This window comes from Mycobacterium genavense ATCC 51234 (assembly GCF_000526915.1).
Taxonomy (GTDB): Bacteria; Actinomycetota; Actinomycetes; order Mycobacteriales; family Mycobacteriaceae; genus Mycobacterium; species Mycobacterium genavense.
On record NZ_JAGZ01000007.1, the window covers coordinates 1 to 57,671 of the forward strand.

At 67.0% G+C, this 57,671-nt stretch carries 45 protein-coding genes, 1 tRNA gene and 14 pseudogenes (1 of these 60 running past the window's edge); 37 read left to right on the forward strand and 23 right to left on the reverse strand.

The genetic code is table 11. From position 1 onward, the window contains the following. On the forward strand, positions 1 to 2,013 hold a 2,013-nt coding region (gene gyrB / locus T428_RS0115990; protein ID WP_025737272.1), incomplete at its 5' end, for a DNA topoisomerase (ATP-hydrolyzing) subunit B. 12 nt (positions 2,014 to 2,025) lie between these two features. Here the strand turns inward: gyrB and T428_RS0115995 are convergent. Further along, positions 2,026 to 2,397 (reverse strand): YidH family protein, encoded by a 372-nt coding sequence (locus T428_RS0115995; RefSeq protein WP_025737273.1) that lies wholly within the window; start codon positions 2,395 to 2,397, stop codon positions 2,026 to 2,028. 264 nt (positions 2,398 to 2,661) lie between these two features. On the opposite strand from T428_RS0115995, the gene T428_RS0116000 reads away from it, so the two are divergent. From T428_RS0116000 to T428_RS0116030, 7 genes and pseudogenes are all read left to right on the forward strand, one after another. Next, positions 2,662 to 4,146, forward strand: coding sequence for an ABC transporter substrate-binding protein (locus T428_RS0116000; RefSeq protein WP_036468217.1), 1,485 nt, complete (start codon positions 2,662 to 2,664; stop codon positions 4,144 to 4,146). Between the two features lie 106 nt (positions 4,147 to 4,252). Then, positions 4,253 to 5,068 carry an ABC transporter permease gene (locus T428_RS0116005; protein ID WP_084298777.1) on the forward strand — a complete coding sequence of 272 codons (816 nt, stop codon included), beginning with the start codon at positions 4,253 to 4,255 and terminating at the stop codon, positions 5,066 to 5,068. Beyond that, entirely contained in the window at positions 5,065 to 5,787 is a 723-nt protein-coding gene (locus tag T428_RS0116010) for an ABC transporter ATP-binding protein (RefSeq protein ID WP_025737276.1), read from the forward strand. The genes T428_RS0116005 and T428_RS0116010 overlap by 4 nt, the downstream gene beginning before the upstream one ends. Positions 5,788 to 5,816: 29 nt before the next feature. Then, positions 5,817 to 6,233 (forward strand): hypothetical protein, encoded by a 417-nt coding sequence (locus tag T428_RS32845; RefSeq protein WP_156942976.1) that lies wholly within the window; start codon positions 5,817 to 5,819, stop codon positions 6,231 to 6,233. Next, a pseudogene (locus T428_RS28645) lies at positions 6,230 to 7,734 on the forward strand (SulP family inorganic anion transporter). Before T428_RS32845 ends, T428_RS28645 begins: the two are co-directional and overlap by 4 nt. A gap of 188 nt (positions 7,735 to 7,922) precedes the next feature. Further along, entirely contained in the window at positions 7,923 to 8,768 is an 846-nt protein-coding gene (locus T428_RS0116025; RefSeq protein WP_025737277.1) for a transglutaminase-like domain-containing protein, read from the forward strand. 19 nt (positions 8,769 to 8,787) lie between these two features. After that, the gene (locus T428_RS0116030) at positions 8,788 to 9,114 is read left to right on the forward strand and encodes a DUF1330 domain-containing protein (protein WP_025737278.1); all 327 of its coding nucleotides are present in this window, start codon (positions 8,788 to 8,790) and stop codon (positions 9,112 to 9,114) included. On the opposite strand, the pseudogene T428_RS28650 reads toward T428_RS0116030, so the two are convergent. Beyond that, positions 9,104 to 9,930: pseudogene (locus T428_RS28650) on the reverse strand (mycofactocin-coupled SDR family oxidoreductase). The gene T428_RS0116030 and the pseudogene T428_RS28650 sit on opposite strands and share 11 nt — an antisense overlap. Next, positions 9,923 to 10,525, reverse strand: a complete 603-nt coding sequence (locus T428_RS0116040; protein ID WP_036468219.1) for a TetR/AcrR family transcriptional regulator — start codon at positions 10,523 to 10,525, stop codon at positions 9,923 to 9,925. The pseudogene T428_RS28650 and the gene T428_RS0116040 overlap by 8 nt, the downstream one beginning before the upstream one ends. 529 nt (positions 10,526 to 11,054) lie before the next feature. Here T428_RS0116040 and T428_RS0116045 point away from each other — a divergent pair. After that, complete coding sequence (locus T428_RS0116045; RefSeq protein ID WP_425412045.1) at positions 11,055 to 11,555, forward strand: hypothetical protein; 501 nt, start codon at positions 11,055 to 11,057, stop codon at positions 11,553 to 11,555. A 4-nt stretch (positions 11,556 to 11,559) separates the two neighbouring features. On the opposite strand, the gene T428_RS0116050 is transcribed toward T428_RS0116045, so the two are convergent. Continuing rightward, the gene (locus T428_RS0116050) at positions 11,560 to 12,894 is read right to left on the reverse strand and encodes a cytochrome P450 (RefSeq protein WP_025737281.1); all 1,335 of its coding nucleotides are present in this window, start codon (positions 12,892 to 12,894) and stop codon (positions 11,560 to 11,562) included. Between the two features lie 112 nt (positions 12,895 to 13,006). Beyond that, a complete protein-coding gene (locus tag T428_RS0116055; protein WP_025737282.1) occupies positions 13,007 to 13,582 on the reverse strand; it encodes a TetR/AcrR family transcriptional regulator in 576 nt (191 codons plus the stop codon). A gap of 133 nt (positions 13,583 to 13,715) precedes the next feature. Between T428_RS0116055 and T428_RS0116060 the strand changes: the two genes are divergently transcribed. Beyond that, positions 13,716 to 14,759, forward strand: coding sequence for a ketopantoate reductase family protein (locus T428_RS0116060; RefSeq protein ID WP_025737283.1), 1,044 nt, complete (start codon positions 13,716 to 13,718; stop codon positions 14,757 to 14,759). Between the two features lie 8 nt (positions 14,760 to 14,767). Here T428_RS0116060 and T428_RS0116065 read toward each other — a convergent pair. Together T428_RS0116065 and T428_RS0116070 are read right to left on the reverse strand one after the other, a co-directional pair. After that, positions 14,768 to 16,237, reverse strand: a pseudogene (locus T428_RS0116065) (FAD-dependent oxidoreductase); the annotation flags it as partial. Between the two features lies 1 nt (position 16,238). After that, entirely contained in the window at positions 16,239 to 16,646 is a 408-nt protein-coding gene (locus T428_RS0116070; RefSeq protein ID WP_025737285.1) for a hypothetical protein, read from the reverse strand. Between the two features lie 95 nt (positions 16,647 to 16,741). Here T428_RS0116070 and T428_RS0116075 point away from each other — a divergent pair, with 95 nt between their 5' ends. The 4 genes and pseudogenes from T428_RS0116075 (at position 16,742) to T428_RS32145 (ending at position 19,606) form a co-directional block, all read left to right on the forward strand. Beyond that, entirely contained in the window at positions 16,742 to 17,299 is a 558-nt protein-coding gene (locus T428_RS0116075) for a TetR/AcrR family transcriptional regulator (protein ID WP_025737286.1), read from the forward strand. 4 nt (positions 17,300 to 17,303) lie between these two features. After that, positions 17,304 to 17,726 carry a nuclear transport factor 2 family protein gene (locus T428_RS0116080; RefSeq protein WP_025737287.1) on the forward strand — a complete coding sequence of 141 codons (423 nt, stop codon included), beginning with the start codon at positions 17,304 to 17,306 and terminating at the stop codon, positions 17,724 to 17,726. Positions 17,727 to 17,982: 256 nt separating this feature from the next. Then, positions 17,983 to 18,863 (forward strand): annotated as a pseudogene (locus tag T428_RS28655) (TIGR03854 family LLM class F420-dependent oxidoreductase). 25 nt (positions 18,864 to 18,888) lie between these two features. After that, positions 18,889 to 19,606 (forward strand): annotated as a pseudogene (locus tag T428_RS32145) (NUDIX hydrolase). On the opposite strand, the pseudogene T428_RS28660 reads toward T428_RS32145, so the two are convergent. Beyond that, positions 19,607 to 20,678, reverse strand: a pseudogene (locus T428_RS28660) (LLM class flavin-dependent oxidoreductase). A 167-nt stretch (positions 20,679 to 20,845) separates the two neighbouring features. On the opposite strand from T428_RS28660, the gene T428_RS0116110 reads away from it, so the two are divergent. Then, positions 20,846 to 21,787: an alpha/beta hydrolase gene (locus tag T428_RS0116110; protein WP_025737290.1), complete on the forward strand. Its 942-nt coding sequence runs from the start codon at positions 20,846 to 20,848 to the stop codon at positions 21,785 to 21,787. Positions 21,788 to 21,797: 10 nt separating this feature from the next. Here T428_RS0116110 and T428_RS0116115 read toward each other — a convergent pair whose 3' ends face one another. Then, positions 21,798 to 23,009, reverse strand: a complete 1,212-nt coding sequence (locus T428_RS0116115; RefSeq protein ID WP_084298778.1) for an MFS transporter — start codon at positions 23,007 to 23,009, stop codon at positions 21,798 to 21,800. 308 nt (positions 23,010 to 23,317) lie between these two features. Here T428_RS0116115 and T428_RS28665 point away from each other — a divergent pair. From T428_RS28665 to T428_RS0116130, 3 genes and pseudogenes are all read left to right on the forward strand, one after another. Next, positions 23,318 to 24,102 (forward strand): annotated as a pseudogene (locus tag T428_RS28665) (ABC transporter ATP-binding protein). 26 nt (positions 24,103 to 24,128) lie between these two features. Beyond that, positions 24,129 to 25,064: pseudogene (locus T428_RS35795) on the forward strand (aliphatic sulfonate ABC transporter substrate-binding protein). Between the two features lie 71 nt (positions 25,065 to 25,135). Beyond that, complete coding sequence (locus T428_RS0116130; protein WP_025737292.1) at positions 25,136 to 25,834, forward strand: ABC transporter permease subunit; 699 nt, start codon at positions 25,136 to 25,138, stop codon at positions 25,832 to 25,834. A 4-nt stretch (positions 25,835 to 25,838) separates the two neighbouring features. On the opposite strand, the gene T428_RS0116135 is transcribed toward T428_RS0116130, so the two are convergent. After that, on the reverse strand, positions 25,839 to 26,807 hold the full coding sequence (locus tag T428_RS0116135) for a 2-hydroxyacid dehydrogenase (protein ID WP_025737293.1): 969 nt from the start codon (positions 26,805 to 26,807) through the stop codon (positions 25,839 to 25,841). Positions 26,808 to 26,926: 119 nt separating this feature from the next. On the opposite strand from T428_RS0116135, the gene T428_RS31285 reads away from it, so the two are divergent. Further along, on the forward strand, positions 26,927 to 27,865 hold the full coding sequence (locus T428_RS31285) for an alpha/beta fold hydrolase (protein WP_025737294.1): 939 nt from the start codon (positions 26,927 to 26,929) through the stop codon (positions 27,863 to 27,865). An 11-nt stretch (positions 27,866 to 27,876) separates the two neighbouring features. Here the strand turns inward: T428_RS31285 and T428_RS28680 are convergent. The 4 genes and pseudogenes from T428_RS28680 to T428_RS0116160 form a co-directional block, all read right to left on the reverse strand. Continuing rightward, positions 27,877 to 29,092, reverse strand: a pseudogene (locus tag T428_RS28680) (GNAT family N-acetyltransferase). A gap of 156 nt (positions 29,093 to 29,248) precedes the next feature. Further along, on the reverse strand, positions 29,249 to 29,665 hold the full coding sequence (locus T428_RS0116150; protein WP_025737295.1) for a hypothetical protein: 417 nt from the start codon (positions 29,663 to 29,665) through the stop codon (positions 29,249 to 29,251). Positions 29,666 to 29,675: 10 nt separating this feature from the next. After that, positions 29,676 to 30,888: pseudogene (locus T428_RS28685) on the reverse strand (acyl-CoA dehydrogenase family protein). A 23-nt stretch (positions 30,889 to 30,911) separates the two neighbouring features. Beyond that, positions 30,912 to 31,526 carry a TetR/AcrR family transcriptional regulator gene (locus tag T428_RS0116160; protein ID WP_025737296.1) on the reverse strand — a complete coding sequence of 205 codons (615 nt, stop codon included), beginning with the start codon at positions 31,524 to 31,526 and terminating at the stop codon, positions 30,912 to 30,914. A 148-nt stretch (positions 31,527 to 31,674) separates the two neighbouring features. Here T428_RS0116160 and T428_RS0116165 point away from each other — a divergent pair, with 148 nt between their 5' ends. After that, positions 31,675 to 32,562: a fructose bisphosphate aldolase gene (locus T428_RS0116165; protein ID WP_025737297.1), complete on the forward strand. Its 888-nt coding sequence runs from the start codon at positions 31,675 to 31,677 to the stop codon at positions 32,560 to 32,562. Positions 32,563 to 32,574: 12 nt separating this feature from the next. On the opposite strand, the gene T428_RS28690 is transcribed toward T428_RS0116165, so the two are convergent. Both T428_RS28690 and T428_RS32150 read right to left on the reverse strand, forming a co-directional pair. Beyond that, complete coding sequence (locus T428_RS28690; RefSeq protein WP_051465261.1) at positions 32,575 to 33,240, reverse strand: hypothetical protein; 666 nt, start codon at positions 33,238 to 33,240, stop codon at positions 32,575 to 32,577. A gap of 9 nt (positions 33,241 to 33,249) precedes the next feature. Continuing rightward, positions 33,250 to 33,414, reverse strand: coding sequence for a DUF1707 SHOCT-like domain-containing protein (locus T428_RS32150; protein WP_169733663.1), 165 nt, complete (start codon positions 33,412 to 33,414; stop codon positions 33,250 to 33,252). Positions 33,415 to 33,527: 113 nt separating this feature from the next. Here T428_RS32150 and fdh point away from each other — a divergent pair, with 113 nt between their 5' ends. The 3 genes from fdh to nrfD are packed head-to-tail and all read left to right on the forward strand — an operon-like array spanning position 33,528 to position 38,877. Continuing rightward, entirely contained in the window at positions 33,528 to 36,815 is a 3,288-nt protein-coding gene (gene fdh, locus T428_RS0116180; RefSeq protein ID WP_425412046.1) for a formate dehydrogenase, read from the forward strand. Then, complete coding sequence (locus T428_RS0116185) at positions 36,815 to 37,789, forward strand: 4Fe-4S dicluster domain-containing protein (protein WP_025737300.1); 975 nt, start codon at positions 36,815 to 36,817, stop codon at positions 37,787 to 37,789. The genes fdh and T428_RS0116185 overlap by 1 nt, the downstream gene beginning before the upstream one ends. Continuing rightward, on the forward strand, positions 37,786 to 38,877 hold the full coding sequence (gene nrfD, locus T428_RS0116190) for an NrfD/PsrC family molybdoenzyme membrane anchor subunit (RefSeq protein WP_025737301.1): 1,092 nt from the start codon (positions 37,786 to 37,788) through the stop codon (positions 38,875 to 38,877). Before T428_RS0116185 ends, nrfD begins: the two co-directional genes overlap by 4 nt. A gap of 2 nt (positions 38,878 to 38,879) precedes the next feature. Here nrfD and selD read toward each other — a convergent pair whose 3' ends face one another. Next, positions 38,880 to 39,863, reverse strand: coding sequence for a selenide, water dikinase SelD (selD, locus tag T428_RS0116195; protein WP_025737302.1), 984 nt, complete (start codon positions 39,861 to 39,863; stop codon positions 38,880 to 38,882). Between the two features lie 239 nt (positions 39,864 to 40,102). Between selD and T428_RS0116200 the strand changes: the two genes are divergently transcribed. From T428_RS0116200 to T428_RS28695, 7 genes and pseudogenes are all read left to right on the forward strand, one after another. Beyond that, positions 40,103 to 40,198: transfer RNA gene (locus tag T428_RS0116200), tRNA-Sec, on the forward strand. 30 nt (positions 40,199 to 40,228) lie between these two features. Beyond that, on the forward strand, positions 40,229 to 41,548 hold the full coding sequence (gene selA / locus T428_RS0116205; protein WP_025737303.1) for an L-seryl-tRNA(Sec) selenium transferase: 1,320 nt from the start codon (positions 40,229 to 40,231) through the stop codon (positions 41,546 to 41,548). 11 nt (positions 41,549 to 41,559) lie between these two features. Further along, positions 41,560 to 43,341 (forward strand): selenocysteine-specific translation elongation factor, encoded by a 1,782-nt coding sequence (selB, locus tag T428_RS0116210; RefSeq protein WP_245604952.1) that lies wholly within the window; start codon positions 41,560 to 41,562, stop codon positions 43,339 to 43,341. Positions 43,342 to 43,369: 28 nt separating this feature from the next. Beyond that, complete coding sequence (locus T428_RS0116215) at positions 43,370 to 44,317, forward strand: NAD(P)/FAD-dependent oxidoreductase (protein WP_025737305.1); 948 nt, start codon at positions 43,370 to 43,372, stop codon at positions 44,315 to 44,317. Between the two features lie 103 nt (positions 44,318 to 44,420). Beyond that, positions 44,421 to 44,841, forward strand: a pseudogene (locus T428_RS32155) (two-component sensor histidine kinase); the annotation flags it as partial. An 8-nt stretch (positions 44,842 to 44,849) separates the two neighbouring features. Then, positions 44,850 to 45,446: an MFS transporter gene (locus T428_RS0116230; RefSeq protein ID WP_025737307.1), complete on the forward strand. Its 597-nt coding sequence runs from the start codon at positions 44,850 to 44,852 to the stop codon at positions 45,444 to 45,446. A 47-nt stretch (positions 45,447 to 45,493) separates the two neighbouring features. Beyond that, positions 45,494 to 46,531, forward strand: a complete 1,038-nt coding sequence (locus T428_RS28695) for a zinc-binding dehydrogenase (protein ID WP_036468224.1) — start codon at positions 45,494 to 45,496, stop codon at positions 46,529 to 46,531. A gap of 340 nt (positions 46,532 to 46,871) precedes the next feature. Here T428_RS28695 and T428_RS32850 read toward each other — a convergent pair whose 3' ends face one another. Further along, a complete protein-coding gene (locus tag T428_RS32850) occupies positions 46,872 to 47,048 on the reverse strand; it encodes a hypothetical protein (RefSeq protein ID WP_156942977.1) in 177 nt (58 codons plus the stop codon). Positions 47,049 to 47,059: 11 nt separating this feature from the next. On the opposite strand from T428_RS32850, the gene T428_RS0116245 reads away from it, so the two are divergent. Beyond that, positions 47,060 to 47,674 carry an amidohydrolase family protein gene (locus tag T428_RS0116245; RefSeq protein ID WP_025737308.1) on the forward strand — a complete coding sequence of 205 codons (615 nt, stop codon included), beginning with the start codon at positions 47,060 to 47,062 and terminating at the stop codon, positions 47,672 to 47,674. 28 nt (positions 47,675 to 47,702) lie between these two features. Here the strand turns inward: T428_RS0116245 and T428_RS0116250 are convergent, their stop codons facing one another. Then, positions 47,703 to 48,077 carry a hypothetical protein gene (locus tag T428_RS0116250; protein WP_245604953.1) on the reverse strand — a complete coding sequence of 125 codons (375 nt, stop codon included), beginning with the start codon at positions 48,075 to 48,077 and terminating at the stop codon, positions 47,703 to 47,705. Between the two features lie 407 nt (positions 48,078 to 48,484). Next, complete coding sequence (locus tag T428_RS0116255; RefSeq protein ID WP_025737310.1) at positions 48,485 to 49,084, reverse strand: TetR/AcrR family transcriptional regulator; 600 nt, start codon at positions 49,082 to 49,084, stop codon at positions 48,485 to 48,487. Between the two features lie 173 nt (positions 49,085 to 49,257). Here T428_RS0116255 and T428_RS28700 point away from each other — a divergent pair. The 3 genes and pseudogenes from T428_RS28700 to T428_RS0116270 all read left to right on the forward strand — a co-directional run bounded on the left by T428_RS28700 (position 49,258) and on the right by T428_RS0116270 (position 53,125). Next, positions 49,258 to 51,481 (forward strand): annotated as a pseudogene (locus tag T428_RS28700) (acyl-CoA dehydrogenase family protein). A 22-nt stretch (positions 51,482 to 51,503) separates the two neighbouring features. Next, a pseudogene (locus T428_RS28705) lies at positions 51,504 to 52,711 on the forward strand (thiolase family protein). Then, complete coding sequence (locus tag T428_RS0116270; protein WP_025737311.1) at positions 52,712 to 53,125, forward strand: Zn-ribbon domain-containing OB-fold protein; 414 nt, start codon at positions 52,712 to 52,714, stop codon at positions 53,123 to 53,125. It abuts the pseudogene before it with no gap. A gap of 10 nt (positions 53,126 to 53,135) precedes the next feature. Here T428_RS0116270 and T428_RS0116275 read toward each other — a convergent pair whose 3' ends face one another. Continuing rightward, positions 53,136 to 54,293, reverse strand: a complete 1,158-nt coding sequence (locus T428_RS0116275; protein ID WP_036468226.1) for a sulfotransferase family protein — start codon at positions 54,291 to 54,293, stop codon at positions 53,136 to 53,138. Beyond that, a pseudogene (locus tag T428_RS28710) lies at positions 54,281 to 54,934 on the reverse strand (alpha/beta fold hydrolase); the annotation flags it as partial. The gene T428_RS0116275 and the pseudogene T428_RS28710, both read right to left, overlap by 13 nt. A 68-nt stretch (positions 54,935 to 55,002) precedes the next feature. Between T428_RS28710 and T428_RS0116285 the strand changes: the two are divergent. Beyond that, on the forward strand, positions 55,003 to 55,617 hold the full coding sequence (locus tag T428_RS0116285) for a TetR/AcrR family transcriptional regulator (RefSeq protein ID WP_025737313.1): 615 nt from the start codon (positions 55,003 to 55,005) through the stop codon (positions 55,615 to 55,617). Here T428_RS0116285 and T428_RS0116290 read toward each other — a convergent pair. After that, positions 55,614 to 56,555 carry a CE1 family esterase gene (locus T428_RS0116290; protein ID WP_025737314.1) on the reverse strand — a complete coding sequence of 314 codons (942 nt, stop codon included), beginning with the start codon at positions 56,553 to 56,555 and terminating at the stop codon, positions 55,614 to 55,616. The two genes, T428_RS0116285 and T428_RS0116290, sit on opposite strands and share 4 nt — an antisense overlap. Positions 56,556 to 56,630: 75 nt before the next feature. Between T428_RS0116290 and T428_RS0116295 the strand changes: the two genes are divergently transcribed. Then, the gene (locus T428_RS0116295; protein WP_025737316.1) at positions 56,631 to 57,074 is read left to right on the forward strand and encodes a MarR family winged helix-turn-helix transcriptional regulator; all 444 of its coding nucleotides are present in this window, start codon (positions 56,631 to 56,633) and stop codon (positions 57,072 to 57,074) included. Positions 57,075 to 57,152: 78 nt separating this feature from the next. Continuing rightward, positions 57,153 to 57,671 carry the 5' portion of a hypothetical protein gene (locus T428_RS0116300; protein ID WP_036468228.1) on the forward strand. The gene runs 66 nt beyond the window's last position, so only the first 519 of its 585 coding nucleotides appear in the window; its start codon is at positions 57,153 to 57,155; its stop codon lies beyond the right edge, outside the window.

Consider the following 57,671-nt stretch of genomic DNA (forward strand, 5'->3'; position numbering starts at 1 on the left):
GCGCAAGACGAATACGGCGCGTCAGCGATCACCGTGCTCGAAGGCCTGGAGGCCGTCCGTAAGCGACCCGGCATGTACATCGGCTCCACCGGCGAACGAGGTTTGCACCACCTGATCTGGGAGGTGGTGGACAACTCCGTCGACGAGGCGATGGCCGGCTACGCCAACCAGGTCGACGTGCGCATCCTCGACGACGGCAGCGTCGAAGTCGCCGACAACGGCCGTGGCATTCCGGTGGCCATGCACGCCACCGGCGCACCGACTGTGGACGTGGTGATGACCCAACTGCATGCCGGCGGCAAGTTCGGCGGCGAAAACAGTGGTTACAACGTCAGTGGTGGTTTGCACGGCGTCGGTGTGTCGGTGGTCAATGCGCTGTCGACGCGCCTCGAGGTGGACATCTTCCGCGACGGGCACGAGTGGTCGCAGTACTACGAGCGCGCCGTGCCCGGCACCCTCAAGCAGGGTGAGGCCACAAAGAAGACCGGAACCACGGTGCGGTTCTGGGCCGACCCCGATATCTTCGAAACCACCGACTACGACTTCGAGACGGTGGCTCGTCGACTGCAGGAAATGGCGTTCCTCAACAAGGGATTGACCATCACCCTCACCGACGAGCGAGTGTCCCGCGAAGAGGTGGTCGACGACGTCGTCAGCGACACCGCCGAAGCTCCCAAGACCGCCGAGGAAAAGGCGGCCGAATCCACCGCCCCGCACAAGGTCAAGCAGCGCACGTTTCACTATCCCGGCGGTCTGGTCGATTTCGTCAAGCACATCAACCGCACCAAGAACCCAATTCAGCAGAGCATCATCGACTTCGAAGGCAAGGGCACCGGCCACGAGGTCGAGATCGCGATGCAGTGGAACGGCGGCTACTCGGAGTCGGTGCACACCTTCGCCAACACGATCAACACCCACGAGGGCGGAACCCACGAAGAGGGTTTCCGCAGCGCGCTGACGTCGGTGGTGAACAAGTACGCCAAGGACAAGAAGCTGCTCAAGGAGAAAGACGCCAACCTCACCGGCGACGACATCCGCGAAGGCCTGGCCGCGGTGATTTCGGTCAAGGTCAGCGAACCGCAGTTCGAGGGCCAGACCAAGACCAAGCTGGGTAACACCGAAGTCAAGTCGTTCGTGCAGAAGGTCTGCAACGAGCAGCTCACCCACTGGTTCGAGGCCAACCCGTCCGAGGCGAAAACCATTGTGAACAAGGCGGTATCGTCGGCGCAGGCGCGCATCGCCGCGCGCAAGGCGCGGGAGTTGGTGCGCCGCAAGAGCGCCACCGACCTCGGCGGTCTGCCGGGCAAGCTTGCCGATTGCCGCTCCACCGACCCGCGTAAATCCGAACTGTATGTGGTGGAGGGTGATTCGGCCGGCGGCTCGGCCAAGAGCGGTCGCGACTCGATGTTCCAGGCGATCCTGCCGCTGCGCGGCAAGATCATCAACGTGGAAAAGGCGCGCATCGACCGCGTACTGAAAAACACCGAGGTCCAAGCGATCATCACTGCGCTGGGCACCGGCATCCACGACGAATTCGACATCGCCAAGCTGCGCTACCACAAGATCGTGCTGATGGCCGACGCCGACGTCGACGGCCAACACATCTCGACGCTGTTGTTGACGCTGCTGTTCCGGTTCATGCGGCCGCTGATCGAACACGGCCACGTATTCCTGGCGCAGCCGCCGCTGTACAAGCTGAAATGGCAGCGCAGCGACCCCGAATTCGCCTACTCCGACCGCGAGCGCGACGGCCTGCTCGAAGCGGGGACCAAAGCCGGCAAGAAGATCAATAAGGACGACGGCATCCAGCGCTACAAGGGTCTCGGCGAAATGGACGCCAAAGAGCTATGGGAAACCACCATGGACCCGACCGTGCGGGTGCTGCGCCAAGTCACCCTCGACGACGCCGCCGCAGCCGACGAACTGTTCTCCATCCTGATGGGCGAGGACGTCGACGCACGCCGCAGCTTCATCACCCGCAACGCCAAAGACGTTCGCTTCCTGGACATCTGAGCAGCGAGCCCGTCATCGGCTACCGATAGCCGACGCGAGCGCGACGACTACCGTCACCAGCCCGACCGATATCAGGGCCACCGCCAGATAGAGCGGCGTGGATGGCCGGGGGAGCGGTTCGTCAGCGCGAATCGCGTGATCGACTCGGGTCGAACGACGCAGGCCCGCAGCCGAGGTCAGCATCGCTACGACACCGATCGCCCCGCCCAGGAGGTGCCGCAGTCCCGGGAGGGCCGGCTTCGACAGGAATTGCGCGACCCCGACCGCGGCGGCAAGCAAGCCCAGCGCGGTGCGCTGCCATGCCAGGAACGTCCGCTCGTTCGCCAGCGTGAATCGATAATCGGGTTCGTCCAGCTTCGCTGATGCTGCGTCGGTGTCGGCCAATGCGGTTGTAGGGCTTGAAGTCTGCACCATCGTCCAATCTTTCGCTTCCCGCCGATTGGCACCAGATCTCGGTCGGTGGCGTAACTCAGTCTTCATTTGCGGGCGCATTAATTACCCGGCCGGCTACGCGTCACCGTGGCGAACTTTCGCCGGGATGTGCCACCGCGACACCGTGACCTCCGGTGCCCGCCCAGGCGAGATGGCGTAACGGTGGTGCAACCTCCGGTGACCGTGCGGTAATAGAAAACCCGGACGCTGGATTGCGTGAAGGACAAAGAGCATACCGACCGCCCCGGTCGACGCACCGGGGGCGCGCCGCGGTTATGGCGGGCCCGGGTGGTGGTCGCCATGTCCTCGGTGCTGGTGCCCGCCGTACAGGTGCTCAGCGGATGCGATCTGCTTACCGAGAGCACTGTCGTGATCAATGTCGGCTATCAGTCGAAGACCATCAACACCGTCAACGCCGGCACCTTGCTGCGTGACCGTGGCGAATTCGAAAAGGCGTTGAACCAACTCGGCAGGTCTACCGGCAAGAAGTACCGCGTTGTGTGGCAAGACTTTTCCTCGGGTGCGCCCCTGACCACGCAGATGATCGCCTCGCACGTCGACATCGGATCGATGGGTGACTACCCGCTACTCGTGAACGGATCCAAGACCAAGAAGTACAGCGATGCCGAAACCGAGCTGATTGCGATCACCGGCTACAGCCTGCGAGGCTCGATGAATCAGGTCGTGATCCCCACCGGATCGCCGGTCCGCACCCTGGCCGATTTGGCCGGCAAGCGGGTGTCGACCAGTCTCGGATCGGCTGGGGACGGCATGTTTTCGACGGCCTTGCAGCGCAACGGAATCAACCCACGCGCCGTCCACACGGTCAATCAAGATCCGTCGATCGGAGCGTCGGCCATCCAGGGCGGACAAGTCGACGCCTTAGCACAGTTCGTGCCGTGGCCGCAGCTGGTGATCTTTCGTAACCGGGGCAGGTTGCTGTATGACGGGGGGGACAACAACCTACCGACCTTCCACGGCGTCGTCGTCCGTAAGCTTTTCGCCGAGGCGAATCAAGACGTGATGGCCGCATTCATGCGGGCGATGAAGACCACCACCGACTACATCGTCGCGAACCCGCTGCCGGCCGCGCTGCGGGTGAGCCACCTGACCGGCATCGAGCCCGAAGTCGTCTATTTGTACAACGGATCCAACGGGTTGGTGTCCTTCGACATGACGCTGAAAAGCCAGTTTGTGGTGGCGGTCGAAAAGGTCAAAGACTTCCTGGTCTCCCGAGGCTCGGTGGCCAAGAGCTTCGACACCACCTCATTCGTCAATGATCGGTATCTGCAGCAACTGTTCGGCAGTGACTATCAACGCCGCCGCGCCGAGGTCAGCAACCCGATCACGCTGAGTGGCTACGACGACTTATGTGGGCTGCCCGCCGATGATCCGGCGCAGGCCTCCGAGTTGTGGGCACAGGGCAGTGACACGACCGCGGTCGCAGCTACGCCGACTTGTCTGCTGCGGCGGGTTGCCGGCACCAGCGCCGTGCGGGCCGCCTACGTCCCCGATACCGACACCAAGACCAGGCTTTTGGCGAATCATGCTGTGTGGCTGGATGACCCGAGCGCGCCGCCTACGCAGCGTTACAAGCCTTTCGCCACCGACGCCGGCGCCCAGGCCTACCGAGCTCGGCACCCGGCGGCGACGGCTCTTACCTATCCGCTCGCTGTAGCCCGGTCACACGAGTCGCAGTAACCGACGACAGACCCGTCCAGAAGGAAGGAATCCCGTGACAGTCACGCTGACCCGCGACCAAACAGTTGTCGAACCGACGGCGCCGCTGGCCTGGTCGCCGTTGCTCATGTCCCCCACGCGGATCGCCGGCCGCATCCCACTGGTCGTGCAGCGCCGCGCGGCGGCATTGGTCCTGCCACTGATCCCGATCGTCGCGTTCGTCGCGTTATGGCAGCTCCTCACCGCTCACAACGTCGTCGTGTGGCTGCGTTTCAATCGGATGCCCACCCCGATGAGCGTTGTCGACTCGCTGACGTCACGGGTCAGCTCGGGCGGCTACTACGACGATTTGCTGGCCAGCCTGCAGCGGATCCTCCTCGGGTTCGGGCTGGCCGCCGCGGTCGGCATCGCCCTGGGAATCCTGGTTGGTCGTTCGCGGACGGCAAGGATGACGTTGCGTCCCTTCATCGAAATCGTGCGGCCCATCCCCGCGATCGCGCTGGTCCCGCTGACCATCTTGCTGTTCCCCTCGAGCGAACAAGGCATCGTATTCATCACGTTCTTTGCCGCGTTCTTTCCCGTCGTGGTAAGCACCATTCACGCGATGGAGTCACTCCCGAAGGTGTGGGAGGAGGCGGCCAAAACGATGGGCGCGGGCCGACTTTCGCTGCTCTGGCATGTAGTCCTTCCGGGTGCCCTGCCCGGCATCTTCGCCGGCCTTTCGGTCGCGATGGGAGTGGCCTGGATCTGTGTGGTGCGCGCCGAGATGATCTCCGGGCAGTTCGGGATCGGCTATTACACGTGGCAGTCCTACGGACTGCTGGACTACCCCGGCGTTGTCGTCGAAATGATCTCGATCGGTGCGCTCGGTTTGATCACGGCGTGGGCGGTCGAGCGCATCGGCCGTCGGGTGAACCGCTGGTTGCCAAGGGCCAGCCAATGAGCGCCGGTGCCGTGCACCTCGACGGCCTGAAACTGGGCTTTAAGGGCGCCATCGCCGCCGACATCACCCTGGACGTCGACCCCGGTGAGGTCGTCGTTTTCCTCGGGCCGTCAGGATGCGGCAAGTCGACGATCCTGCGGGCGCTGGCCGGTCTGCTGACTCCGATGAGCGGGCACGCGACCATCGACGGCGCGCCCGTCGCAGGCAACGCCGCGCAGTGCGCCATGGTCTTTCAGGAACATGCCCTCTTCCCGTGGCGTACCGCGTTGAAGAACGTGATGTATCCGATTCGGCTGCGCGGGATCCGCGGTAGGGACCTGAAGGTTGCGGCGCAGGTCCGCCTCGAGCAGGTGGGCCTTGGAGCCTATGGAGATCATCTGCCCAGCCACCTTTCCGGCGGCATGCGCCAGCGTGTCCAACTGGCCCGTACCTTGGCGTGCGAGCCGAAGGTGATACTCATGGACGAACCATTCGGCGCGCTGGATGCCCAGACACGACTGGAAATGCAGCGACTGCTGATGACGATGTGGGAGCAGCAGAAGATGACCATTCTGTTCGTCACCCACGACGTCGACGAGGCACTAACCCTCGCCGACCGGATAGTGTTGCTGAGCCACCGGCCCGCGACCGTTGCGGATATCATTTCAATCGAAGAACCACGTTCGCCCGCAGCACAATTCACCGATGCTTATCAGCGCCGTCGCTATGACATCCTTTAATTTCTGGGGCACCAGCCGGCGGCGACAACATGACGACTGAGACCGACCTGAGGTCGCTGCGAGACCTCACCTTGAATCCGCCTCGCGGCCACTACCGCGTGCGCCACCTGTCCGTCCGTGATCAGTTGGCCAAAGTTCCCGGAGATAAGTCCGGGCAGCAGCGTTCAGCGGCCCCTGCGCACCACGCCGATGTGGTCCAGGTCGGACTGTTCGCCGACCTCCTGCGTCAAGAGCACGCCGAACTGGGTGCCGTCGCAGGAATCGAAATACGCCGGCACGGGGCCCTCAGCGCTACCGACCAGATGGTGCAATTGCAAGCACGCATGCAGGAAGTCCCTAGGCTTCTCGATGCCCTCGAAAAGCGTTTCGTGTCTTCGGGATTGCCGACGAACGGCGCCACTGCAACAGCATCCTCGAACCTTTGGGCCAAAGCCAGAACAACATGAGCCTGGTGATCCCGGGTGCTCGCACACGCGGGTGCACCCCAGACAACTCTGTCCTCAATGCACTGCGCAGCCCTGTGCGATTACGCACCGAAGTCCTCGCCGGACTTGTGGTTGCGCTCGCGTTGATCCTCGAAGCAATCGCCATTTCGGTCATTGCAGGTGTCGACCCGAGAATCGGTCTGTTCTCTTCGGCCACCATGGCGCTCACCATCGCGGTGGCGGGTGGCCGCCCAGCATTGATCTCCGCGGCGACAGCCGCGGTCGCCCTGGTCGTCGCACCGGTCGGCCGTGAACATGGGGTCAACTACTTGGTTGCGACGATCATCCTTGGCGGGGCCTTCCAAATGCTCCTCGGTTTGGCTGGCGTCGCGAAACTCATGCAATTTATCCCCCGCAGCGTCATGATCGGGTTCGTCAACGCACTCGCGATCTTGGTATTCGCTTCCCAGTTGCGCCACTTGCTAGGGGTCCCGTGGCTGGTGTATCCGCTTGCCGCAGCCGGCATCGTGATCATGGTCGTCCTGCCGAAACTCACCACCGCGGTGCCGGCGCCGTTGGTGGTGGTGCTGGTCTTGACGGCGGCGGTGGTGGCCTTCGGCTGGCGGGTTCCCGACGTGGGATCCCAAGGGGCACTGCCTCATTCGCTGCCAGTACCGTCGACGCCGCAGGTGCCGTTGACGTGAACGACGCTGCAGATCATTACCCCGTACGCGGTAGGCGTGGCATTGGTCGGCTTGCTGGAATCGTTGATGACCGCCAAACTCGTCGACGACATCACCGAAACTCCGTCGAATAAGACCCGCGAAGCTTGCGGCCAGGGCATGGCCAACATCCTCACAGGCATTTTCGGCGGCATGGGCGGCTGCGCAGTGGTCGGCCAGACCATGATGAACGTGAAGGTGGCAGGTGGCCGAACACGATTGTCGACCCTGTCCACCGGGGCATTCCTGTTGATACTGATCGTTTCTTTCGGCGAATCGGTTGGGCGGATACCCGTGGCGGCACTCGCCGCCGTCATGATCGTGGTCTCAGCCGCCACTTTTGCTGGCACAGTGTGGCGCCACGCACGCTGAAGGTGTTGCCGCGCAGCGAAATTGTGGTCATGATCGTGACCGTCGTCGCCACCGTGACCACCGGCAACCTGGCCATCGGGGTGACGCTGGGCGTACTCGTCGCCATGGTCGCTTTCGCCCGCCGGGTGGCCCATCTGACGATCGTGGAATCCGATTACGAACCCAAGATTGACCATGCCGCCACCCGCGTCTATCGGGTACGAGGCGAACTGTTCTTCGCCTCCAGCAACGACCTCGTGCACCAATTCGACTACGTGAACGATCCCGATGACGTCCTGATCGACATGTCCGACACCGACATCTGGGATGCCTCCGCGGTAGCGTCGCTCGACGCGATCCGCAGCGAGTACCGAGTCCGCGGCAACACGGTACGGATCAGCGGTTTGGACGGTGCAAGTCTTGAGCGCCTCAACCGTCTTTCCGGCTGATTGGGTGTTTGATCATGTCGTCGACTGCCGCCTCGGGGCGGCGGTCGAGTCGCGCGGGCGCACGCATCCCCTCTAGATCGACGGGCGGACGCGGCGGTTGTGCGGTAGAAAGTGCGTACACGAGAGCCCTGCCAAGCAGCGAGCGGGATTCGACTGGCCTAGACGAAAGGGCTTGATCGCATGCCTGCATGGAAACGCGCGGCGCACCGCAAGACGGCAACACGACGGACGCTTGCCGCAGCGTCGGCGTGGAAATGGAAGTCGAGGTCACCAAACCGACAGTGCTGGATTTTCAGGTCGCGGTCAGCCGTCAGCCGGGCCTCGACGTGAGCGAAACGCTGACGATCGAACGAAATGGCAAGGCCATCGAACCGCGCGAGATCGTCGGCGCTCACCGCTCGCGCATCCATGTCGTGGCCGCCGACGCAGGAACGGTGACCGTGTCGTACTCGGCTACGGTCGCCGGTGAGGCCGACCCCGAGCCGGTCAGCGACATCGACGCCATCGAGTATCTGCGCCCGAGCAGATACGCCGAAGCCGACAAGTTCTTCGGATTCGCCGCGACGGAATTCCAGCAATACGAAACGTCGGCCGCGTTGCTCGAGAAGGTCTCGTCGTGGGTCGGTACTCGGCTGAACTACGTCCCGGGATCCAGCGATCCGATCGACGGCGCCGCCGACACGCTGCTCGCGGGTGCGGGCGTGTGTCGCGACTACGCCCATCTGGTCATCGCGCTGATGCGCGCCGTGAACGTGCCGGCCCGATTGGCGGCGGTGTATGCGCCCGGATGTCAACCGATGGACTTTCACGCGGTGGCCGAGGTGCTGATCGACGGCGTGTGGCGAGTCGTCGACGCCACGTGCCTGGCGCCCCGGCAATCGATGGTTCGCATCGCCACCGGGCGCGATGCCGCCGACACCGCGTTCCTGGACAACCATGGGGGCGCCATCACGTTGCAGAACATGACCGTCAGCGCGGTCGTCGACGGAGAGCTGTCCAAGGATTCGGTCGACCAACTCGTCAGCCTGCGGTAGCGGCGTAACGTCGCCGAACATGACCGTTTATGCGTTGAACCTCTTCGACATTGCCGATGCGGACGAATACCGCGCGTACTCACGACGTTCACCGGCCGAGGTGGCCAAGCACGGTGGCCGTGTTGTTGCGCTCGGAAGTTTCCAGGACGCGATTGTCGGTGACATCGAACCGCGTCGGGTGCTGATCCTGGTGGAGTGGGAATCGCGCGAGGCCTTCGACAGCTACTGCAACGACCCGGAACTGGCCGACCTGCACCCGCATCGCGAGAACGGATCATCGGGATACATCTGGCACCTGTTCGACCGTCTCGACGACCTCAGGCCGGTATTGAACCTCAGATCTTGAGATAGCCTTTGTCGGCCGGGATTTGGGCGGCGGTGACCAACGAGGACGCATCGCTGGCGAGCCACACCACGATGTCGGAAATCAGGTCGGGGGCCGCCAGCGAATCGGTCGGCAGCGCGCCCGGTGAGAAGCTGTGGATGTAGTGCGGGTGGTCTTGAAACATCTGGTACATCGACAGGCCGTTGCCCATCGGGGTGTCGGTCCCGTAGGGGTGCACCGAGACGCGGATGCCGAATTCTCCGAGTTCGACCGCCAACGAGTTAGTGAGGCCGACGACCCCGAATTTGGTTGCGCAGTAATGACCGCAGCCCGGCACGGTCTTGATGCCCGCCGCGGAGCTGATGTTGATGATCGACCGCCGGTGCCGGCGTCGATCATCGCCGGCACCACGGATTTCATGGTGTTCCACAGCCCGGTGAGGTTGGTGTCGAGAGTTTCCTGCCACTGCTGAGCCGAAATCTCCCACAGCCGACCCCAATTGAGCACCCCGGCATTGGCCACGACGATATCCAGCCGCCCGAACTGTTCGACCGCATTCGACACGACCCGCTGCTGGCCGGCCAGATCGCGCACGTCGACCTCGTCGGCCAGTATCTTGCGACCCTCGCCCTCGACCAGGCTGACCGTCTCGGCGAGCTCTTCGGGCGTCGCCGGGGGATAGCCGTTGTGTTGGGCGACCGGTGCGCACGCATCGATCGCGACGATGTCGACCCCGGCCCGGGCCAACCGGATGCAGTGTGAGCGGCCTTGTCCGCGGGCCGCACCCGTCACGTAGGCGACCTTGCCGGCCAACGGGGTGGCGATGTCTTCAGCCACGGTCGGCTCCGGTCAGACCGGCGACGACGTGATCACAGACGTACCGGCGCACGGCACGCGGATTGTCCAGGTTGACCGCGATAGGCGGGATCAGCTCGAAACTGAACAGCATTCGCACGATCCATTCACTAGCGCGCGCCGCGTCGACCGACGCCCCGACTTCGCCGGTGCGCTGGGCGGCTTTGACCAAGGGCTTCCACAACTCGATGGCGCGGCGCATCAGCTCGTCGCCGCCGTGATCCAACAGCAGGACCAGGATGCCGCGATCGAGACCTCGCGGCATCGATTGGGAGCGTTGACGATGCGCACAGATCAGCACCGCGACCGCCGCCGCTTGCTCGGCCAGGGTGGCTTCCTTGGCGACATCGGCGGCCATGGTCTCGATGAGCCCGGCGGCCAACTGGTTCAGCGCGGTGGCGATCGCGTTGTCGCGGGTGCCCAACACATTGTGGACGGTGCCACGTGACACGCCGGCGGCCTCGGCCACCGCCGTCAAGCTGAAGCGCCGCGGTCCCAACTGGCGCAACGTGTCCGAGGCGGCGGCCAACAACGCGTTCGGCACCTGCCTGGTGTCTCGCGCGGCATCGACGGGCACTTGAACACCTTAACGATATGTGTTCACGGCGGTCAATAGGCCGCCGACCGGAGCGCCGGGAAATCGATGGTTTGACCAGCCCTCGAGCGGGTATCTTCACGCAACCACTGTCGATGAAAGGGGGCCGAGATGACCACGGTAGAGCGCGGCCGCACGCGGTGCCCTCGATGCGCGGCATCCGCCGAGTACCGGTTCCTGGAAGTCGGCAGGACCGAACTCGAGTACGAAGTGCGCTGTGGTAGCTGCGGCCACGTGTACTCCGAGGTGACCCTCATCACGGCTACCCCGGCAACCGCAGCCTGAAGGCTTTCATAAGCGGTGTGTATCGGGCCATAGCAACCCGATCTTGGACAGCTCTGCATGCTCACGGCGACGCTAAAAGTCGAAGGGCGAGTTAAGTATTCGCCCCCCGAGCGTCAGGAGCAAGAGGATGGGCACCCCGTCACGACGAGTGCATTACCAGGTCCGAGGATTCGCACGGCGGGTGTGGTTGCTCGCGGCAGCCGGGGTCGCGACCGCGGCGGTCGTCATGGCCGTGACCGGCACCCGGCAGTCGGTGCGGCTTACTTCGGCGGATTCGATTCCTATCACGAACGCCGTCTCGGTCACGCCCGCGCCGGGTTGGACCGTCGCGGACCGTGGCCCTAACTGGGTGGCGCTGTCCAACAGCGACTCGAGCGCGCAGCTGCAAGTAGCGGTGAAACCCGCCGGCGGAGCCGATCTCGTCGGCATGCTGCGGGCCGACGTCAATCAGTTGGCCGGAACACCGGCGGCCGGCTTGACCGACGTCAAGGACCTGGGCGCGCCCGTTACCAAAGACTTGGATGGGACCAACTTTCAGCGGGAGGCGTTCGTCAACTACACCGCCGACGTGTCGAGTCCACAGGGACCCATTCCCGTCATCGGCACGTTCAACGAGCTGCTGAACACCTCGACGCGGCAGACGGCCTTCGTCAACTTCAGGCAGAACGACAACGCGACGCTACAGGTCGACGACGACGGCGGAGCAATGATCAGTTCAATGCTCTGACAACCTATTTCGTACGCCGGTGGGCAATGATACGGGCGCCGCGGGACGGGATGTAGACGACGTGGCGGGCGCGGGCAGTCTCGCGCCGGCGACGGCCGGGCATGAGGCGGTAGTTGAGCAGCACCTCGCGAAGGATCGCGGTGGATTCCATCATCGCGAATCCGCCACCGAGACAACGGCGTACTCCGGCACCGAACGGCAACCAGTTCCAGGCCGTGGCCGAGCCGTCGAAAAATCGTTCTGGGCGGAAGACCTGCGGATCGGTGTGCTGCAACGGATCGGACTGCACCGGGCCGATACCGGCGAACACCGTGTGGCCGGCCGGGACACGATAGCCACCCAATTCGACATCATGAGTGAGTCGCCGTGCGACGGCGTAGAACACGGGATGTAGCCGCATCGACTCTTTGATCACGGCTTCGAAATATTTGTCGTCGCCGGTGTCGACGGCGGCAATTGCCTTGTCCTGCAGTGCTTGATCATGTGCGAGGTCGTGCAGGGTCCAGGACAGCGTGATCGCGGTGGTCTCGTGGCCGGCCAGCAGCAGCGTGACCATCTGGTCACGCAGTTCGGCATCCGAGAGCCGGTCATCGTCCATTTGCGTGGTGATCAATTGGGACAACACGTCGCCGCGATCGGCGGTGTTGCCGGCGCGACGACGCTCGCGGATCTCCGCGTAGAGCGCGTCGTCGATGCCTGCGCGTAGCTGGCGGAAGCGCTTCCAGGGCCCGAACCGCTGCAACTGCGGCACCACCTCACCCGCGTAAACGGCCATGGATGCGGAGACGAGGCGCGAGAACGGAACACGAAGCGCGTCGAGCTGCGGTCCCTGTCTGAGACCCAGGACCACGCGCAGCATCATCTCCAACGTCATGGCGTTCATCCGGGGCTGTGCGGCGAACGGGCTGCCGACCGGCCACCGCCGAACTTCTGTGGCCGCCAGCTCGTTCATCATGTCCCGATAACCGCGCAGCGCGGCGCCGTTGAAGGGCGGCACCAGCAGCTTGCGGAGCCGTTGGTGCGCGGCCTCGTCGGTGGTCACCACCGAACGCTCACCCATCACGTTCCGGATCCCCTGGATTCTTCTCTCGCCCGCGTGGAAGGTCGTCGGCTCGCCACCCAGCACCGACCGAACGAGCTCGGGATGGCACACCAGGACGGAGGGGCGGCCCAGCACGGAGACCGCGATGACGTCGCCGTAGCGGTTGCGCAACCACGGCGTGATCCGGTCCCGATGGGAGAACAGTGCGGTCCGCACCACGCCGGGCACTCGCGGGCCGGGCGGTAACGGCAGCCGCGCCAGACGGTCGTCGGTCGCGGCCGGCGTCGTTTGGCTCATGTCAACGCGCCCACACGGTGCGGAACATCAGCGCCTCCTCGGGGCTTTCGACGCCAGCTCAGCCTACCGAGGATCCGCCCGTTGCGAATCTCGAGACGACGATGCCCGGGCCTCAGTGCGGCTCGGCAAGCCTGGCCATCTCCGCGAACATCGATTCGCGCAGTTGCTCTCTAGTCAGATCCTCAAGTCCGGTCGCCGAGCGCACGAACGGCTCGAACAGTTGCCAACCCAACAACAGGGCGATCGCGTTCGCGGCTCCCAGCCGGGCGCTTGCTTCGCTCTCATGCTCGGGTCGGATCCCCTCCAGCAACCTGGCGGCAGCGGGGAAGCTGGACTGCAGTTTCCCGGCCGGAAACCCGTCGAGCAGCGCTCGGGCGATGACCCGCAAATGGCGCGAGGTGGCCACCTCTACCTCTTCCTGGGACGCCACGCCGTCGGTCAACCTGGTCAGCTTGGCCGCCAGGTCGTCGAGGACGGCGGCGACGAGCTTCTCCTTCGTCCCGAAATGGCGAAACACCAGTCCGTGATTGACGTGAGCCCTGGCCGCGATGTCGCGAATCGACGCCGCCGCCGGGCCGCGCTCGGCGAACATCTCCGCGGCGCTGTCCAGGATCGCGGCGGTCACCTCGTCGCGGCCGGTCGGGACGGACTCTTGCGTCGAGCCGAAGCTTGCGCTGCGTGTAGTCACATGTCTATACTAGTCGGTAGTCAGCTGACTACAGACCTGGATCGCACGGAGAAAGCGGGCCCACCCATTTCCAAGGGAGCCGACGTAACCTCGCGCAAGAAAACGTGCGGAGCCGACGGAAGGTGGGGCCCGATTGTCTGCACGAGTTGACCACCGATACGTGATCGTCGGCGCCGGCGCTATCGGCGGGACCGTGGGCGGGCTGCTGGCCCGCTCCGGCACTCCCACGGTGTTGGTTGCGCGCGGTCGCCATGCCGAGGTGCTGGCCGCCGAGGGCATCACCCTGCGGACGCCCGACGGCACCTTCCGCACCGCGGTCACCACGGCATCGCGGCCCGAGGACGTCCGGTTGACCGATCGCGACGTCCTGGTGTTCGCGACCAAGACCCAACAGCTCGATGCGGCGTTGCAGGATTGGGTGGACCAGCCCGTCCACGGCTCGGATGGCGTGCTCGGCAGCGCGGGCGAACACCTGCCAGCCATGACCACCCTCAATGGCGTTGCCGCAGAAGAGAAAGCGTTGTGCTACTTTCGTAGGGTCTTCGGGATCTGCGTGTGGCTGCCGGCCGTGCACCTGGAACCCGGTGAGGTTGTCGTGCGGGCCTGGCCGGTGGTCGGGCAATTCCACATCGCGCGGTGGCCCGCGGTGCTGCGCACGCGAGACGACGCCGAGTTGTTGGCGGGGCTCGCGGAATCCTGGACCGCGGCGGGAGTCCGGGTGCGTATGCCAGACGACGTCGCCCCGTGGAAGTACAACAAGCTGCTGAGCAACGTCGGCAACGCCGTGGGTGCCCTCACCGGCGACGCGGCGGGCGCGGTGGTGGAAGCGGTGCGGCGCGAAGGCGAAAATGTGTTGCGGCACGCGGGGATCGAGTTCATCTCCTTCGAAGTTTCGACCGCCGCCCGCGCGGACGGACCGACGATACGGCCGGTGCCGGGATCGGCCGCCGGGCCGAGCAATTCCACCTGGCAATCGCTGACCCGCCAGACCGGCAGTGTGGAGACCGACTTCCTCAACGGCGAGATCGTCCGGTTGGCTCACCGGCACGGCATCGCGGCGCCGCTGAATGCCGCGTTGGCCCGCGCCGTTCGGGCAGCGGTGCGCAGTGGCCACGGCCCGGGGCGTCATTCGGCCGAGCAACTGGCCCACCTGGTGGGAGTCGAGGCTACCGCCTGACCAACCGGTTAGCTTGCCAGGCAGGCGGTTTCGCGACCCGTCCAGCGCGCCAGCGTCTGGGCGGCCGCGGTCCGGTCGGCCGACGAGCCCGCCCAGGTGACGTAGCCGTCGGGACGCACCAACACCGCCGGTCGCTCGTCGGCCCGCTCGACCTGGACGAGTCCGGCCGCGTCGAACGGGGCCGCGCCGCGTTCGCGAATGAAGACAAAGCCGGGCCGCCGTTGCAGCTGGGTGAGCCGCCCATGCCGCAACGGGATCTGGGTTGCCCGGGTACCGACCAACGGGCTCTCGCCGTGGCGGTGCGGATACCGCAGCGTGGTCCCGGCGAAGCTCCCGGCGATCGCGTCACGCACCCTGGGAATGCGAAGTAATCCGGGCGCCAGCATGTTTCGTATCGCACGAGCGACGGGCTGGCGCAGTTTGATACCCCGGGCCATCAAGCCGGACTGCAGCAGCACCCGCTGGCCGATCGGATGACGTTCGTCGTGATAGGTGTCCAGCACCGCGTCGTCGGCACCGGCGAGCACCGCGTCGATCTTCCACGCGAGGTTGGCCGCGTCCTGGATGCCGGTGTTCATGCCTTGACCGTCCATGGGGGAGTGGACATGCGCGGCGTCGCCGGCCAGAAACACCCGGCCGTGCCGGTACTGCGCGACTTGGCTTTCGTCGCAATGGAATCGGGACTTCCAGGCAACGTCGAGCAATCCGGGGTCGGGATCCATCGCCCGCGCCAAGATGCCGGCGATCTCGTCCCGCTCGACGGGGACGTCGTCGGGTTGCTGATTCTCGCGGTCCCAGACCATCGCGCGATACCACGACTCGGTGTCGTCGCGGCCGTCGTAAGGGGCCAGGAACGCGAACTCGTTGCGAGTACTGCCCAGCGTCAGGCCACCTCCGGCGGGCCCGTGCGCGACCTTCACATCGGCCAGCACGATCGACGACATGATCGTGCGCCCGGGGAAGTCCGCACCCACCAGGGCGCGAACCGTGCTGTGCGCGCCGTCGGCGCCGACCAGATATGTTGCCCGCCAACGGGTCTGCTCGCTCGCACCGTCGCCGTGCGGTCGTGCGACCACGGTCACGCCGTCGGCGTCCTGGTCGAGCCCGATGACTTCGACGCCGCGCCGGATGTCGGCACCCTGCGCGACGGCGTAATCCGCCAGCGCCCGATCGACATTGGTCTGCGGCGTGATCATCGCGAATCGGTAGGGCGAATCGAGGTGGGTGAGGTCGATGCGGGCCCCGCCGAAAATCGTGACCCCCGGCGCCCGATGGGAGCGTGCCAACAGATCCTCGGCGATCCCCCGGGCGTCGAGGACCTCCAGCGTGCGGGCCATGGTGACGAAAGCCCGGCTGGACGAGTTGACGGTGGGCCGGCGCTCGAGCACGGCGACCGAGCGGCCCGCGCGCGCAAGGTCACCGGCGGCGGTCAGCCCCGTCGGCCCGGTGCCGACGACGACGACATCGACGCGGTGGGTGTCATCGCGCCATCGCCTCCGGGTGCGGGTACCAGCGGCGAATGTCGTCGGGCGTCGCCACGGCTGCGCGATTGAAGACGAAGCGGCAGCCGGGCTGTGCGGTGTGCGCGGCATTGACGATCGACTCGAACAGCAGCGTGTTGCTGGCGACCAGCCGGATGCCGGCGCCGATGAGCACTGCGTCGTAGCGCTTGGCGTTAAGCCATTTACGGGCCTTGTCCACTCCCGCCTCCCCGAACGCGATCAGGCAGTTGTCGACGTGGTAGCCCGCGTCCCGCAGCGCGGCGACGTTGTCGTTGTTGGCGGCGCGCAGCTTCTCCCGCGACAGGCCGGGAAATTGCGCGAATTCGGGTGAGGAGTAGTTGATCACGTCGGGATCGAGCCCGATCTGGATCGCGGTGACGGTCATGTCGCATCCCCCGGCAGTGTGTTCAACAACTGTTGAGCTCAGACGGTAGACCCCCGATGCAGCCCATGTCAACAGTTGTTGAATACACTGGCGCCATGCCCGCGAAAGTCCGCGATGGAAAAGCCACCCGGTCGACGATCTTGGCGACCGCGCGGTCGCAGTTCGGAAACCTCGGATTCGAACGGACCACCATCCGTTCCATCGCCTCGGCCGCGGGCGTCGACCCGGCGCTGGTGATGCACTACTTCGGCAATAAGGCGGAGCTGTTCGCGGCAGCCTCTCGAATCGACGTCAAATTCCCCGATCTGTCGCAGATCGCGCCCGACCAGATCGCCGATGTGCTGGTGCCGATTTTCGTTACCGTCTGGGGACCGCACGGGCCGTTCCTGCCGTTGCTGCGCTCGGCCGCGACCAACCAGGGCGCCGCGGAAGCCCTCGTCGAGGTCTTTGTCGACCAGGTGGCGCCGGCATTGGCCGCCGTCGTCGCCGACCGCGCCCCCGAACGCGCCGCGCTGCTGGGGTCGCAACTGCTCGGCCTGGCGGTGGCCCGCAACATCCTGTGCCTGCCGCCGCTGGCCGACATGGACGACGCCCAGCTCGTCGAATGGCTGCGCCCCGTGTTCGCGCACTACCTCGCCGATCCGGCACCATGATCTGATGGATCCCTTCCGGAAGGCGGTCGAGGACCGCGACGAGTCAGCGATCCAGGCATTGCTGGCCGATGACGTGGTGTTCACCAGCCCGGTGGCGTTCAAGCCGTACGTCGGCAAGCCGATCACCGCGGCGATTCTGCGTGGCGTGCTGCGCATCTTCGAAGGCTTCCGCTACGTGCGGGAGATCGCGGGCGCCGACGGTCGCGATCATGCGCTGATCTTCGAGACCGGCATCTCCGGTGTGCCGGGCGTAAAGATCACCGGCTGCGACTTCCTGCATTTCGACGAGAGCGGCCTGATCGACGACTGCATGGTGATGGTGCGTCCGCTGTCGGGGGCGACGACGCTAGCCGAAGCGATGGGTGCCCAGTTCGAGCGCATTCAGCAGGAGGCCGTCGAGTTGGCCGAGCAGTTCGCCACCGCCTGACGGCCGCGTCATTCGACGACGCGAAGGATTCCGACGCGTCCGGCGCCGGCTTCGCGGCGCAGCACCGAGGTGGCCAGGTCGAATGTCACGCCCGCGATCATCTCGTTGACCAACGGGTTGCCAGCCCGTACAGGTTCACCAGTTGCGTGATCGCCACGACGTCGCTGTCGGTCATGGTTCTGCATAGTAGAGGGCACAAACGGCGCCGCCTCCGCGTTGCGCTACGCATGCGGGCCAAGCGCGAAGGGAGACGCGGGTGAAGATTCGCTTCGGGGTCGGACTGGCTGCCGACAGCACGCCTGATCAACTCGCCGACATCGTCGACCACCTGGAGAGCAGCGGGGTGGATTCGCTGTGGTTCTCCGAGCTGGTCTACGCACCCACGGTGGATCCCGTCGTGGGCATGGCCTATGCGCTCGCCCGGACGACCCGATTGAAGGTGGGCACGTCCGTGGCGGTGCTGCCCGGCCGCCATCCGGTGCTGGTGGCCAAACAGCTGGCATCCCTGGCGGCCATCGCACCCAAGCGCGTGCTTCCGGCCTTCGGTTTGCGGTCGGCGATACCGGCCGAGCGCGAGCTGTTCGAGGTCCCTGACGGGGAGCGGGCCGCGGTGTTCGACGAATCGCTGCCGGTGCTGCGTTCGGCGCTGGACGAGGAGTCGGCCAGCTACAGCGGCCGCTACTTTTCCGTCAGCGGGGCGGTGATCACCCCGAAACCGTCTCCGCCACTGGACATTTGGCTAGGCGGATCGGTACCGGCGGCATTTCGGCGCATCGGGACGTTGGCGGATGGCTGGTTGGGCAGCTTTATGACACCGGACGAGGCGCGCGCCGGGCGCGAGGCGATCGAGCGGGCCGCGGAGCAGGCCGGCCGACAGATCGAGCCGGACCACTTCGGCATTTCGCTGGGCGTCGCGGACGGCGCGTTGTCGCCGGAGTTGGTCGCCGCGGCCCGCCGGCGCCGCCCCGACGTCGACCCCGCCGACCTGATCGCCGCGAGCTGGGATCAACTGCATCGGCAGCTGGACGCCTACCTGGATGCCGGCTTGACGAAATCGTCATCCGGCCCGCCGGCGGTGGGTCACCGGACCGCTTCATCGACCGCTTCGTCGCCGAGCTGGCCGGGCGGCAGAACTAAGGGCGGTGCCGCTTACGCTCGAGAAGTGACGATCCCGTACGACGCGGCACTGCGCGATCGGATTCGCGACCATCTCGCGAGCCATGACCGTCGCGTGGTCAGCGATCCGACCAAGCGACACGCGGCCGTCGCGGTGGTGCTGGTTGATTCGGAGGTCGGGGAGGACCGCGTCGACCCGGTGTCCGTCGCGGACTGGAACACCGGTCGACCGATGCCGGCCGCCGATCTGGACGGCCACATGGTCGACGTCTCGGGCGGCGCGGCATTTCTACTGTGCCGCAGGGCATCTCGTCTCACCTCACACGCGGCGCAGTGGGCACTTCCGGGCGGCCGGCTGGATGCGGGCGAGACAGCCGTCGACGCGGCGTTGGGAACTGCGCGAAGAAGTCCGCATCGCATTGCCCGGCTCGACCGTGCTGGGCCTGCTCGACGACTATCCGACGCGATCCGGGTACGTCATCACACCGGTGGTGATCTGGGGAGGCGGACGGCTCGATCTCGATCCGGCCCCCGACGAGGTCGTGGCCGTATACCGGGTGGGGCTACATCAGTTGCAGCGCGACGACTCGCCGCGGTGCATCACCATCAAGGAGAGCCCGCGACCGGTAGTGCAGATTCCGTTAGGAAACGACCTCATCCACGCACCGACCGGGGCGGTGTTGTTGCAGCTGCGCTGGTTGTGCCTGGAGGGACGCCACGATTCGGTCGACCATCTCGAGCAACCGGTAATCGCGTGGAAGTAGTTAGCTGACAACCTCTTTGGCGGCCGACTGAGCAACAAGCGGCCGACTCGGAATGCGCGCACGCAGAACCGGGGCGACGTCAGATTGAAACAGTTCCAGGCTGCGACGCTGTTGGTTGGCCGTGATGCCGTCGGCATCGGCGGACAGGTGCATCACTTCATGGCCGAGCTGCTCGCGGTAGCGACCCACCTTGTCGATCACCTGCTCGGGACTGCCCACCAGCGCGGAGCTTCGCTCGACGAAATCCTCGATCGAGTCGAACACCACCGGGGCCCGGCGCGGCGCGCGAATGCCAGGCGTGCCTCGAACATCGGCCGGTAGGCCGCCACCGCTTCCTGCGACGTTCGGGCGACGTAGAATCCCGCGGTTCCGGCACCCACCAGCGCATCCTCGGGGCGGCGTCCGTAGCACTCCCAGCGCTGCCGGTAATGGCGCACCAGCGCGGCGTAGGGCTCGACGGGGTTGTGATGACATTGGCGGAGAAAATCGGGTCGCCGTGACGAGCCGCGAGGTCGACGGAGTCCCTGCTGGTGGCGCTGCCATGCCAGATCCGGATCCGCTGCTGCAGCGGCCTGGGCAGTGTCTTGGCGTTGACCAACGGCGGCCGAAACCTGCCCCACCACGTCACGTTGTCGCTCTCCCACAGCAGTCGAAACAGCTCGTAACCTTCGCGATTGCGGTCTCACTGGTCTTCGGCCGTCACGTGAAACAACTGGGCCTGTGCCGCCCCGTTACCCTTGCCGATGATCAGCTCGAGGCGCCCGCCGGACAGGTTGTCGAGCGTGGAGTAATCCTCGAACGCGCGGACCGGATCGAGCAAGCTCAACGTCGTAACCCCGGTGAACAGACTGATTTTCGAGGTGTGTGCCGCGATGTTGCTCAGCACCACCGGGGGCGATGACGAGATGAACGGATCTTTGTGGCGCTCGCCGACCGCAAACCCGTCGAAACCGAGCTCCTCTGCCAGCACCGCCTTGTCGACCACATCGCGCAACCGCTCGGCGGGGCTGAGCCGCGTGCCCGAAACAGGATCCGGAACATGCGTGATCAGCGTTATCAGCAGGAACTTCATCGACCTACAGGAACCGATTGATGCTCGACTTCATTCCACCCGGGCAGCCGTCTCGAAAACGCGCCCACCTGTCCAGCCTGCGCAAACCGCGAAATCGGGCTAGCCAGACACCGACGCCGGGGGCAATATAGCGAGCGACCGTGCCGGTAACATATTCAAGAGTGTCCATGACGACGTATGCGTTCGACCCGGAAATCGCTGCGGTGCTTCCCCATCTGCCCGACATGCCGGGTGATGATCCGCTGGCCATCCGGGCGGCGATGTCGGACTTCATCGCCGCGCTTCCGGTGCCGGACACCACCGGAGTACGAATCGAGGACCGTGAAATCCCGGGCCGTGACGGTGATCCCGCGGTGCCGATTCGCATCTACCGTCCCGAGCAGCCCAGCGCTGCGGCCGCGGTGTACAGCGTGCACGGCGGCGGCTTCATCGCCGGCGCTCTGGAAACCGAACACGGTTCCAACGTCATGCTTGCCCGCGAACTCGGCGTCGTCGTGGTGGCCGTCGACTACCGGCTGGCACCCGAAACACCGTATCCGGGTGGACTGGAGGACGTGTACGCCGGGCTGGTCTGGATGGCGGCGCGGGCTGACGAACTCGGTATCGATCCGCACTGCATCGCCATCCACGGTATGAGCGCCGGGGGCGGACTCTGCGCGGCGCTGGCTCTGCTGACCCGCGACCGCGGCGGGCCGCACATCGCGTTCCAGTTCCTCTCGGTGCCCGAACTCGATGACCGGCTGACGACCGCAAGCATGACCGACTTCACCGACACCCCGCTGTGGAGCCGCCCCCGTGCGGTCGTCAGCTGGGACAGCTACCTGGGTGCTGGCCGCGCCGGCAGCAACGACGTGCCGATCTACGCGGCGCCGGCGCGTGCCACCGATTTGGCGGGTCTGCCGCCCGCGTACGTCTCGGTCATGCATTTCGACCCGCTGCGCGACGAAGGCGTCGCCTACGCGCTGGCCATGCTTGCCGCAGGCGTGACCGTCGAATTGCATATGTTCCCGGGCACTTTCCACGGCTCGATGTTGATACAGGACGCAACGATCTCCAAGCGCGAAGAGGCGGAGAAGATCGCGGTGCTGCGCCGAGCGTTGGCGCTGTAGCGGCCGGCGCTCACACAAACCGGAAATCGCTTTGCCGGTGGGTGGTTTGCCGCAGCCGCACGGCCCGGGCGGTAGCGGTCGTGAACGCCAGCACCGCCAGCACCGCCAGGATCGTGGCGGTGGCCTTGGCTGACCCGATGGTGCTCAACAGCATGGGCAGGCCGAAGCCGATATAGCTCACCGTGTAGAACATTCCGGTGAGGGCACCGCGCAAGCGTTGCGGCGCAGCCGCTTCCAAGTCGATCAGGCCCTCGCGCAGCAGCAGCCCGGACGCGCAGCCGAGAACCACCAGCAGCGACAGGCCCACCCCGAGCGGCATGGCGGAGGGCGCCGCCGCGGCGACCGCATAGCCGAGCGCGGCCAACACGGCGCCGATGGTGCCCGCTTGCGGGCCCCACTGACGCGCGCGGGCGATCAACTGAGTAATGCCGCTGACGCCGTTGGCAATCAGCGCCGCGGTCCCCGCCGCCATCGGAGCCGCGAGCCCGGTGTGCACATGGGTGGGGATCGTGACGAATGCCAGCGTCGCCGAGGAGTTCACCCACGGCGACAGTGGTAGCGCCCAACTCAACACCCGGGCGGTGTCGGGACGTCCCGATGCGGCCGGCTGCGGACCGGGCACCGGTGCAGCGACGGTCGCGTCCGCGCGCTGGGCCGCCACCACCGCGACCACGGGCGCCAGCACGACCAGCGCGGCGGCGATCCCGAACGATTCCCAAAGCCCGGAGCTTCCCACCGAGGCGATCACCCCCGACGCGAACGGGCCGACCGCGAAGCCAGCCGTCAGGACGGCACCGGCGACGGTCGCACCGGCCGGCCCCCTCATGTCGGAAGCCCATGCGGTGCAAGAGCTTACGAGCAGTCCGACCCCGACCCCGACCACCAGACGTCCGCCGAGCAACACCGTCGAATGCTGCGACACCAACATCGCGATCGTGCCCGTGAGCGCGATGATCGATCCCGCCCAGGCCACCGACTGGCGTCCCAGCAAATCCGACACGCGGCCGCCGATGAGCAGCCCGGGCAGCAGTCCCACCGCGTAGATCCCGAAGATCGCGTCGAGCGTTGCCCGGTTGAGGTGCTCGTGGTCGCTGAGTGCGGGGATCAGCCCCGCGAAGTGGTTGGCCGCCCAGCCAGTCGCCAGCAGGACGGCCAACACCGCGGCGAATAGCGGCCCACTTCCCTCGGATTCATCGCGTACGTCGCGTCCATGCGGTTCCACCGGCGCCGGTTGCGCCCGGCCGGGCACTGCCACATTCGACCTGCACACTGATTCCTCCCAATCCCTGCACGCGGTTGATCGAAAAACTGTGTATCGCGGTGATATCGGCCACAGCGCTGTGCTTGTCCAGCGCGCCGCGGAAATCAGCGCAGCGCCCTGTGCACAGACGGCGCCCCTCGGCTCGTTATTCCGGGATCGCGATACAACAGCGGTTGTCACCGGCGAAGTCTGCCCGGCCCGGCCGGGTTTGAATCACGACCGAAGCAAACCTGGCGGTGTTTCACAACGATTCCTAGGCTGCGCGGGTGATGTCGACTAATCCGGCGCTGACCCGGGTATCTCTTCGCGGTGTCGACCGCACGTTCGGAACGCATACGGTGCTGCACGAAGTCGACATCGAAATCGAGCCGGGTGAGGTCGTCGCGTAGCTCGGGTCGTCGGGCAGCGGCAAGTCGACGCTGCTGCGGCTCATCGCCGGGCTCGACAGTCCGACCGAAGGGCGCATTGAGATCGACGGTGAAGCCGTTGTGGCATCGACCCGCGCTGCGCGGTGGTTTTTCAGGAGCCCCGCCTGCTGCCCTGGCGGTCGCTGGCCGCCAACGTGGAGTACGGCCTGCCTCCCGGCACTGCGCGAGCCAAAAACACTGGTGCGGTGCAACACTGGCTCGACGTCGTCGGGTTGCGCGAGTTCGGCGACCACCGTCCGCGCCAGGTATCCGGTGGAATGGCGCAGCGTGCGGGCCTCGCGCGTGCCCTGGCGCGGCGCCCGCGTGTCCTGCTGCCCGACGAACCGCTGGCTGCCCTCGACGCGCTGACCCGATTGCGGATGCAGGACTTACTCCACGCCGTACAGCAAGAGGCCGGCACCACAACGGTGTTGGTGACGCACGACGTGGACGAGGCCGCGATCTTGGCCGACCGGGTGCTGATTCTGCGCGCCGATGCCACCGGTGGTGCGCGTATCGCGGCGACGCACGAAGTCGCGATACCCAAACCACGCGATCGCGGTGATCCGCGTATCGCGGCGTTGCGCGAGCAATTGTTGGACGAGCTCGGTGTACCCCGACGTAGCAGTGAGGCAAAGGCATGGTGAAAGTTCGTTAATTGACCACGATTTCGGTGATCGCGAGCATCGTCGCGGTCTCCGGTTGCGGTTCGAACTCCGGCCCTACGGCGTCGAAGGACATCCATCTGGACTACGCTTACTACAACCCGCTGAGTCTGGTGGTGCGCGATCAGCACCTGCTGGAAAACCGCGGCTACAATGTCACCTGGGTAATTTCGGCGGGCAGCAACAAGGCCAACGAAGGCTTGCGGTCCAAGGCGCTGGACGTCGGGTCGACCGCCGGTTCGGCCGCCCTGGTCGCGCGGGCCAACGGGTCGCCGATCAAGGTCGTCGACCTCTACGCCGGCGGCGAGTGGACCGGGCTGGTGGTGACCAGGGACTCGCCCATCAACTCGGTGGCCGATTTGAAGGACAAGAAGGTCGCCGTCACCAAGGGCACCGACCCGTACTTCTTCTTGCTGCAATCGCTTGCGACAGTGGGGATTTCGCCCAGCGACGTCGAGATCGTCAACTTGCAGCACGCCGACGGCAAGACCGCGCTGTAACGCGGCAACGTCGACGCGTGGTCCGGATTGGACCCGTTCATCGCGCAGACCATTCAGCAGCAAGGCTCGCGCTTCATCTACCGCAACCCGAGTTTCAACACCTTTGGCGTGCTGAACGCCCGTGAGGATTTCATCGCTAACCATCCCGAAGCCCTGCAGGCGGTGGTCAACAGCTATGAGGAGGCCCGCAAGTGGGCGAAGGCGCATCCCGATCAACTGGCGGCACTACTGGCCTCGCAGGCGAACATAGCGCTGAGCGTGGCACAGGAAGAGCTGACCCGGACACTGGTGGATATCGACCCGGTGCCGGGGGATCCGGTTCGCACGATGCTGACCTGGGTGGAGCCGCTCGCGGTGGCCGACTCCGATATCAAGTCCGACGACGCGAGCCGCGGCGCGCTGAACACACTGATCGAGCCGAAATACGCGCAGCAGGCGCACTGACGTCACGATCCGGCCGGTCGGCGAGGGTGTCGTCGGCGCTGGTGGGGCTGACCGTCCCGGTTCTGCTGCTGGTGATCTGGCAGCTTGCCACGGCAGTCACCGGGTTCTTCGCGCCCAGCCAGCTCCCTCCGCCCGGCGACGTGATGTCCGCGTTGGGCGCACTCCTGCGCCGCGGCCAACTATGGACTCACCTGCAGGCCAGCGGTTCTCGGGTTCTGGTCGGCTACTTCGCCGGCGCGGCCGCAGGGCTCACGCTGGGTTCGCTGGTCAGGTTGTCGGTGGTGGTGCGCGGATTGCTTGCGCCGACCATCGCGGCCTTTGGTACGGTGCCGTCCCTGGCGTGGGTCCCGTTGCTGCTCTTGTGGTTTGGCATCGACGAGACGTCGAAGATCCTGATAATCGCCATCGGTGCGTTCTTTCCGATCTACACGACGACGGCGTCGGCACTTTCCCACGTCGACCCACAGTTTGTTGAGGTGGGGCGGGCCTACGGCCGACGTGGTGCTTCGCTGCTTGCGACGGTGATGTTGCCCGCCGCGGCTCCGGAATTGGTGAACGGGCTTCGGTTGGGCCTGGCCAACGCATGGCTGTTCGTGGTCGCGGCCGAGCTGATCGCGTCCTCGAAGGGGCTAGGGTTCCTGTTGCTCGACAGCCAAAACACCGGGCGCACCGATGTGATGCTGTTGGCGATCGTTCTGTTGGCCGGACTGGGCAAGCTGACCGACAGCGCCCTGGCCGCGGTGGAGAAGCGGCTGATACGGCGGCGGTAGCGGTCTATTTGCCGGGCCGCAGCACCGGTGTCACCAGTTCGCCGGTGCTCAGGTAGCTGTCGAGGTTGCGGATTGCCAGCAGCGCCATCGCCCGGCGGGTGCGGGCCGTCCCGCTGCCGATGTGCGGGAACAGCACGACGTTGTCCAGATCGCACAGCGCCGCAGGCACATTGGGTTCGTCGGCGAATACGTCCAGCCCCGCTCCGCCCAGCGCCCCGCCGGCGACCATCTCTAACAGCGCGTCCTGGTCCACGACGCTGCCGCGCGCGATGTTGATCAGGTAGCCCTCGGGACCCAGGGCCTCGAGAATGGAGCGGTCGACAAGATGGCGCGCCCGCTCGTCGCCGGTGGTAGCGACGACCAGGACGTCGACGGATTCGGCCAACTCCAGCGGCGAGTCCGCGTAGCGGTACGGCGACCCGTCGATCCGGTGCCGGTTGTGATAGGCGATGGCACAGTCGAATCCCAGCAGCCGGGTGGCGATGGCCGAGCCGATGCGGCCCAGCCCCAAGATGCCCACCTGAAGACCACTGAGGTCTCTGGCGTACGGGAATGGCCCTTCCCGCGCCCACCGTCCGGCTCGCACGTACCGGTCGGCCGCACCGAAGCGGCGCAGGGTCATCAGGATCAGCCCGAGCGCGGTGTCGGCGACGGTATCCGAGAGTACGTCGGGGGTGTTGCTCACCCCGATACCCCGTCGTTTGGCCGCCTTCAGATCGATCATGTCCACGCCGGCCCCGTTGTTGACGATTGCCTCCAGATTAGGCAGGGCCGCAATAATTTTGGCGTCGACTCCGGGTTTGCCGGAGGTGACCACCACGCGAATCCGCTCCGCGCGTCCGGCCAGGAACTCGGTTCGCTGTGGACCCGCTGGGAGTGCGGGGATTTCGTAGCGGGCCGCCAGTTCGCTGTCGAAGGTGGGCTCGAAGTTGTTGCCGACCCTCAGTACGTCGTTCCTCTTCTCGACCGTCACCACTGCATCATCTCCCAAGCCGGCGATCGCTCCGCGGACGAGGGCGGGTAAGAAACGCCGGTGCGCAATCTTGCCCGAAGTTCCGCTACCCGCGGCGGTCTTAGCTGCACAATGACACGATGCAGACCGATGCCGGCACCCGTCGATTCCTGATGACCATCGCCGTGCTGCTGGCGCTGGTGGGATGCGGCGCGCACGGCCGCACCGCACCGACCGCGGGCGGCGGCGACTTTGCCGGTCCAATCGACATCGGCAACGGGCGCCACCTCTATCTCGAATGCCACGGAAGGGGCAGTCCGACAATCATTTTGGAATCCGGCTATCACAACTCTTCGGATCCATGGAATCGGTCCTACGTCGACCCGCCGGCCGTCGGTCCCGGAGTGCTGCCGGTCCTGGCCGACGAACACCGGGTCTGTGCCTACGACCGGCCCGGCACCCTGCGCTTCCCCGGCCCGCCCAGCATCACCGACCGGAGTTCACCGGTTGCGATGCCACGCACCGCGCGCGACGTCGTGCAGGACCTGCACGCATTGCTCGCCGCCGCACACCTACCGGGGCCGTACGTTTTGGTCGGTCACTCGCTGGGCGGGCTGTTCATCCGGCTTTACGCCCAGACCTATCCCGAACAGGTGCGCGCGTTGGCGTTCGTGGATGCTTTTCCCATCGAGATACCCAGCCTGATGGGTTCGGATTGGCCGATCTATCGCCGGCAGCTGGACACGCCGCTGCCCCAGTTCGCGACCGCGGACTCGTTCGAGGAAATCGACATCGACACGAGCGTCGCCCAGGTCGGCGAGGCGCCGCCCTTCCCGCCCGTGCCCACCGTCGTGCTGACCAGAACCGAGCCGTTCGCGATTCCGGGCACCGTCACGGCCGAGCAGGGGGCGAATCTGGAACGGGCGTGGCGAGAGGCGACGGAGGCTTTGATCGCGCTACGGCCTCAGACCCCGCACCTGATCGCGACCGGCAGCGATCACTTTGTCCAGATCCACCAGCCCGACCTGGTGGCGGCCGGCGTTCGGCTGGTGATCCAGCGGTCTGAGCCGATCCGGTGACCCGTCGCTGCTTAGAAAAACGTTCCGGCATGCGGCGCTTCGGGCACCGCGAACAGCCGATCGGCCACCGCCAGCGCCGCCGGATCCTCGGCTCGGGCCCGTCCGGCCACGGCCAGACTGCGCCAGGTGGTGCCGTCCAACAGCACCGCACCCAGCCCCTCGATCCCGACGTGCAAATCGGCGGGCCGGTTCGTCGAAATGGCGCCGCCTTCGCCGATGGTGAAGCTCGCCGAATTCTTTGGCAGCAGTGGGTCATTGACGGCGACGGTGACCGAGCCGGTCCCGGCATAGGACCGCGCCGCCAGCGCCCGCTCGGCATCGACGATGCGCAACCACGTTTCGTCATGCACCGCGGTCACCGTGACAGCTCGACGGTCCACCAGCAGTTCGGGCAGCGGGTCGTCGAGGGGCAGCAGCCAAAACTTCACTCGGTCAATGAGATCCAGCTCCAGCAGGAATCGCAGCAGCCCTAGGTAGGAATCGGTGGTCGGTGCGAAAAAATCCTCGACCCCAATGGTGCGCTGATCGCTGACGAACCACCGGTCTGTGTCGACGGGGCGGTAGCGGACGAAACCGGACTCGGCCCCGGGTTGGCCGTGCACGGCGACATACCAAGCACCCGTTGATGATTCGGTGCGTAGCCGTACGCCCTCCCACCAGGCCGCGGGGCGGTCGATGGTTCCCGGCCGCGACGGGCGATGGGCGTTGTAGATGCGGGGCAGGATCTCCCAGGCTTCGGCAGCGCCGACCAGCCGCACCGGCCCCCGGGCCCGACACGGGCCGAAACGCCGCCCGCGCGGTCTGAATCTCCACGCTCTGCGCCGAAGTCGCCACGCCATAGCCGTAGCGCTCGTAGATCGTGGCCTCCGAGGCCCGCAACGACGCGACCACCTCACCCCGGGCGGCGAAGTCGTCGAATTGGTGCCGCATCAGGGCGGTGGCGATGCCTCGCCGGGTGAACGACGGCAGCATTCCGATATGCGTCACGGCGGCGTGGCTGACGAGCGCCCCGCCGGGCAGGGTCAGCCTGCTTGTCGCGGCGTCCGCGGTGCCGACCAGTTGTCCCCCCACGAACGCGCCGACCATCCGTCCGGGCTCGATCATCTTGGTGATCTGACCGGGTGGCAAATCCGGTATCGGCGGAAAGCCCACCATCGCGACGCGAAACACGTTGAGCGCGGCGACGAGGTCGCTCTCGCTCTCGAGAACCCGGATCTCGGCGGTCATTGCGCCATCATGTCTTGTTCGCCCGGCGCCGCCGTCAAGAGCCTGCCAATTCAGCCCGCTCGGCGCATCCGCAACAGGACCGGTATCAGCGCAGCGTCGCTGCCGACCACCACGACCGGCAGCAAGGCAGGGCCGACGCGACCGGAAAGTGCAGCGTCAACCGACGGAAGTGATCCCCGCGTTGGAGAGCGCGAACCCGTTGCCCGAGGACACGGTGCACGTCACGCCTTCTTGCTTCGAGATACAGCTGAAGGGACCGATATTCGCGGATTGCCCGTAGGCAAGGGTGGGCGTGTTCTCGCCTGGGTTGCCCAGACACGACGTCCCTTGACACGGGGTGACGACGCCGGCCGGGGACAGTTGGACGGACTGCGGCGGCTCCATCGTCTGGCAATACGCCTCGTCGGGCAGGCCGGCTCGCTGATAGTTGACCTCGCAGCTGATGTTGCGGGACGGGGACACGAACGCGCACGCCGACGCCATGCAGGTCGGGTTATCCGCGGCGGCCGCAGGCATTCCCACCCAGCCGCCGGCGACGAACAACCCGACAGCCGCGACGACCGCACGATCCATGACGCTCAACCTAGCGGATGGGCAGCCCGGTCAGGGCCCGAGAGATCACCAGCCGCTGGATCTCGCTGGTGCCCTCGAAGATCGTGAAGATCTTCGCGTCGCGGTGCATGCGCTCCACCGGGTAATCACGGGTGTACCCGTTACCGCCCAGGATCTGGATGGCCTCGTCGGTGACATAGACGGCGGCCTCGCTGGCCACCAGCTTGGCCATCGAGCCCTCGGCCGAGTCGAAGTTCTGGTTGTTGCGCGCCATCCAGCCCGCCCGCCACACCAGCAGGCGGGCGGCGTCGACCCGGCTCTTCATATCGGCCAGCTTGAACGCCACCGCCTGGAACTCGCCGATCTTGCGGCCGAATTGCTCGCGCTGGCAAGCATATTCGAGTGCGTACTCATAGGCGGCCCGGGCCACCCCGACGGCCATCGCGCCGACGGTGGGCCGGGTTGCGCTCGAAGGTCTTCATCGCGGCCTGACCACCGGCCGAGGCGCCGGACTTGACTCGCGCGATGCGGGCCTCGAATTTCTCCCGGCCATCGAGAATGCAGTCCTCGGGCAGCCGGACGTTGTCGAGGACGACCTCGGCGGTGTATGACGCGCGGATGCCGTGCTTCTTGAACTTCTGGCCCTGCGCCAGCCCCTTGGTTACGGGCGGGATGACGAACGACACCTGTCCGCGGGTGCCCAGTTCGGGATAGACCGACGCGACGACGATGTGCACGTTGGCGATCCCGCCGTTGGTGGCCCAGGTCTTGGTGCCGTTGAGCACCCAGTCCTTGGTCGCCTCGTCGAAGCGGGCCCGGGTGCGGATGGCGCCGACGTCAGAACCCGCGTCGGGCTCCGACGAGCAGAACGCACCCAGCTTGGGGTCGCCCGGAGTACCGAACATTTCCGGCAGATACTGACCGAGCTGTTCGGGAGTTCCGTTGCCCGCCAACGCCGCCGCGGCCAGTCCGGTGCCCATGATGGACAGCGCGATGCCGGCGTCGCCCCAGAACATCTCCTCGAAGGCGGTCAAAAAGCCCAGGCCCGTCGGCTCGGCAGCCTGTTGCGCGAAGAAGTCGGGGGAGTAGAGGCCCACCTTTGCGGCCTCCTGGATGACCGGCCACGGGGTTTCCTCCCGTTCATCCCACTCGGCCGCGGCGGGTCGGATGGTTTCGGCCGCGAACTGGTGCACCCAATCGCGCACCGCGATGACGTCGTCGCTCAATTGCAGTGAGAAGGTCATGGTGTCACTCCTGGAAGATGTTGCTAGTCAACGGTTTTGTGGTTGGTGTGCTGCGCGAGGACGCTGACCGTCTGGGTGACCCAGGCCTCGAAATAGCGGTCCTCGTCGACGTTGCCCGGTAGGCGTCCGGACAGCGCTCGCAGCGTCGCCGCGTGGGACAAGGAGGCGATCGCCACGGCCGCGGCGGCCTCCGGATCGGGAATGCTGGTACGGCCGGAGCGATTGGACGCGGCGAGCTCGTCGGCGAACCGTTGGTAGGCGTTGTCGGTGATGACCTGCCACGTCTTCTCGTCGAGATCGCCGAGCTCGTCGAGTTCGCGCAGCATGACTTTGAGCAAATCCTCGCTCTGGCGCAGATTGCTCCAGATCAACTGGCCGGCGGTACGCACCGCCTGCTCGACGCTGCCCGGCTGCCCGGCGTCGAACTGCTCGCGCGCAGACACGATGCTGTCGATTCGTTGGGTCACCGCCGCCTCCAGCAGCTCGCGTTTGGAGGCGAAGTGCTTGTACAACGCGCCCGATCCCGGGGCGAGGCCCGACGCGCGCTGGATGTCGGCGACCGAGGTCGCCGCGTAGCCTTTGGCGGCGAACAGCTTGAGTGCCTCCGCCAGCAATCGGTCCCGTCCCGAATCGGCCACGGTGAGAGAGTACTCACTCACCGCACCGATGGCAAACGCGGACCGGTACCGGCCTCTAGCCGCAGCCGGGGTCGGTGCGCAATGCTGGGAGCCGAGTCGCGGCTCGCAGCTTCGGGCCGGACCAGGATCGATCGACGGAGGGATCGCAGTGAACGACGAGCAACGCAACGCGATGTCGTCGGGGCGTGGCTTTATCGCCGCGCTGGACCAAAGTGGCGGCAGCACGCCAAAAGCCTTGAAGCTCTATGGGATTGAGCAGGACGCATACGACAACGACGAGCAGATGTTCAACCTGATCCACGAGATGCGTGAGTGCCTGATGTCCAATCCGAGCTTTACCGGCGACAAGGTGCTGGCGACGATCCTCTTCGAGCAGACCATGGACCGGGCCATCAACGGCGAGGACACCGCGGCCTTCTTGTGGAAGCAGAAGCACATCGTGCCGTTCGTGAAGGTCGACCAGGGGCTCAGCGATGCCGAAAACGGCGTCCAGCTGATGAAGCCGATGACCAAACTCGACTCGCTGCTGCAGCGGGCCGTGGACAAAGGGATCTTCGGCACCAAGATGCGCTCGTTCATCCAAGAGCCGAACGAGGCGGGCATCAACGCGATCGTCGACCAGCAATTCGAGTACGCCGACACCATCGCGCGGCGCGGACTGATGCCGATCATCGAACCCGAGGTCAGCATCAACAGCCCAGACAAGCTCAAGGCGGACGGCCTGCTGGTGGCGGCGCTGCGCGCCAAACTCGACGAGCTCCCGGCCGACCGGCAGGTGATGCTCAAGCTGACGTTGCCCAACGAGGACAACCTCTACGCCCCACTGATCGACCATCCGCGGGTGCTGCGGGTGGTGGCCTTGTCCGGCGGCTACAGCCTCGCCGAAAGTTGCAAGATCCTGGCCCGCAATCATGGCCTGATCGCCAGCTTCTCGCGGGCCTTGACCGAGGGGTTGACCGCGCAGCAAAGCGACACCGAATTCGACGAGAAGCTCGGGTCGAACATCGATCAGATCTACGCGGCGTCCATCACCTAGCGGCCGGACGGATCAGCGGGCGGGCGGCAAGACCTGCAGGACGGCGCCGTCGGCGCCGACCGTGACGGACCCGCTGAGCGCGTCGTCAAAGGCGTGGGCGCGCAGGCTCAACGTGCCGTCCTTGCGCGATTCGATGGTCAAGTACATCCGGTTGGCGTCATAGATGTGCAGGGTCTGGGGCGCCTGCTGCACGACACCAAGCACCGCTTGGACGTCGAACTTGCTCAGGTCGCCGACCGCCGAACCCGGCAGGAGCGAAGGTTTGGGACCGAGGGTCACCCAATTCCCGTCGCGGTAAACCCACGTCACGATCTTGTGTGCGTTGGCGGTGTCGGGCCGCATGACCACCGCCTGGTCCTGGTAGACGTTCAGCTGGTAGCCGAGCGTGTCGCCGAACTGCGTCCGCATCTGCGCCAGCAGCCCGGTCACCCCGCCGAAGGTCAGCAACTGCTGGGGCGGCGGAGTGGCGGTGCCCGACGAGCCGACGCTGTTGCTCGTGCTGGGCGGTGGCGTCGACGAGGGGTTGATCGTGGCGGGGGATGTCTCGCCGCGCTGGAATGTCCAGGCGACACCTGCGCCCAGCAACACCAGCGCCGCGGCCGCCGCGATCGCGACCCAGACCAGCCGGTTGCGCGCGGTTGAGGGTGCGGTCGCAGCCGCGGCCCGGTTGGGGTACACCTGCAGATCCTAGACCAGCGACTGTAGTTCGCCGAGGGTAGTCGCCTTGGTTGCGGCGCTTATCCGCTGGCGGTGTTCCTCGGTCGATAGTTGGCCGTCGCCGAGCGCCGCGTCGAGCGCCTCGCAGGTGTTGTTGCGATCGTCGTCGGTAGCCCGGAGGTTGTCGCTGACCACAGCAAACATCGTAGGGAGCCGAGCGGCCGAAGCGCGGCGATCTCGGCCGGTGAACCGTCGCGCACCGCAACATGCGTCGCACTAGGCTTCAGTTCATGGTTCCGCTTCAGTTCATGGTTCCGAAGCTGTCCTCGCCGAAGATCTTCCTCGAATGGCCCGTGATCCGTCAGCTGCGGTCGGCCGATGCGTTCGGTCGCGGGCCGGCGGTGACCTCCAAGCACACCCGTTCGATCGTCCCGCGCACCACGACGGCCGACCGCGTCGTGCAAAGCGTGTGCCCGTACTGCGCGGTGGGGTGCGGCCAGAAGGTTTTCGTCAAGGACGAGAAGGTCGTCCAGATCGAGGGCGATCCCGACTCGCCGATTTCACGCGGGCGCCTGTGCCCCAAGGGGTCGGCGAGTGAGCAACTGGTCAACTCGCCGGGCCGGCAGACCAAGATGCTTTACCGCGCTCCGGGCGCCACCGAGTGGCAGCACCTGGACCTCAATACCGCCATCGACATGGTGGCCGACCGCTTCGTGGCAGCCCGCCGACATGCCTGGCAGGACATCGACAAGAAGGGCCACCCGCTGCGGCGCACCATGAAGATCGCCGCACTGGGCGGGGCGACGCTGGACAACGAAGAGAACTATCTGATCAAAAAGCTCTTCACCGCCGCGGGCGCCATCCAGATCGAGAATCAAGCTCGTATTTGACACTCCGCCACGGTTCCCGGTCTGGGAACCTCGTTCGGGCGCGGCGGCGCCACCCAATCACTGCAAGACATGGCCAACGCGGACTGCATCGTCATCCAGGGCTCCAACATGGCCGAGTGCCACCCCGTCGGCTTCCAGTGGGTGGAAGAGGCTAAAGCCCGCGGCGCCACGGTGATTCACGTCGACCCTCGGTTTACCCGCACCTCCGCGGTGTCCGACAAGCACATCCCGATCCGGGCCGGCTCCGATGTGGTGTTGCTGGGCGCATTGATCAACCATGTGATCGCCCAAGACCTTTGGTTCAAGGAATACGTGTTGGCCTATACTAACGCGGCCACCCTGATCAACGAAAACTACCGCGACGCCGAGGATTTGGGTGGCCTGTTCTCCGGCTTCGACCCCGAGAGCGGACAATACGACCTGTCCACCTGGGCCTACGACGGGCAGGAACAGGACGAGGCCGAGATCGAACACGGGGCCAGTGCCTCCGCGCGTGCCGCCGGTAACGTGCACGGCAGCGGCGGCCCGCCGTTGCCGCATGCCCGCGTCCGGCGCGACGAGACGCTGCAGCATCCGAGGTGCGTATTCCAGGTCGTCAAGCGGCACTACGCGCGCTACACCCCGGAGATGGTGCGCGACGTCTGTGGCATCAGCATCGAGGACTTCGATTATCTGGCCCGCGCTGTCACCGAAAACTCCGGCCGCGAACGCACCACCTGCTTCGCATACGCGGTGGGCTGGACCCAACACACACTCGGTGCTCAATTCATCCGCGCCGCAACCATTTTGCAGCTCTTGCTGGGCAACGTCGGCCGCCCCGGCAGCGGCATCATGGCGTTGCGCGGTCACGCCACCATCCAGGGCTCCACCGACATCCCCACCCTGTTCAATCTGCTGCCCGGCTATTTGTCGATGCCGAGGGCCGGGGTGCACGACACCTACCAGCAGTACATCGATGCGGTAGGGCCGAAGAACCAGAAAGGCTTCTGGGCCGAGGCCGATGCCTACATGATCAGTCTGCTCAAGGCATGGTGGGGTGATGCCGCGCGGGAAGACAACGACTGGGCGTTCGACTACCTGCCGCGGTTGTCCGGCCCGCACGGCACCTACCAGACGGTGATGGCGATGCTGGATGACGAGGTCGACGGGTATTTCCTGCTCGGCCAGAATCCCGCCGTCGGTTCGGCGCACGGCCGCATGCAGCGGATGGGGATGTCGCACCTGAAGTGGTTGGTGGTGCGCGACCTCAACCTGATCGAGTCGGCCACGTTCTGGAAGGACGGTCCCGAGATCGCCTCCGGCGAGCTCAAGGCGGAAGACATCGAAACCGAGGTGTTCTTTTTTCCGGCGGCCACGCACGTGGAGAAAGCCGGCTCGTTCACGCAAACCCAGCGACTCGTCCAATGGCGGCACAAGGCCGTCGAGCCACCCGGTGACTGCCAGAGCGAACTGCAGTTCTTTTTCGAGTTGGGCAAGCGAATCAGGCAGCGGCTGGCCGGGTCGACCGACCCGCGTGATCGCCCGCTGCTCGATCTGACCTGGGACTACCCCACCGACGAGCATGGTGATCCCGACCCCGTGGCCGTGCTGGCGGAGATCAGTGGCCGCTACCTGAACGGCCCCAACGCGGGAAAGCCGGTGCCTGGATACACCGAACTGCGTGCCGACGGATCGACGGCATGCGGCTGCTGGATCTACTCGGGTGTGTACGCCGACGGTGTCAACCAGGCCGCCCGCCGGGTGCCGCGCGGCGGACCCAGCCCGAGCCAGTCGGAATGGGGTTGGGCCTGGCCGGCCGACCGCCGCATTCTGTACAACCGCGCCTCGGCCGACCCGGACGGCAAGCCGTGGAGCGAGCGCAAGCGCTACATCTGGTGGGACGAAGCGACGGGTCGATGGGTTGGCCATGACGTCCCCGACTTTCCCGCCGACCGCGCCCCGCACGTCCGCCCGGATCCGGATATCGGCGGAGCGGCTGCGTTGGCGGGCGACGATCCGTTCATCATGCAGGCCGACGGCAAGGCGTGGCTGTTCGCGCCCAAGGGTCTGGTTGACGGTCCGCTGCCCACGCACTACGAGCCGCAGGAATCACCGGTCCGCAACGCGCTGTACCCGCAGCAGCAGAATCCGTCGCGAATCATGTTCCCACGCAAAGACAATCTGTGGGCACCCAGCGCCGGCGATCCCGGGGGTGACCTGTACCCCTATGTGTTCACCACCTACCGGCTCACCGAACACCACACCGCGGGCGGGATGAGCCGCTGGCTGCCGTATCTGGCCGAACTGCAACCGGAGATGTTCTGCGAAGTGTCCCCGGAGTTGGCGGCCGAACGCGGTCTAGAGCCGTACGGTTGGGCGACGATCATCTCGCCGCGAGCGGCGATCGAAGCCAAAGTGCTTGTCACCGAACGCATGACACCGCTGTCGATCGGCGGGCACACCGTCCACCAGATCGGGCTGCCCTACCACTGGGGCGTCGGCGGCGACGCGGTGGTCAGCGGGGACGCGGCCAACGATCTGCTGGGTGTGACGCTTGACCCCAACGTGCAGATTCAGGAGTCCAAGGCCGGGTCGTGCGACATCCGCCCGGGCCGACGGCCGCAGGGCGAAGCATTGCTCCGCCTCATCGAGGAGTACCAGTCGTGCGCAGGGGTAACCGTCGAGACGGACAATATCCGTATCACCGATCCGCGACGGGAGGCTTGATGGCGCACCTGGTCGAATCCACCGATCCGGCCGACGATGCGGGCTGGCCGGAACCGAAGCCGCGCAAGGGTTTTTTCACCGACACCTCGATCTGCATCGGATGCAAGGCGTGCGAAGTGGCGTGCAAGGAATGGAATCGCAACCCGCGCGACGGCGAGCTGGAACTACTGGGCTCGTCCTACGACAACACCGGATCACTGGGCGCGAGCACCTGGCGGCACGTGGCGTTCATCGAGCAGGGGAGCGACCGGATCGAACAGGCCCGGGAATCCGGCCGGGCGTTGGTGAGCCTGGGCATGCCCGCGGTCCCCAAACCCACTGACAGTCAGGCTGATTCGAGGCCGCCGGACACCCCGGAGTTTCGCTGGTTGATGTCCTCCGACGTCTGCAAGCACTGCACCCACGCCGGCTGCCTGGACGTGTGCCCGACCGGGGCGCTGTTCCGCACCGAGTTCGGCACCGTGGTGGTGCAGCACGACGTGTGCAACGGTTGCGGAACGTGCGTGGCCGGCTGCCCGTTCGGTGTGGTCGAGCGCCGCAGCGACGGCACCTACGCCACCCCGGCAAAACGCTCCGAACGTCCAGAACACGAGTTCGTCACGGGCGTGGCCCAAAAGTGCACGCTGTGCTACGACCGCCTGCTCGAGGACCAGACGCCGGCCTGCGCGCAGACCTGTCCGACCACGTCGATCAAGTTCGGCGACCACGACGACCTGGTGACCAAGGCACGTGAGCGGGTCGCGCAATTGCACGCCCAAGGCCGCACGGAGGCAAGGCTTTACGGCGCCAACGAGCACGACGGCGTCGGCGGCACCGGGTCGATCTTCTTGTTGCTCGACGAACCGGAGGTCTACGGGCTGCCCCCCGATCCGCGGGTGTGCACGGCCGATTTGCCGACGATGTTCAAGCGCGCCAGCATGGCCGCGGCCGGCATGGTCGGCGCGGCCGTGCTGGCGTTCTGGAGCAGCCGGTGAGCACCTCGGAATACGACAGCTTCCGTCCGCCGGAACCGACAGGCGGCAAGCGACGCCGCAAGGGCGGGCGGGGCGGCCGCCGGGGCGGCGGTTCCGACGGCTCACGCGAGATGCCGATGGTGCCCGAGGCCGAGTTCACCTCGTACTACGGGCGTCCGGTGGTCAAGCCCGCGCCCTGGGGACACGAGGTGGGCGCCTACCTGTTCTTGGGCGGCGTCGCGGGCGGTTCCGGTCTACTGGCCGCCGGCGCCCAGCTGACCGGCCGAAAACTATTGCGCCGCAACACACGAATATCCGCGTTGGTCGCGGTGTCGCTGGGTGCGGTCGCCCTGGTGAAGGACCTGGGCCGGCCCGAGCGTTTCGTCAACATGCTGCGGACGGTCAAGCTGACCTCGCCGATGAGCATCGGCTCGTGGATCCTCAGCCTGTTCAGCGCCGGCATCGGTGTCGCCGCGGCCTCGGAGATCGACCGGATGACCGGTGAGCGAATACCGTTGGGCCCGTTGCGCCCCGTGCTGCGCGCCGCGGAGGGGCCGGCCGGTTTGGAAGCCGCCGTCTTCGCCGCGCCCCTTGCCGTCTACACCGCGGTGCTGCTGACCGACACCGCCACCCCGACGTGGAATGCCGCGTACCGCGACCTGCCGTTCGTGTTCGTCAGCTCGGCGAGCCTGGCCGCATCGGGATTGGCGATGATCACCACCCCGGTCGCCGAGGCCGCACCGGCCCGCAAGCTGGCCGTCATCGGTGCGGTCAGCGATCTGATCTCCGCCCGGTTCACCGAGTTCCGGATGGACCCGGTCACCAGGGAGCCGCTGGATCACGGCACCCCCGGACGGTTGCTAAAGGGCAGTGAATTGCTTGCTGCCGCAGGCGGTTTGGGTGCACTGCTGGGCGGGCACCGGCGCGACGTCGCCGCCTTGTCCGGCCTGGCGCTGCTGGCGGCGTCGGCGATGCTGAGGTTCGGATTCTTCGAGGCGGGCAAGGAGTCGGCCCGCGACCCTCGCTACACGATGGAACCGCAGAAGCGCCGACTGGCGAAACGCCGCGCGGCCGGCATCACCGACGACTCGATCACCACCGCCGATTAGCGTCAGCGCACCTCGATGCCCGCCCCGGCGACGGTATGGCCGATCACCGGGTGACCGGGTAACTCGCCGACCACGAGCAGGCCGCCCGAGGTCTGCGCGTCCGCGAGCAGCAGCAGATCGTCCTCCGTCACGCCGGGGCCGGGCCGCAGTTGCGGCCGCACCCAGTCGAGGTTGCGCCGGGATCCGCCGGAGACGAACCCGTCGCGCAGCGCTACCCGCGCCGCCTCGAGCACCGGCACCGCGGAGCGATCGATCACGGCACCCACCTTGGAGGCCCGGCACATCTTGTACAGGTGGCCGAGTAACCCGAAACCCGTCACATCGGTGGCCGCGCGCACACCGCCGGCCACCGCGGACTCCGCGGCGTCGAGGTTGAGCCGGGTCATCGTCGCGATCGCTTCGGCGAACACTTCGCCGGTCTGCTTGTGCCGATTGTTGAGCAGCCCGACACCGAGCGGTTTGGTCAGCGTCAGCGGCAGCCCCGGTTCGGCGGCGTCATTGCGCAGCAATCGATTCGGGTCGGCCACACCGGTCACCGCCATGCCGTATTTCGGCTCCGGGTCGTCGATGGAGTGGCCGCCGATCACCGGACAGCTGGCCTCCGCGGCCACCGCCAGCCCGCCGCGCAGCACCTCGGTCATCAGTTCCAGGGGCAGCACGTCGCGCGGCCAGCCGACCAGGTTGATCGCGACCACGGGGCGTCCGCCCATCGCGTAGACATCGGAAAGCGCGTTGGCCGCGGCGATCCGGCCCCAGTCGTAGGCGTCGTCGACGACGGGCGTGAAGAAGTCCGCCGTGGACAACACCGCGAAGTCGCCGACCAAGACCGCGGCGGCGTCGTCGCCGTCGTCGAGCTCGACCAGAACGTTCCCCGTTGTTTGACCCGTCAGGCCGCGGACCGCCTCTTCCAGCTCGCCGGGCGGGATCTTGCAGGCACAGCCACCGCCGTGCGCATAGCCGGTCAGCCGGGTCTGCGTCTGAGTCATGACACGAGCCTACGAGGAGCGGAAGTGCCCACACTTTGCTCGCCTCGCAGCGACAACGGTCAACGTCGTCACATGCGACGCCGAGCCGGGTGCGTCCTGGGCTTTGAGTGTGTGCCCACGCAGGCGACACGCCGGGGTGGGCCGCCGCTACCGCACACCCAACGCCGAGCTCGCACACTTGACGCCGCGGCCGGAGGCGGGCCCGCCGGCATCGGCGCTGACCACGCTAGTTTGTGCATGGAGGCGTTTGGGTTCCTGGTGGTCCCCCCGGTCTTCAAAACCGGTGAGGTCGAGTATCTCGGTCTGGCGGGTTCGATTCCCGTCCGCCTCCGCCAGTCGCGGACCGAGGAGGTCGAGGAAGGCAAGTGACACAGGTCGACCCGCGCCGCCTGATCCCGCGCACCGATCAGCTGCTCGCGCTTCCGCCGGTGCAGGAGGCGCAGGTCCGGCTGGGCGAGCACGCGGTCCGGGCCGTCGTGCGCGACATCCAGGACCGGGCCCGCCGCGGCGACCTGGCTCCCGACCAGGTGCAGGACGCGGTGCTGGCGTCGCTGGTCACACACCGCAACACCAGGTTGCGACCGGTGCTCAACGCCACCGGCGTCGTCGTGCACACCAACCTGGGTCGTGCGCCGCTGGCCGCCAGCGCGATCGATGCACTGGTGTCCGCGAGCGGTTACGTCGACGTCGAACTCGACCTCGCCACCGGCACCCGTTCCAAGCGCGCGGTCGCTCTTTGCCAGGCCCTGATGGAGGCCTGCCCGGCCGCCGAGGAGGCGCTGGTGGTCAACAACGGCGCCGCCGCGCTGGTGCTGGCGACCACCGCGCTGGCGGCCGGCGGCGAAGTCGTGGTCAGCCGCGGCGAACTGATCGAGATCGGTGCCGGCTTCCGGCTACCCGACCTGATCGCCTCCACCGGCGCCCGCCTGCGCGAGGCCGGAACCACCAACCGCACCCACCTCAAGGACTATGCCGACGCGATCGGGCCGCAGACCGGCTGCGTGCTGAAGGTGCACCGGAGCAATTTCCGGGTGCAGGGTTTCACCTCGGCCGTCGCCGTCTCCGAGCTGCGGGCCCTGGCCGACCAGACCCGCGTGCCGCTGGTCGTCGACCTCGGCAGCGGGCTGCTCGCACCCGATGCGCTGCTGCCCGACGAGCCGGACGCGGCCACCACGTTGTCCGACGGGGCCGACGTGATCACCGCCAGCGGCGACAAGCTGCTCGGCGGGCCGCAGGCCGGCATCGTGCTCGGCCGCGGCGACGTGGTCACGCGGATGGCACGGCATCCGTTGGCCCGCGCGGTTCGTGCCGACAAGCTCACCCTCGCCGCGCTCGAGGCCACGATCCGGGCCGGCACCTCGCCGGTGACCCAGGCCCTGCACGCCGATCCGGACCGACTGCGGGCACGCGCGTTGCGCCTCGCCGAGGCCGTCGGCGCATCGGTCGTCGCCCACGACGGCCGGGTCGGTGGCGGTGGGGCCCCGGGCGTCCCGTTGCCCGGGTGGGCGGTGCGGCTTGCCGAGCCCGCGGCGGCCGCCCTGCGCGCCGGCGAGCCGGCGGTGCTGCCCCGGGTACACGACGGCGCGTGCCTGCTGGATCTGCGCTGCATCCCCGAGTCCGACGACGTTCGCCTGCTGCAGGCGGTGCGTGTCGCGTTGGCGGCGACGCCCGAGGCGGACCACTGAGCAGTCACGTTGTGGCCACCGCCGGCCACGTCGACCACGGCAAGAGCACCCTGATCCGTGCGCTCACCGGCATGGAGCCCGACCGGTGGGAGGAGGAGCGCCGCCGCGGGTTGACCATCGACCTCGGCTTCGCCTGGACCACGCTGCCCTCGGGCCGCGAGGTCGCGTTCGTCGACGTGCCCGGACACCAGCGCTTCCTGGCCAACACTCTCGCCGGCCTCGGCCCCGTACCGGTGGTCTGCTTCGTCGTCGCCGCGGACGAGGGCTGGCAGGCCCAGTCCAGCGACCACCGCGACGCGCTCGCGGCGCTGGGAATCCGGCACGGCCTGATCGCGATCACCCGCGCCGACCGCGCTCCGGACCGCGCCACCGCGGTACTGGCGCAGGCCCGCGACGAGCTGGCCGGCACCGGGCTCCGGGATGCGCCCGGCGTCGTCGTGTCCGCGGTCGAGGGGACCGGGCTGACCGAACTGCGCGCCACCCTCGATCGTGTCCTCGAGCAGCTGCCCGCGCCCGAGACCACCGCCCAGGTACGACTGTGGGTCGATCGCTGCTTCACGATCACCGGCGCCGGCACCGTCGTGACGGGCACGCTCGCGGCCGGCACGGTGGCGCGCGGCGACCGGTTGGACGTGCTCGGGGCGGACCAGCCGCAGTCGGTGGTGATCCGCGGGTTGCAGAGCCGGGGCGAGCTCTACCCGGCGCTGGGACCGGTGGCCCGGGTCGCGCTCAACCTGCGCGGCGTTGCACGCGAGGTCGTACACCGCGGGCACGCGCTGGTCACGCCAGGGACATGGCCGAACACCGACACGCTGGACATCCGGCGCACCACCGGCGGGCCGTTGACCGAGGCCGCGGCTCGACTCGTCGTGCACGTCGGCACCGCGGCCGTACCCGCGCGACTGCGGCCCTTCGACGACGACCATGGCCGCCTCACGCTCGACCGCCGCCTGCCGCTGGTGCTCGGCGACCGGTTGGTGCTGCGCGACCCGGGCGGCCAGCGCGTGCTCGCCGGTGCCCTGGTGCTCGATGCCGACCCCCCGGTGTTGCGACGGCGCGGTGACGGAACCCGCCGCGCCGCGGCCCTGACCGCGATGGACGCAACCGGTGACGTCGGCGCCGAGGTGGCCCGGCGTGGCGCGGTGCGGGAGAGCCGGCTGCGGCGGCTGGGGCTCCTCACGTCACCGGATGCCACCCCGCAGGGCATCCGGGTACTCGACGGCTGGTGGGTGCACGACGCGACATATGATGCCTGGCATCAGCGCCTGCGAGCCGCGGTCGAGGAGCTGCACACGCGAGACCCGTTGGCAGCGGGGCTATCTCGGGGCGCCGCATGCGACCTGCTGGCGCTGCCGGACGAGTCGCTGCTCGACGCCGTCGCCCGCGACGCGGGACTCGAGCAGCGCGGCGGCCATCTTCGGGTGCCCGGCGCGCGCGACGACCTTGGCCTCGCCGAGGCCGGCGTCGCCGAACTGGAAGCGCGACTGCGGGCCGAACCCTTCCACGCGCCGGAGGCCGACGACCTGTCGGCACTGCGACTGTCAGCCCGCGAATTGGCCGCGGCCGAGCGGGCCGGGCGGTTGTTGCGGCTGCGCGACGGCGTGGTGTTGTTGCCCACCGCACCGGCGTTGGCGATGCGCGAGCTGGCCCGGCTGGAGCAGCCATTCACCACGAGCCGAGCGCGGCAGGCGCTCGGCACCACGCGGCGGGTGGCGATTCCGTTGCTGGAGCATCTCGACGCCCGCGGCTGGACCCGGCGCGTGGACGCCGGGCATCGCGAGGTGGTGCGATGAATTCCGTTGCGGCCCAGGAGGTTAACGAGTGATCATTGTCGTCGGTGCGGGGATATGCGGGCTCGCCACCGCCTACGAGTTGTCGCGGCGCGGGCAGCAGACGGTCGTGTTCGAACGCGGTGAGCCGTTCGCCGGGTTGTCCGCGGGTCTGGCGCGCATCTTCCGCATCGCGCATCAACGCGCGGCGCTGTGCAGGCTCGCGATCCGGGCCCGGGCCGGCTGGCAGCGCTGGGAACGCGACCTCGAGGCGGGGCGGCTGCTCGGCTCGGAGGGGTTCATCGCGGCGGACCCGCCCGCGGAGACCGCGACGGCGATGACGGAGGCCGGCGCCGAATTCGCCTGGCTGGACCGCCACCAGATCGAGGCCCGGATCCCGTTCGTCGCGGCCCCGTGGGAGGGCGGGATCTTCGATCCCCTCGGGGGCAGCTTGCGGATTCGGCGCGCGCTGACCGCCGTGGCCGCCTGGGTGGAGATCCGGCGCGGCCAGGTCGTGTCGCTCGGTGACGACGGCTCGGTGCGTCTGGTCGACGGCACCGTGCTGCGTGGTGAACAAGTCGTGGTGTGCGTGGGGGCCCAGACGCCGGAGCTACTCGGCCCGCTCGACGTCGAGCTCATCCCGCACACCCGCTACACGTACCAGGGCGCCGACACCACCGGTGCCGCCTGCCTGGCCGCGCCCGACGGCTATGGATTGCCGCTGGGTAGCACGGGTCGCTGGGCGTTCGGTCAGCGGAGACCGGATCCGGGCGGCGTGCGGGCGCTGTTCCCGTCGCTGTCGCCGGTAGGCCAGGTGGACTGCTTCTCGGTGCACGCTCCGTGGCTCGACGCCGGCGGGGACGGATGGCAGGTGGTGCGCCGCGGCCGTGTCGTCGGCTTCGTCGGCAACAACCTGATGAAGTTCGGGCCGTTGCTCGGCGAACTTCTCGCCGAGGCCGCGTGTAGCGAGGGGCTGCCCGGCGAACTGACGCTCGGTTGAGGCGAGAGCCGTTGCACCACGATGAATGGGCCATGATGGTCGTGAAGCAGCCGCATCGATGAGGGAGCCCAACATTCGCGGGTTGAGAAAAATTCGACTGCCGGTGCGTGTCTTGTCGTTGCGTACCATCGTCATCGTCGCGCAATTGGGCGTGATCGCTCTCGTGGTCACGCTGGGCGTATGGGTATGGGTCGGCGTCACCAAGACCAATACAGCCAGCTCGACCGGCGCCTGGACTCCGTCAGCAGCCTCGGCGACATCAACACATTGCTCAACAGCCCACACCAGAACAGCCCCGATCGGACCACACCGGACGGCAACCTGGTGCGCACCGCCCGCGTCGGGGGTCTGACGGTGTCGGTGCCCAGCGACATCGTCTTGCCCAAACTCGCAACGGCTACGCGAACACGACCATCAACGGTGTGCAGTACCGCGTCCGGACCTTCAACGCGGGCCCGGTTTCGATCGCGCTGGCCGAGGCCCAGCATCGGATCAACGAACTGCACTTGCGGGTGCTGTTGATCTGAACTCGGTGAGCCAGCCGCTGCTCATCAACAGCATCGCGCCGCACACCAGCATCGTCACGAACATGGCGATCAACGCGGCGCTGGTGGTGTGTTTCAGCCTGGTCGCCGCCCTCGTCGGGGTGTCCCTGCTGGACCGGATCGGCCGTAAACCCTTGCAGATGCTGGGCTTCGGCCTCTCGGCGTTGTCGATGGCACTGATCGCCGCGATACCGGGGCTGACGTCGACGGTGACGCCGTTCGCGGTGGTCTTCGGGTTGTCGCTGTTCGGCATCGCCGTGGGACCCAACTACACGACAATGCTATTGGCGGCGGAATCCTATCCGACTGAGATCCGCAGTACGGCGCATGGGATTTCGGCCGGCACCGCCAAGGTGGGCGCCTTCCTGGGCGCCCTGATCACCCCGGTCGCGCTGGCCCACCTCGGTTTGCGGCCGACGGTTCTGATCGCCGGTGTGTGCTTTACGCTCGGCATCCTCGCCACCACGCTGCTCACCGAACCCAAGGACGTCGCGCTGGATACCCGCGACATCGCGGCTGGGCGGCGGAAAGGATTCTCCCGCAAGCTCATTGCCACACCCGCTGCGCAGCGAGCGTCGGCATGACGGCAGTCGACGGCGGCGTCGCCGCCCGGTACGCGCGGTGAAACGGGGTGGGCCGGCCGATCACCGTGGTGACGACCAGCGCGGCGAGCGACCCCGGTCCGGACCGGGTGCTGGTCGCGGTCGATCTGGCCACGATCTGCGGGAGCGACCTGCATACCGTGTCTGGACGTCGGGACGCCCCGCATCCGGGCATCCTCGGGCACGAGCAGGTGGGCCATGTGGTCGCCATCGGTTCCGGCGGGCGTCCGCGCTATGCCAACGACGCCGAGGTGGCGATCGGCGACCGGGTCGTGTGGTCCCTCACCGCGTCCTGTGGGCGGTGCCGCAATTGCGTATGGGGCCTGGAACAGAAGTGCGAACATCTCAAGAAGTACGGTCACGAGGCGCTCGACAGTGCGTGGCCGCTCAACGGCGGCTTCGCCAGTCACTGTGTCCTGTTGCCGGGCACCACGATTGTCAAAGTGCCGGACCGTGTGCCGGACACGGTGGCCGCACCCGCGTCGTGCGCCACCACCACCGTCGCGGCGGTACTCGACGCCGCCGAACTCGATCGGCACCGCGATCCCACCCGGATCCTGATCACCGGCGCGGGCATGCTGGGCGTCACCGCGGCCGCGATGGCCGATGCCACCGGTGCCTGGGTTTCGGTGTGCGATCCCGATCCGGTACGACAGGAGACGGGGTACAACTTCGGGGCCGATCTCGTCGTCGGTGACGCAGTGGAGGTGCCGCCGGTCGACGTGGCGTTGGAATTATCGGGCAGCCCAACGGCTGTCGAAGCGTGCATCGCCAGTTTGGACGTCGGCGGCCGGGCCGTCCTGGCGGGCTCGGTGTCCGCCAGTCAGCCCATAGCGATCGATCCCGAGCATCTCGTCCGCAATCTCATGACAATCACTGGAGTGCACAATTACCGCCCCCTGCATCTTCAAACTGCCATCGATTTCCTCGCTACTCACCACGACCGCTACCCCTTCGCCGACCTGGTGGCGGCGGCGGCCGATCTGGACCACCTGGACGATGCGCTACGCACCGCGGCGGCCTCCCGGCTACAGCGCCAATCATTAGCCTGCAAGCTGCCCGGGTGATCACCGGAATTCCGGAGCAAGTGGACCACGACGAAGCCGTCGCGCCCGGATGGGTGACGATCGAGGACGGTTGTATCAGCGCCGTGGGCACCCAGCACCGCCACACGCGCATCAAGTCGACTTGCGACCGTTACAGCTCTGGCCGGCGTTCACCGACCTGCACTCGGACTCGCTGCCGCGCTTCGAATCTCCCCGGCCCGGTACCGTGATTCCGCTCGACGTGGCGCTGGAGGACTTCGCCACCGACGCGGTCGCCCACGGCGTGGTACGGCCCTACCTGTGCATTTCGGTGGGCGAAGGGCCCGACACGGCGGACGGATATCGCCGGGCGCATGCCGTGTTACAAACCCTGCAGCGCGTCGCGGGCGAGCTGCCGGCGCCCGTGCCGGTTCATCTTCGTGTCGACGTCAGCGACCCCGAAGCCGTCGACGGCACCGCCGAACTGCTGCGCCGGCACGGCCGGCGGATCGGGCTGCTGTCGGTGATGGACCACACCCCCGGACAGGGGCAATACCAAACCGAACGAGCGTGGCGTCCGGCGATGGTAACCGGCTGTGTCTCGACGACGACGAACTCAACCGCTGGCTGGCCAGCCTACATCGGCATGCCGCCGGAACACCCTTGCGCCGCAAACAGATTGCCTGCTTCGCCGCGGCGCATAACACGGTGTTCGCCACGCATGATCCGGACAGCGAAGGCGCGGTCACCGAGGCGGCGGCGATGCGCGCCAGCATTTGCGAGTTCCCCCTCAACCTGGAAGCCCCTGCCGCAGCACGCAATAACGGGCTCGCGGTCGTGATGGGCGCACCCAACGCGTGGCGAGAATCCTCGCACCTGAGCAATCTGTCCGCGCGCGACGCGATCGAGGCCGGCGTGGTCGACGTGCTCACCTCGGACGATCACAGCGGGTCATTGGCGCGCGCCGCCGTGGCCATCAGCGATGCCGGGGTGGATTCGATCGACTCCGCGGTGGCCATGCCCACAACCCATCCGCGCCAGGTCGTCGCGTCCTCGAGCTGCGACATCGGCGGGCTGGTGCCGGGACAACCGGCCGACATGGTCGCGGTGCGCACGCAACCAACGGCCGCCGTCGTGGCGACCTGGTCGTCGGGCCGACAGGTCAGCGGTCCCGCGCTTTGGTGATGTGTCGCAACGGAACTGGGTGGGCGGCTTAGTACGGCGAGGACTGCTGGGCGAGGTTCAGCAGCGCGTATGCCGCGCAGAGCAGGAAATTCAGTGCCAGCAGCGTCATTCCCGCGGTCAGCAAAGAACGCGCGCCCTCGCGTCTGAGCTGGCGGTACTTTGCGGTCCGGGCTTCACGGTCGAGTTCGGCCGCAATCAACGCGAATCGGACATTGGCCTCTTCGCTGGCCGAGCACGGTGCGCCGGCCAGCATGGCTCTGAGCCGGGCCGGTGAAGTTTCGACACCGACGCGCGCGAAGCGGTGGCAAAGCCGCCGCGCGTGCCGACGGCCGAGGACCCCACCGCGCATGTCCAGCTGATGCGAGAGTTTCGCTCGCTCATTTCCCCGCGGGCTCGGCGCCATAATCCGCAGCCTAATTCGCTCGGGCCGGTTTTCGGGTAGCCGCGCAACTACCACCCTGGGTTTCGCGACAATCCCCCACGCAGTTGCTCGGCGTGCCAGTTGGCGAGTTCCACACTCGCTGAAAAGACGGATCCATTGCGGGGCTCCTGGATTGTCGTCCGGTCGAGGTACTGATCGGATCTTTACATCCGGCCGGATGGAGGTCCAATTCGAATCTGTGATGCCCGTAATCTGTATCGATGATGCTCTGGGCCAGCCACTTTCGCCGTCATCACGACGGGATGCGAAACGTTTATGCCGCGACGTCAATTTCGCGGATAGGGCGTGATATGCCTCGCTAATCTAACTATTCTTCGGGACCTTCGGGTCGCATTTCGGCCGATCCCAATCGGGTAAACCGATGCCGTTCAGCGTTTGCGCTTCAAGGACCCGACGATGATTCGCGTGGTCAATTCGGCTCGTCGCCTCGAATACTGCCGCGCATCCGAGAGGATCGGATATACCACGCCGCCGACAATGGCATCCGCGGCCGACTCGGCGGTGGCCGCATCGATGCCGTCGGCCAACAGCCGGGTGCGGACGCTGTCGTGCAACGGCAAACTGAATCCGGCGCGCAACTTCACCGCGGTTTCTTCGTGCTCCATGCAGGCAACGGTCAACGTCCGCAGCATCGCCGTGCCGCGTTCGGTGGTCAGTGTTGCGGTCAAGTTGCGCACCCAGCTGACCAGGTCGGCCGCCAGGTCGTCGGTGTGAGCGACCGACGCGAGAATCTTGTCGGCGTCTTCCAGCATGACATCGGTCACCAATGCCGGCCGGCTGGGCCACCAGCGATAGATCGTCTGCTTTCCCACGCCGGCGCGTGCGGCGACTGCCTCGATCGTCAACCCGTCGAATCCGCGCTCGAAAAGTAGTTCGCGCGTGGCGGTGACGATCGCGATCCGCGACTTCTCGCTGCGGCGCCGTGGCGCGCCGGCCGGCCGGTTCGTGTGGGTGAGATCGGTTGGCATCTGGTGATCCTCGTCTGTCCGGCCCCTCGCCGTCCCCGCCTAGTCCGGGGTCGCTTTATAGACCTCGGCCCGCCCCGGTAATCTTCCATACCACGAGACGGTTCGTCTTGTAAGACGGAAGGATATCAGCCGGTGCGGCCGAAGCCCGTGTTCGCCACAACGTGGGCGCGGTCATGACCCTGGGACTGACCCCCGAACAGCAGGAACTCAGCGAAGCCGTCGGCCAATTCGCCGCCTGCCACGCTCCGATCGCCGCCACGCGGGACACGTTCGACGCCCTGGCGGCCGGTCAGCTGCCCGCGTGGTGGGACGCGCTGGTGGCCAACGGCTTTCACGCCGTCCATCTTCCCGAGGATCTCGGCGGTCAGGGCGGGCGGCTGATGGATGCCGCGTGCGTGCTGGAGGCGGCGGCCAAGGCGCTGCTGCCCGGGCCGCTGCTGCCGACCGTGATCACGGGAGCCGTTGCGCTGCTGGCAGATCCGGCGCCGGCGTCGGAATCGCTGGTACGAGAGCTGGCATCCGGAATGCCCGCGGCCGTGGTGCTGCCCGACGACGGCGATTTCCGGGCGCGCTCCGACGGCGAGGGATGGCTGGTCACCGGGAGCTCGAAGGTCACCGCGGGCGCGTGTGCTGCCCGAGTGATCCTGGTCGGCGCTCGCACCGACGGTGACGACGCCGTCTGGGTCGCGGTCGATACCGGAGAGCCGACTGCGACAGTCGAATCCGTGCCGGGCACAGACCTCGTCGTCGACGTCGGGGTGTTGCGGCTCGCCCACCATCGCGCGGCCGAGTCCGACGTCCTGACCGGAATCGACGCGGACCGCGGGGCGGGTGTGGTCGTCGGCCTGGTGGCCAGCACGACGGCCGGAATCGTGCAGTGGTGCGTCGACGTGGTCACCGCGCACCTGCGCACCCGGGAACAGTTCGGCAAGGTGATCGGGACCTTTCAGGCTCTGCAACACAGCGCGGCGATGCTGTTGGTCAACAGCGAGCTGGCCACCGCGGCGGCCTGGGACGCGGTCCGGGCCGCCGCCGAATCACTGGACCAGCACCGCATTGCGGCGGCCGGCGCGGCGACGATCGCGGTCTCGCCGGTACCCGATCTGGTTCTCGATGCGCTGACGATGCTCGGCGCCATCGGTTTCACCTGGGAACACGACGTACACCTCTACTGGCGCCGAGCAATCAGCCTGGCCGGCTCGATCGGTCCGGCGAATCGCTGGGCACGCCGGCTGGGCGAGCTGACCTGCAGTCAGACCCGCGCCATGTCGGTCAATCTCGGCGACGCCGAAGCCGAGTTCCGGTCCTGGGTCGCCGAGACGCTGGATGCCGCAATGCAATTGCGCAACGACACGCCCGCGCCGCACGGCGACTACCCGGACCAGGCGTCCGGGCCGCAACGCACGTTGATCGCCGACGCTGGACTGATGGCCCCGCACTGGCCGGCGCCGTGGGGCGTCGATGCGGACCCGTTGAAACAACTCATCATCGACGAGGAGTTCGCCAAGCGGCCCGGGCTGGTTCAGCCCTCGCTGAACATCGCAGAGTGGATCTTGCCCTCGGTGCTGGCCGCCGCGCCAAAAGAGCTGCAGGAGAGGCTGATTCCGTCGACCCAACGCGGCGCGATTCATTGGTGCCAGCTGTTCAGCGAGCCGGGAGCCGGCTCGGACCTCGCGTCGCTGACCACCCGGGCGACCAAGGTCGACGGCGGCTGGCGGATCAACGGCCACAAGATCTGGACGTCCTTGGCGCAGTACGCCGACCTGGGCGCGCTTTTGGCCCGCACCGACCCCGAGGCCGGCAAGCACCGCGGCATCGGCTATTTCCTGCTCGACATGCGATCGCCGGGCATCGAAATTCAGCCGATCAAGACGGCGACCGGGCAGGCTTATTTCAACGAAGTCTTCCTCAACGACGTCTTCATCCCCGACGAGATGCTGCTGGGCGGACCCACCGACGGCTGGACCCTCGCGATCGCCACCATGGCCGAAGAGCGGTCGGCCATCGGCGGCTACGTCAAGTTCGACCGGGCGGTCGCGATCCGCCGGCTCGCCGGGCAACCCGGGCCAGACCGTGACGACGCGCTGCGTGAGCTCGGTGAGCTCGACGCCTACACCAACGCCATCAGGGCGCTCGGGGTGCGCGAAACCATCCGGCTGCTCGACGGTCAGGCGTCGGGTCCGGCGTCCAGCATCGCCAAAGTGGCGATGAACGTGCTGCTGCGACGGACCTTCCAGGCCACGCTGCAGCTGACCGGGCAGGTCGCGATGGTCGATGACGACGGCCGCGGTCGTGGAGCCTTATCTGCATCTTCCCGCCGAGCTGATCGGTGGCGGCACCAGGGAGATCCAGTTGAACATCATCGCGCAGATGATCCTCGGGCTGCCGCGCAAGTAACCGTCGAAAACAAGGAAGCGCCATGGGATTACGCGGAGAGGCCGCGATCGTCGGATACGTCGAGCTGCCGCCCGAGCGGCTGAACAAGGCCTCGCCGGCGCCCTTCGTGCTCGAGCAGTGGGCCGAGCTCTCCGCGGCCGCCTTGGACGACGCGGGGCTGCCGGCCGAGGTGGTCAACGGGATCGTCGCCTCCCACCTTGCCAAGTCCGAGATCTTCGTGCCCTCCACGATCGCCGAATACTTGGGCGTGGGCGCGCGATTCGCCGAACACGTGGATCTCGGCGGAGCCAGTGCCGCGGCCATGGTGTGGCGGGCGGCCGCGGCGGTCGAGCTCGGCATCTGTGACGCCGTGCTGTGTGCGCTGCCGGCCCGCTACATCACGCCGTCGTCGAAACTGAAGCCCCGGACGATGGTGGACGCGATGTTCTTCGGTTCGTCGAGCAACCAATACGGCTCTCCGCAAGCCGAATTCGAGATTCCGTATGGAAACCTCGGCCAGAACGGGCCGTACGGCCAGGTGGCGCGGCGTTATGCGGCGATCTACGGGTACGACGAGCGGGCGATGGCCAAGATCGTCGTCGACACCCGCACCAACGCCAATCACACCGACGGCGCGATCTGGAAGGACAAGCCGCTCACGGTCGACGACGTGCTGGCCAGCCCGGTGATCGCCGACCCGCTGCACATGCTGGAGATCGTGATGCCCTGCGTCGGGGGTGCCGCGGTCGTCGTCGCCAACGCCGATGTCGCCAGGCGGTCGCGCAATCGCCCGGTGTGGATCAAGGGATTTGGCGAGCACGTTCCGTTCAAGACGCCCACCTACGCCGAGGATCTGCTGTCCACGCCGATCGTGGCGGCGGCCGACACCGCCTTCGCCATGACCGATCTGACCCGTGACCAGATGGACATGGCGTCGATCTACGACTGCTACACGATCACGGTGCTGCTGTCGCTGGAGGATGCGGGCTTTTGCCAGAAAGGAACCGGGATGGAGTTCGTCGCCAACCACGACTTGACCTTCCGCGGCACTTCCCGCTCAACACCGCCGGCGGTCAGCTCGGCTTCGGACAAGCCGGATTGGCCGGCGGCATGCACCACGTCTGCGACGCCACCCGCCAGATCATGGTCCGCGCGGGAGCCGCGCAGGTCTCCGACTGCAACCGGGCCTTCGTGTCCGGCAACGGCGGAATCCTGTCCGAGCAGACGGCGCTCATCCTGCAAGGGGACTGACTGAGGAACTTCGAGCGACCGATGCCGGTCAAAACGCCTACCACCGCGCCGTTTTGGGATGCGCTGGCCCAGCATCGCATCGTCATCCAGTACTCGCCCTCGTCGGACAGGTACGTGTTCTATCCGCGGGTGCGCGCACCCCGCACGCTGGCCGACGACTTGGAGTGGCGCGAAATATCGGGCATGGGGACGTTGTATTCGTTCACCGTGGCGCACCGGCCGGTCCGCCCGCACTTCGCCGACGCCGTTCCGCAACTGCTCGCGATCGTCGAATGGGACGAGGGGCCAAAGTTTTCCACCGAGATGGTCAACGTCGAGCCCGCCGACCTGGCTGTCGTCATGCGGGTACGCCCGGTGTTCTTCGACTATCCCGAACACGACGTCACGATGCTACGCTACGAGCCCGCCGGCTAGCTCGCCCGGGCTACTTCAGCTCCTCGGTCGGCACGTCGTAGCGCTGCTGGTACGCACGCACCCGCTCACGCATCTCGCCGGCGTCCCGCCCGGTGTCCGACCAGGTGTAGCGTCCGCGTCCGCCATCCCCGGGATGGGCGGTCAGGAAGTCGCGCATCTTCTGCTCGGCCTCGGGCTTGAGCTCTCGGCCCAGCTTGGCGTAGATATCCTTGATCGTCGCCCACGGATCCTTGACGAAATCGGTGAACTGAACGTCGATCATCCGGTCCGCGGGCACGACACCGCTGTCGCGGAACGACATTCCGCGGTCGAGGCCGACGACGATCTCTTCGTACGACTGCGCCGCGCATTCGGCGATGTTCGTCTCGTCGCTGCCCATCCGTCGTAGGTGGTTGGTGAGCGCGGCGATCGACGAGATGACATTGAGCGGATCGCGGTGCGTCTGCACGATCAACGCGTCGGGGTACTCGGCCATCAGCTTGTCCAGCTGCCACAGGTGCGCCGGTGACTTCAGCAGCCACTGGCCGGGCACACCAGACTGCAGGTGCTGCAAGAAGATCCGATGGAATCGATAGGCGCCGGTGTGGTCCGCCTCGTACATGAGCCAGCGGGCGTAGCTGGGCAGCCGGTACTGCACGGGGAAGATCATGCTGGTGAATTCGCTGGCCGTGATGCGCACGCACTCCTGCCCGACCAGCGCGCCCATCGGGTGAAACGCGAGGAAGCCGGGGATGATCTGCTCGGACATTTCGATGGTGGCCTGCGTCTGCGCGATACGGGGATCGGTGTGATAGGTCTCGGGCCGCGAGACCGGGCAGGGCGCGTCGACCTCCCAGGTCAGCGGTGGCCGCAGCTCGGGATCCTGGGCCAGCAGATCGTAGAGAATGGTCGTGCCGGTGCGGGGCTGGCCGACGATGAAGATCGGCGAAGTGATTGGCTCGCCGGCGATTTCGGGATGCTCTTTGCGCCACGCGGTCACACCGAGCCGGTTTGTCAGCGCGCGGATGATGTCGAGGTAGGCGACCTCCACGCCGATCGCCGACAGCCGTGCCTCGTTGACCAGGCCGTCGGCGAGACGTTCCAGTCCGGGCCGCCATCCGTCGGCGCCGAAGTCGTCGCAGCCGGCCTGTTCGCAGGCGGCGGCGATCAGGCTGTGGGCTTGTCGAATCCGGGTAGCCGGGCCGCGACGCCCGTGGTCACCTCGGTGCGCAGCGAGAGCGAAAACTGGCGCAGGTCCTCGGCGACGGCCGGATCGGATAACCCGGGGCGCACCCAGATCTCGGTCAGATCGTCGATATTGCTATGTGCCAGCCCGTCGAACGCGCGCTTGCGCGCGGCCGGCACCCGCATCGCCTGCGCCACGGCCTTGAACGTCGTCTTCGACTTGGCCGCCAGGATCACCGGCTTGAGTATCGGCGGCGGAAAGTGTTCGAACGCATCGCAACTCGTCAGCACCAGCGCACCGAGGCGCTCCGGGTAGTGCACCGCGACGAGTTGGGTGACCACTCCACCGGTGTCATTGCCGACCAGCACCACGTCCTCGAGGTCGAGCGCGGCCAGCACGTCGGCGACGATGCGGGCCACGCCGCGGATGGTCCGGTCGGCCCCCGGGCGCAGCGGTTGCGGGTGCGCGCCCAGCGGCCAGGTGGGGGCTATGCAGCGCAGCCCGCGACCGGCGAGTTTTTCGCTGACGCGACGCCAGAGCTCTCTGCCCATCATGTAGCCGTGCACGAACATGACTGGCCTGCCGTTTTCGGGTCCGGTTGCGTCGTAATGGATGGTCCCGGCACTAATGTCGATCGTCGACATGGATAACTCCTACTCAGAGATGGGCATTTACAAACAGGCTGTCTGTGCGTAAGTTACCAACAGGCTGTATGGAAAGCAAGAGACGGACTCAGGAGGAGCGCTCCGCGGCGACCCGCGACGCGCTGATCTCGGCTGCCCGCCGGCTGTGGGGCGAGCGCGGCTACGCCGACGTGAGCACGCCCGAGATCGCGGCGACCGCCGGGGTGACCCGGGGCGCAATGTATCACCAATTCGCCGACAAAGCAGCACTATTCGCCGAAGTTGTCGAGGTGGTGGAACAGGATGTGATGGGCCGGATGGCCACCATCGTCGGGGCTTCGGGCGCAACGACTCCGGCCGACGCGATCCGCGCCGCCGTCGACGCCTGGCTCGAGGTCTCCAGCGATCCCGAAGTCCGTCAGCTGATCCTGCTGGACGCGCCCAGCGTGCTGGGGTGGGCGGGGTTCCGTGACGTCGCGCAGCGGTACAGCTTGGGGATGACCGAACAGATGCTGGCCGAGGCGATCAAGGCCGGTCAGTTGGCGCCTCAGCCGACCCGCCCGTTGGCGCACGTGCTGATCGGCGCGCTCGACGAGGCGGCGATGGCGATCGCCACCTCCGACGACCAAAAGCGCGCCCGCCGCGAAACCTGCCGGGTGCTACATCGGTTGATCGACGGGATGCTGCACGACCCCACGCGCTAGCGGCGGCTCTGGGCGAAGAATTGCCAGATCGTCGCCGTGGCGTCGAGCGCGGTGGACGGCGCGGGAAGGCCGAGGCGCTGCGCACCCGGAGTCGATTCGCCGCCGGGCCATTGATGTCCCGCGCCGGCCACCGAGATCAACTCCACGGTGCGCCCGTCCGCACACCCGGCCGTCTGAGTGGTCACGTCCCCGGCCGTTGTCGACGCCGGTGAACTACATCCGTCGATGGCGCGCCAGATGGCGTTGACCGCTTCCGCCGATGGGCCGTCCACGCGCAGAATCCCGTTGGCGCCGAGCGTTTTACCGGGACCGCCGTTGTAGGGGACCAGCTCGTCGGCGGTGCCGTGGATTTGCAGCACCGAGGTCGGCCGCGCCCCGGCGCAGTCCGTCAGCAGGGTCCCCGCAACGGGTGCGATCGCGGCGAAAATACCGGTCTGGCAGCCCAGCCGCAGCGCCATCATCGCCCCGTTCGACATACCAGTGACGTAGACGCGGGCCCGATCGATCGGGATCTGTTGCTCGATCGCGGCGACCATCGCGGTGAGGAATCCGACGTCGTCGACGTTGTCGCGCTGCGGTTGACCACAGCAGGTACCGGCGTTCCAGGCGCGGTTGAGCCCGTCGGGATAGGCGACCAGGAAATGACCGCCGTCGGCCGCGCCGTCCCAATGGTAGGCACGTTCGGCCTGCGCTCCGGTGCCGAAGCCGCCGTGCAGCATCACCACCAGCGGGACAGCATCGGTCAGGCCTTGCGGCCGGTACAGGTGAAAGGTCCTGCTCACTCCGCCCGCCTCGATGCTCTGGGTGGATTGCCCGACCGGAATCGACGCAGCACCCGGTGTTCCCAAGGCGTGTCCGCCGCCCGCGCATCCGGCGAGCCCGACGACCAACGTTGCGAGAACGCACACGCTCAGCGTGCGGAAGCAGCCGGATCGCATGAGGTCATCGTGGCACCCACTGCCGATTTTGACAAGGTGCTTGTCAATTTCGCCACGAATGGCACACTGCTTGTCATGCGACTGGACGACGACTGGCAGCCCACCGTGCCGGCGCTGGTGAATCTGGTTGCGGCCTCCGGGGCGCCCCGGTTACGGGCGGCGTTCGCCGCGGCCGGGCTGGACGGGATCCGCCCCGCGCAAGCGGTGGCATTGGTGCCCCTGGCGGCCGGCGGACTGCATGCGTCGGCGGTGGCCGACCGCCTCAGGGTGAGCCGGCAGGCGGTGGCCCAGGCGGTGGCGGCCCTGGAGCGACACGGATACGTCCGCCGCGGGCCGGACCCCCTCGACGCTCGCGCCCGAATCATCGAGCTGACACCACGAGGCCGGCAGGCGCTGCGGGTAATGCGTTCCAGCGCACTCGAATTGGAGAAGAGATGGCAGCAGGTGCTTGGTGAGCAGCGACTGGGCGCGTTTCGCGAGACGTTGATGATGCTGCTGTCGGCGCAATCCGGCCAATAACCACGGGTGGCCAGGGCCCCGCCGAAAAGGGACGAGTGACCCTAGGCGCCGGGACCCGGCCGCATCGACAATCGCACCATGTCAACTATTGACACCGAACGCATGCTGATCGAATCGGCGGTTCCGACGTTCGACGCGATGCTCGCCGAGCATGTGGTCGTGGCCGCAGACGCGCCGAGCACCTTCCAGGCCGCCAAGGGCCTAGACCTGCTCACCGTGCGCACACCGCTGTTGGTGGCGTGCATGTGGATTCGGAACCTGCCGGCTCGGCTGTCGGGTCGGTCGGTGCCTGCGCCGCCACGCGTGGTGATCGCGGAGCACACTCTGCCGGGCTGGTTGGTGTTGGGCGAACGACCGAACCGCGAATTCGCTTTCGGCGCGGCGGGCAAATTCTGGCAGCCGGTGATCGCATGGCGCGACGTGGCGCCGGCGGATTTCGCCGGCTTCGCCGAACCCGGCTGGGGAAAGATAGCCGCCAACTTCTCGGCGGCGCCCTACGGTGAAAGCCACACCCTGCTCAGCTACCAATGCCGAACTGTCACAACCGATCCCGCAGCACGACGGCGATTCCTGCGTTACTGGTGGCTGATCCGGCCC

Bases quoted from the DNA above. Each gene is read 5' to 3' on its own strand.
- T428_RS0116110 (WP_025737290.1), top strand. From the start codon at position 20,846: ATGACGACGTATGCGTTCGACCCGGAAATCGCTGCGGTGCTTCCCCAT.
- T428_RS0116185 (WP_025737300.1), top strand. From the start codon at position 36,815: ATGGCGCACCTGGTCGAATCCACCGATCCGGCCGACGATGCGGGCTGG.
- T428_RS0116150 (WP_025737295.1), bottom strand. From the start codon at position 29,665: ATGGATCGTGCGGTCGTCGCGGCTGTCGGGTTGTTCGTCGCCGGCGGC.
- T428_RS0116255 (WP_025737310.1), bottom strand. From the start codon at position 49,084: ATGCCAACCGATCTCACCCACACGAACCGGCCGGCCGGCGCGCCACGG.
- T428_RS0116070 (WP_025737285.1), bottom strand. From the start codon at position 16,646: ATGACCGTCACCGCGATCCAGATCGGGCTCGATCCCGACGTGATCAAC.
- T428_RS0116075 (WP_025737286.1), top strand. From the start codon at position 16,742: ATGCCCGCGAAAGTCCGCGATGGAAAAGCCACCCGGTCGACGATCTTG.
- T428_RS0116250 (WP_245604953.1), bottom strand. From the start codon at position 48,077: ATGGCGCCGAGCCCGCGGGGAAATGAGCGAGCGAAACTCTCGCATCAG.
- T428_RS0116290 (WP_025737314.1), bottom strand. From the start codon at position 56,555: ATGCGATCCGGCTGCTTCCGCACGCTGAGCGTGTGCGTTCTCGCAACG.
- T428_RS0116045 (WP_425412045.1), top strand. From the start codon at position 11,055: ATGGCCGTGACCGGCACCCGGCAGTCGGTGCGGCTTACTTCGGCGGAT.
- T428_RS0116030 (WP_025737278.1), top strand. From the start codon at position 8,788: ATGACCGTTTATGCGTTGAACCTCTTCGACATTGCCGATGCGGACGAA.
- selD (WP_025737302.1), bottom strand. From the start codon at position 39,863: ATGACTCAGACGCAGACCCGGCTGACCGGCTATGCGCACGGCGGTGGC.
- T428_RS0116005 (WP_084298777.1), top strand. From the start codon at position 4,253: ATGTCCCCCACGCGGATCGCCGGCCGCATCCCACTGGTCGTGCAGCGC.
- T428_RS0116080 (WP_025737287.1), top strand. From the start codon at position 17,304: ATGGATCCCTTCCGGAAGGCGGTCGAGGACCGCGACGAGTCAGCGATC.
- T428_RS0116050 (WP_025737281.1), bottom strand. From the start codon at position 12,894: ATGAGCCAAACGACGCCGGCCGCGACCGACGACCGTCTGGCGCGGCTG.
- T428_RS0116010 (WP_025737276.1), top strand. From the start codon at position 5,065: ATGAGCGCCGGTGCCGTGCACCTCGACGGCCTGAAACTGGGCTTTAAG.
- T428_RS31285 (WP_025737294.1), top strand. From the start codon at position 26,927: ATGCAGACCGATGCCGGCACCCGTCGATTCCTGATGACCATCGCCGTG.
- T428_RS32845 (WP_156942976.1), top strand. From the start codon at position 5,817: ATGACGACTGAGACCGACCTGAGGTCGCTGCGAGACCTCACCTTGAAT.
- T428_RS0116285 (WP_025737313.1), top strand. From the start codon at position 55,003: ATGGAAAGCAAGAGACGGACTCAGGAGGAGCGCTCCGCGGCGACCCGC.
- T428_RS0116295 (WP_025737316.1), top strand. From the start codon at position 56,631: ATGCGACTGGACGACGACTGGCAGCCCACCGTGCCGGCGCTGGTGAAT.
- T428_RS0116025 (WP_025737277.1), top strand. From the start codon at position 7,923: ATGGAAACGCGCGGCGCACCGCAAGACGGCAACACGACGGACGCTTGC.